This is a genomic window from Methanomassiliicoccales archaeon (assembly GCA_014361295.1).
GTDB lineage: Archaea > Thermoplasmatota > Thermoplasmata > Methanomassiliicoccales > JACIVX01 > JACIVX01.
In genome coordinates this window covers 1-46,174 of record JACIVX010000002.1, presented here as the reverse complement: position 1 = coordinate 46,174, position 46,174 = coordinate 1, and the positions used below count along the sequence as shown (strand labels likewise).

43 protein-coding genes and 4 pseudogenes are annotated in these 46,174 nt (G+C 45.1%); 23 read left to right on the top strand and 24 right to left on the bottom strand.

The genetic code is table 11. The annotated features are described in order from the left end of the window. Positions 1–249 precede the first annotated feature (249 nt). From H5T41_09130 to H5T41_09120, 3 genes and pseudogenes are all read left to right on the top strand, one after another. Positions 250–498, top strand: a pseudogene (locus tag H5T41_09130) (carbohydrate ABC transporter permease). A 10-nt stretch (positions 499–508) separates the two neighbouring features. Next, on the top strand, positions 509–1,624 hold the full coding sequence (locus H5T41_09125; GenBank protein MBC7108924.1) for an ABC transporter ATP-binding protein: 1,116 nt from the start codon (positions 509–511) through the stop codon (positions 1,622–1,624). A gap of 10 nt (positions 1,625–1,634) precedes the next feature. Then, on the top strand, positions 1,635–2,654 hold the full coding sequence (locus tag H5T41_09120) for a TrmB family transcriptional regulator (protein MBC7108923.1): 1,020 nt from the start codon (positions 1,635–1,637) through the stop codon (positions 2,652–2,654). Here the strand turns inward: H5T41_09120 and tpiA are convergent. The 4 genes from tpiA to H5T41_09100 all read right to left on the bottom strand — a co-directional run bounded on the left by tpiA (position 2,651) and on the right by H5T41_09100 (position 6,916). Further along, positions 2,651–3,325, bottom strand: a complete 675-nt coding sequence (gene tpiA / locus H5T41_09115) for a triose-phosphate isomerase (GenBank protein ID MBC7108922.1) — start codon at positions 3,323–3,325, stop codon at positions 2,651–2,653. The genes H5T41_09120 and tpiA overlap by 4 nt on opposite strands. 38 nt (positions 3,326–3,363) lie before the next feature. Then, positions 3,364–5,328, bottom strand: a complete 1,965-nt coding sequence (locus H5T41_09110) for an aldehyde ferredoxin oxidoreductase family protein (GenBank protein ID MBC7108921.1) — start codon at positions 5,326–5,328, stop codon at positions 3,364–3,366. A gap of 123 nt (positions 5,329–5,451) precedes the next feature. Further along, positions 5,452–6,576, bottom strand: coding sequence for a fructose 1,6-bisphosphatase (locus H5T41_09105; protein ID MBC7108920.1), 1,125 nt, complete (start codon positions 6,574–6,576; stop codon positions 5,452–5,454). Between the two features lie 100 nt (positions 6,577–6,676). After that, positions 6,677–6,916, bottom strand: coding sequence for a hypothetical protein (locus H5T41_09100; GenBank protein ID MBC7108919.1), 240 nt, complete (start codon positions 6,914–6,916; stop codon positions 6,677–6,679). Between the two features lie 114 nt (positions 6,917–7,030). Here H5T41_09100 and H5T41_09095 point away from each other — a divergent pair, with 114 nt between their 5' ends. Next, entirely contained in the window at positions 7,031–7,297 is a 267-nt protein-coding gene (locus tag H5T41_09095; protein ID MBC7108918.1) for a NifB/NifX family molybdenum-iron cluster-binding protein, read from the top strand. Positions 7,298–7,299: 2 nt separating this feature from the next. Continuing rightward, a complete protein-coding gene (locus tag H5T41_09090; GenBank protein ID MBC7108917.1) occupies positions 7,300–7,500 on the top strand; it encodes a ferredoxin family protein in 201 nt (66 codons plus the stop codon). 54 nt (positions 7,501–7,554) lie between these two features. Here the strand turns inward: H5T41_09090 and tnpB are convergent, their stop codons facing one another. The 4 genes from tnpB to H5T41_09070 are packed head-to-tail and all read right to left on the bottom strand — an operon-like array spanning position 7,555 to position 10,109. Further along, positions 7,555–8,733, bottom strand: coding sequence for an IS200/IS605 family element transposase accessory protein TnpB (gene tnpB / locus H5T41_09085; protein MBC7108916.1), 1,179 nt, complete (start codon positions 8,731–8,733; stop codon positions 7,555–7,557). Beyond that, positions 8,723–8,887, bottom strand: coding sequence for a hypothetical protein (locus H5T41_09080; protein ID MBC7108915.1), 165 nt, complete (start codon positions 8,885–8,887; stop codon positions 8,723–8,725). The genes tnpB and H5T41_09080 overlap by 11 nt, the downstream gene beginning before the upstream one ends. A 45-nt stretch (positions 8,888–8,932) precedes the next feature. Next, a complete protein-coding gene (locus H5T41_09075) occupies positions 8,933–9,220 on the bottom strand; it encodes a NifB/NifX family molybdenum-iron cluster-binding protein (protein MBC7108914.1) in 288 nt (95 codons plus the stop codon). After that, the gene (locus H5T41_09070) at positions 9,213–10,109 is read right to left on the bottom strand and encodes a cation transporter (GenBank protein MBC7108913.1); all 897 of its coding nucleotides are present in this window, start codon (positions 10,107–10,109) and stop codon (positions 9,213–9,215) included. Before H5T41_09070 ends, H5T41_09075 begins: the two co-directional genes overlap by 8 nt. A 116-nt stretch (positions 10,110–10,225) precedes the next feature. On the opposite strand from H5T41_09070, the gene H5T41_09065 reads away from it, so the two are divergent. Then, positions 10,226–10,642: an OsmC family protein gene (locus H5T41_09065; protein ID MBC7108912.1), complete on the top strand. Its 417-nt coding sequence runs from the start codon at positions 10,226–10,228 to the stop codon at positions 10,640–10,642. A 162-nt stretch (positions 10,643–10,804) separates the two neighbouring features. On the opposite strand, the gene H5T41_09060 is transcribed toward H5T41_09065, so the two are convergent. After that, positions 10,805–11,254 (bottom strand): arsenate reductase ArsC, encoded by a 450-nt coding sequence (locus H5T41_09060; protein ID MBC7108911.1) that lies wholly within the window; start codon positions 11,252–11,254, stop codon positions 10,805–10,807. A gap of 157 nt (positions 11,255–11,411) precedes the next feature. Here H5T41_09060 and arsB point away from each other — a divergent pair, with 157 nt between their 5' ends. Continuing rightward, complete coding sequence (gene arsB / locus H5T41_09055) at positions 11,412–12,509, top strand: ACR3 family arsenite efflux transporter (GenBank protein MBC7108910.1); 1,098 nt, start codon at positions 11,412–11,414, stop codon at positions 12,507–12,509. 79 nt (positions 12,510–12,588) lie between these two features. Continuing rightward, positions 12,589–13,179: a SagB/ThcOx family dehydrogenase gene (locus H5T41_09050; GenBank protein ID MBC7108909.1), complete on the top strand. Its 591-nt coding sequence runs from the start codon at positions 12,589–12,591 to the stop codon at positions 13,177–13,179. Here the strand turns inward: H5T41_09050 and H5T41_09045 are convergent. From H5T41_09045 to H5T41_09035, 3 genes are all read right to left on the bottom strand, one after another. Beyond that, positions 13,176–13,532, bottom strand: coding sequence for a hypothetical protein (locus H5T41_09045; protein ID MBC7108908.1), 357 nt, complete (start codon positions 13,530–13,532; stop codon positions 13,176–13,178). The two genes, H5T41_09050 and H5T41_09045, sit on opposite strands and share 4 nt — an antisense overlap. 70 nt (positions 13,533–13,602) lie before the next feature. After that, positions 13,603–13,908, bottom strand: coding sequence for a thioredoxin family protein (locus H5T41_09040; GenBank protein ID MBC7108907.1), 306 nt, complete (start codon positions 13,906–13,908; stop codon positions 13,603–13,605). Between the two features lie 43 nt (positions 13,909–13,951). Next, positions 13,952–16,351, bottom strand: a complete 2,400-nt coding sequence (locus tag H5T41_09035; protein MBC7108906.1) for a heavy metal translocating P-type ATPase — start codon at positions 16,349–16,351, stop codon at positions 13,952–13,954. Positions 16,352–16,469: 118 nt separating this feature from the next. Between H5T41_09035 and H5T41_09030 the strand changes: the two genes are divergently transcribed. Next, positions 16,470–17,051 carry a TRASH domain-containing protein gene (locus H5T41_09030; GenBank protein MBC7108905.1) on the top strand — a complete coding sequence of 194 codons (582 nt, stop codon included), beginning with the start codon at positions 16,470–16,472 and terminating at the stop codon, positions 17,049–17,051. Here H5T41_09030 and H5T41_09025 read toward each other — a convergent pair. Both H5T41_09025 and H5T41_09020 read right to left on the bottom strand, forming a co-directional pair. Then, a pseudogene (locus H5T41_09025) lies at positions 17,022–18,104 on the bottom strand (heavy metal translocating P-type ATPase). The gene H5T41_09030 and the pseudogene H5T41_09025 overlap by 30 nt on opposite strands. A 3-nt stretch (positions 18,105–18,107) precedes the next feature. After that, positions 18,108–18,455: a helix-turn-helix transcriptional regulator gene (locus tag H5T41_09020; protein MBC7108904.1), complete on the bottom strand. Its 348-nt coding sequence runs from the start codon at positions 18,453–18,455 to the stop codon at positions 18,108–18,110. Between the two features lie 234 nt (positions 18,456–18,689). Between H5T41_09020 and H5T41_09015 the strand changes: the two genes are divergently transcribed. The 3 genes from H5T41_09015 (at position 18,690) to H5T41_09005 (ending at position 21,645) form a co-directional block, all read left to right on the top strand. Beyond that, complete coding sequence (locus tag H5T41_09015) at positions 18,690–20,045, top strand: hypothetical protein (protein MBC7108903.1); 1,356 nt, start codon at positions 18,690–18,692, stop codon at positions 20,043–20,045. A gap of 21 nt (positions 20,046–20,066) precedes the next feature. After that, positions 20,067–20,978, top strand: a complete 912-nt coding sequence (locus tag H5T41_09010; protein MBC7108902.1) for a MarR family transcriptional regulator — start codon at positions 20,067–20,069, stop codon at positions 20,976–20,978. Between the two features lie 61 nt (positions 20,979–21,039). Continuing rightward, the gene (locus tag H5T41_09005; GenBank protein ID MBC7108901.1) at positions 21,040–21,645 is read left to right on the top strand and encodes a GNAT family N-acetyltransferase; all 606 of its coding nucleotides are present in this window, start codon (positions 21,040–21,042) and stop codon (positions 21,643–21,645) included. 32 nt (positions 21,646–21,677) lie between these two features. Here H5T41_09005 and H5T41_09000 read toward each other — a convergent pair whose 3' ends face one another. The 3 genes from H5T41_09000 to H5T41_08990 form a co-directional block, all read right to left on the bottom strand. Further along, entirely contained in the window at positions 21,678–22,592 is a 915-nt protein-coding gene (locus H5T41_09000; GenBank protein ID MBC7108900.1) for a DMT family transporter, read from the bottom strand. 173 nt (positions 22,593–22,765) lie between these two features. Next, positions 22,766–23,521, bottom strand: coding sequence for a cytochrome C biogenesis protein (locus H5T41_08995; protein MBC7108899.1), 756 nt, complete (start codon positions 23,519–23,521; stop codon positions 22,766–22,768). 17 nt (positions 23,522–23,538) lie between these two features. Then, positions 23,539–23,883, bottom strand: a complete 345-nt coding sequence (locus H5T41_08990) for a hypothetical protein (GenBank protein MBC7108898.1) — start codon at positions 23,881–23,883, stop codon at positions 23,539–23,541. Between the two features lie 151 nt (positions 23,884–24,034). Here H5T41_08990 and H5T41_08985 point away from each other — a divergent pair, with 151 nt between their 5' ends. The 10 genes and pseudogenes from H5T41_08985 to H5T41_08940 all read left to right on the top strand — a co-directional run bounded on the left by H5T41_08985 (position 24,035) and on the right by H5T41_08940 (position 36,832). Continuing rightward, positions 24,035–24,640, top strand: coding sequence for a methyltransferase domain-containing protein (locus H5T41_08985; GenBank protein ID MBC7108897.1), 606 nt, complete (start codon positions 24,035–24,037; stop codon positions 24,638–24,640). Positions 24,641–24,812: 172 nt separating this feature from the next. Continuing rightward, positions 24,813–24,968, top strand: a pseudogene (locus H5T41_08980) (cystathionine beta-synthase). An 839-nt stretch (positions 24,969–25,807) separates the two neighbouring features. After that, complete coding sequence (locus H5T41_08975) at positions 25,808–28,141, top strand: CGP-CTERM sorting domain-containing protein (GenBank protein MBC7108896.1); 2,334 nt, start codon at positions 25,808–25,810, stop codon at positions 28,139–28,141. Between the two features lie 68 nt (positions 28,142–28,209). Then, positions 28,210–29,673 carry a beta-agarase gene (locus H5T41_08970; protein MBC7108895.1) on the top strand — a complete coding sequence of 488 codons (1,464 nt, stop codon included), beginning with the start codon at positions 28,210–28,212 and terminating at the stop codon, positions 29,671–29,673. Positions 29,674–29,689: 16 nt separating this feature from the next. Continuing rightward, the gene (locus H5T41_08965; GenBank protein MBC7108894.1) at positions 29,690–31,225 is read left to right on the top strand and encodes a glycoside hydrolase family 1 protein; all 1,536 of its coding nucleotides are present in this window, start codon (positions 29,690–29,692) and stop codon (positions 31,223–31,225) included. Beyond that, positions 31,222–31,437: a hypothetical protein gene (locus tag H5T41_08960; GenBank protein MBC7108893.1), complete on the top strand. Its 216-nt coding sequence runs from the start codon at positions 31,222–31,224 to the stop codon at positions 31,435–31,437. The genes H5T41_08965 and H5T41_08960 overlap by 4 nt, the downstream gene beginning before the upstream one ends. Positions 31,438–31,441: 4 nt before the next feature. Continuing rightward, a complete protein-coding gene (locus H5T41_08955) occupies positions 31,442–31,951 on the top strand; it encodes a VapC toxin family PIN domain ribonuclease (GenBank protein ID MBC7108892.1) in 510 nt (169 codons plus the stop codon). After that, on the top strand, positions 31,944–32,906 hold the full coding sequence (locus tag H5T41_08950) for a glycoside hydrolase family 16 protein (protein ID MBC7108891.1): 963 nt from the start codon (positions 31,944–31,946) through the stop codon (positions 32,904–32,906). Before H5T41_08955 ends, H5T41_08950 begins: the two co-directional genes overlap by 8 nt. A gap of 21 nt (positions 32,907–32,927) precedes the next feature. Continuing rightward, positions 32,928–36,110 (top strand): cellobiose phosphorylase, encoded by a 3,183-nt coding sequence (locus H5T41_08945; GenBank protein MBC7108890.1) that lies wholly within the window; start codon positions 32,928–32,930, stop codon positions 36,108–36,110. Positions 36,111–36,160: 50 nt separating this feature from the next. After that, positions 36,161–36,832: an SDR family oxidoreductase gene (locus H5T41_08940; GenBank protein MBC7108889.1), complete on the top strand. Its 672-nt coding sequence runs from the start codon at positions 36,161–36,163 to the stop codon at positions 36,830–36,832. A 628-nt stretch (positions 36,833–37,460) separates the two neighbouring features. On the opposite strand, the gene H5T41_08935 is transcribed toward H5T41_08940, so the two are convergent. The 6 genes from H5T41_08935 to H5T41_08910 form a co-directional block, all read right to left on the bottom strand. Then, positions 37,461–39,917: a hypothetical protein gene (locus tag H5T41_08935; GenBank protein ID MBC7108888.1), complete on the bottom strand. Its 2,457-nt coding sequence runs from the start codon at positions 39,915–39,917 to the stop codon at positions 37,461–37,463. A 4-nt stretch (positions 39,918–39,921) separates the two neighbouring features. Next, the gene (locus H5T41_08930; GenBank protein ID MBC7108887.1) at positions 39,922–40,686 is read right to left on the bottom strand and encodes a hypothetical protein; all 765 of its coding nucleotides are present in this window, start codon (positions 40,684–40,686) and stop codon (positions 39,922–39,924) included. 142 nt (positions 40,687–40,828) lie between these two features. Further along, complete coding sequence (gene artF, locus H5T41_08925; GenBank protein ID MBC7108886.1) at positions 40,829–41,338, bottom strand: archaeosortase family protein ArtF; 510 nt, start codon at positions 41,336–41,338, stop codon at positions 40,829–40,831. Further along, positions 41,241–42,509, bottom strand: a complete 1,269-nt coding sequence (locus H5T41_08920; GenBank protein MBC7108885.1) for a helix-turn-helix domain-containing protein — start codon at positions 42,507–42,509, stop codon at positions 41,241–41,243. Before H5T41_08920 ends, artF begins: the two co-directional genes overlap by 98 nt. After that, positions 42,503–43,861 carry a glycosyltransferase gene (locus tag H5T41_08915; GenBank protein ID MBC7108884.1) on the bottom strand — a complete coding sequence of 453 codons (1,359 nt, stop codon included), beginning with the start codon at positions 43,859–43,861 and terminating at the stop codon, positions 42,503–42,505. The genes H5T41_08920 and H5T41_08915 overlap by 7 nt, the downstream gene beginning before the upstream one ends. Continuing rightward, positions 43,858–45,147 carry a beta-galactosidase trimerization domain-containing protein gene (locus H5T41_08910; protein ID MBC7108883.1) on the bottom strand — a complete coding sequence of 430 codons (1,290 nt, stop codon included), beginning with the start codon at positions 45,145–45,147 and terminating at the stop codon, positions 43,858–43,860. Before H5T41_08910 ends, H5T41_08915 begins: the two co-directional genes overlap by 4 nt. 219 nt (positions 45,148–45,366) lie before the next feature. On the opposite strand from H5T41_08910, the gene H5T41_08905 reads away from it, so the two are divergent. Further along, positions 45,367–46,068, top strand: a complete 702-nt coding sequence (locus tag H5T41_08905) for an IS6-like element ISPfu2 family transposase (GenBank protein MBC7108882.1) — start codon at positions 45,367–45,369, stop codon at positions 46,066–46,068. A gap of 6 nt (positions 46,069–46,074) precedes the next feature. Here the strand turns inward: H5T41_08905 and H5T41_08900 are convergent. Then, positions 46,075–46,174: pseudogene (locus tag H5T41_08900) on the bottom strand (IS6 family transposase).

Sequence of the window (46,174 nt, the reverse complement as noted above, 5' to 3'; positions counted from 1 at the left end):
CGACGGGGCTTGACTTTAACGCGGATTTGATTGGTGCTTTCAACATTTTAAAGAAGGCTGTGGAAAAGATAACCCCGAATCTGGGCGGCCTTTATGCTCAGAGGAGGGGTAACGGGGGGAAGACCCTCCCCGAGGGGTCGAAGACCCGCTTTAACTTGGGTCTAAATGAAACCCCTCAAACCTCCCTGCCAATGGCGAGGGGTTAACTCGTTGGAACCCTCGCCCTTCAGGGCGGGGAGGAGGTCAGCCGGCTTAGCTGCTGCGGCTATGTTTACCTTCGTCATGTCATGGAACGAAGTTTTTGTAGCGTCAATTTTAACCCTATCCCACAGAACTTTACCGGCTCAAATTTTGTCAATAATGGCCGGAGCGAGTGGAGGAGCAGCACCCGATTACTACAAGTTTGCAGCAGCATTCATCATGATACTTCCTGCTATAACGTTCATATTCTTTGCTAGGAAGTATTTGGTAACAATGTGGGGTATAACACTGAAATGAGGTGTTAAAAATGGTGGAAGTCAGGCTTGAAAACCTCAAGAAGTATTTTGATAAAGGAAGGGTAAAGGCCGTTGATGGGGTAAATCTCACTATAAAAGACGGAGAATTCCTTGTACTCCTCGGACCGAGCGGTTGTGGTAAGACCACAACGCTTAGAATGATAGCAGGCTTAGAAACGCCAACAGGCGGAAAGATATGGTTTGGGGAGAGAGATGTAACTTACCTTCCTCCCAAAGACAGAAACATATCAATGGTTTTCCAGAGCTATGCTGTATGGCCTCACATGACAGTTTATGATAACATAGCGTTTCCATTGAAAATTAAAAAGTACCCAAAGGACGAGATAGATAAAAGGGTTAAATGGGCCGCGGAGCTGCTTCAAATAGAGGAGCTCCTTGACAGATATCCCGCTCAACTCAGTGGTGGTCAGAGACAGAGAGTGGCCGTTGCAAGGGCAATAGTAGTCGAGCCGGATGTTCTGCTTATGGATGAACCGCTCTCCAACCTCGATGCTAAGCTCAGAGTTGCAATGAGGGCGGAAATCAAGAAGCTCCAAACGAAGTTAAAGGTCACCACAATATACGTTACCCATGATCAAGTTGAGGCCATGACAATGGGAGATAGGATAGCGGTAATGAACAAAGGGAAGCTCCTTCAAGTCGGGCCTCCAACGGAGGTTTATTTGAAGCCCAACTCGATATTCGTTGCAACGTTCATAGGCGCTCCGGAGATGAACTTACTTGAGGTGAGTGTTAAAGAGAAAGATGACTCCATTATCCTAGAGGGAGAAGGGTTTGAGATTCCACTTTCAAGGGACTTTAAAGAGCTCCTAGAGAGGTATATCGACAAAACAGTTGTCTTCGGTATAAGACCTGAACACATGACTATAGAAGGTATCTCATCTCTAGAGCACGTGAAGAGAAGCACAACAATAGAGGGAACAGTAGATTTTATTGAGGCTTTGGGAACAGACACGATCGTCCATGCCAATATAGGAAGCGGCCAAATCATAAAGGTAAAGCTCCCAGGCCACATACCCCTTGAGGTCGGGAGTAAGGTTAAAATAGTTATTGACCTAGATAACATCCACGTATTTGACAAGGACACTGAAAAAGCCATAATATGAGGGAGAGCAAATGGAGGAAGGCGAGCTCAAGGCGCTCTTGAAGGAGTTGGGATTGAACAAATATGAGGTAAATGCATACCTTACTTTAATCAAGCAAGGACCCCTCACAGCGGGCGATCTCGCCTCCCTCTCAAAAGTTCCCCAGCCAAGAATATACGACGTTGTGCGGAGTTTAATGAGCAAGGGCTTTGTTGCAATAACAAGTGAAAGGCCAAAGAAAATAGTTCCACTTGACCCGGAAAAAGTTCTCGACGAAATGGAGAAGGGCTACCTGAAAAAGGTAGAACTCGCAAAAAAAGAATTAAAAGCCATGTACACCCCCCACGAAAGCCGGAGAGAGGTAATAGTAGTAAAAAGCAAAACAACATTGGAGAACTACATAACAGAGGCAATAAAGAACGCCCAGTACCACCTTTCCCTTGCAATTCCTTCACAACTTTTGGAAAAGCTGGCACCATTTTTAAAGGCAAAAAACAAGGAAGTCACAATTGACCTCTTTTTGTATGGAAAGAAGGAAGTTCCAAAAATTGCAGACAAAATTAAGGTAAGAGAAGTAGAGGACCCAACAATAGTAATACAGGACAAAAATCTGGGCATTTACGCTCCCCCCGAAGCGTTCAAATCAAAAGAACAAACAATAAGGGGCTACGCCTTAATAATAATGGACAAAAATCTCCTTTTCATGCTCGATAGATACTTTTACCATGCACTGTGGCCCACTGGAGAACTAGTCTATAAGAAAAAAGAAAAAAGGATAAAGCTTCCAAAGAGCTACATACATATTAGAGCTCTCGTGGAGGACATAAGGGATCACAACCTAATTGGAAGTGAGATAGAAGTACACGGAAAGTTCGTGAAGACCCAAGAACCCGTCCATTTAATTGGAAGGATAGTTGACTTCTTTGAAAATGAAGGAAAGGTTATCTCAAACATAACAGTTGAAACAAAAGATGGAAAAAGGTATGTAGTGGGAGGATGGAACGCATCTCTAGAGGACATTGAAGCGGAGATAATGATCCTTAAAGGCTAAACTATCAGCGATACGAGGTCTCTTATTGCTTTTTCTGGGTCTTTGGCTTTTGTGACGCCGCTTGCTAAGAGAACTCCAACCGTCCCCAATTCTAGAGCCTTCTTCACATCTTCTCCAGTTGAGATACCAGCACCAGTAAGAACCTTAACCTCCGGGTTTACCCTCCTAACAAGCTCTACAGTATTAGTTATCACTTCAGGCTTTGCCTTGCTGACTGGAATTCCAGTGCCAATAAGTTCTGGCGGTTCAACAGCAACGTAATCCGGATTTAGAGTGGCAACTGCCGCGCTAACTGCAGGGTTGTTGCTGCAGACCATTGTCATTAAGCCGACTTCCTCAGCCCTTCTTATTGCAGCTTCCAAATCCGCAAGGATCATTCTGTTTTCGGAGTGGTTGAGTAAAGTCCCAACGGCTCCAGCCTCTTTTACTGCCTCCGGCAAAACGTGGCCTGTATGACTGCCGGGCTTTATTGGGTCTACATGCTGGGCAAAAACTGGAATCTCAACTTCCTGAGCGATTCTATAAAGATCAACCAACTGTGGAGCTACTACTATTGTTATCCCCGTCTCCTTGTAAACTTTTTCTGCCGCCTTGGCTATTTTTAAAGCCCTCTCTCCGGTGGCCTCAATATACGTCTTAAAATTTATGGCTATAATCGGCTCCTTCAACATCTTTACCACCTCTTTTTTAGACAAGACAAAGTGAAAAATTAAAGCGTCCAATCAACTCCCAAAATTCTGCTGTATTCTGCCAAAACCCTTCTAAGGTACTCCTTTGCTGTCACAACTTTGTCTTTCTTAAACTGCTCTGCCCATCTTTCGTTGCCAAACTCTTCTGCACCTTTTGCAACCAAGTCTATAACCCTCATTGAATCCCAGAATACCGGCTCATAACCTGCCTTTTTGAGGAAGTTGACAAGTTTCCTTATTGTTTTCTTGGCCTGTTCTTCCATATCCACATTTTCCCCATAAGCTTCCATAAAGAGTGCCTTCAACACGGGCTTTGCCCATCCACGGTGAAAGCGACACCAACCAACGTTATCATACCAGTATTCATAAAGGGCACTGGCGACTATCTTATTTGCAAGCTCTTCAGGCTCTAAGAATACCCCAAACTGATAGAAAGTCCAGTAGCGACCTTGGATTGGTAAAGGAATGTAGTTCCCAATAGCCCAGTACATAGTGGGTACCATCTCTCCGTTTATCCCTATGGGCGTGTAAACGCCATAGTCTTTGAAGCTTTCCCCGTAGCTCAATCTATCCTTGAATTTCTCATCAAGTATCTCACTAGCCCTCCTTATGCCTTCACCAATTATCCTGGCAATTTCCGTTTCAGCAAAAGCAACTCTGTGGGCTAATTCAGCGACAAGCTTGGCATTCTTTTCACTAGTCTCAACAGGCTTTAAGAGAAGAGAATCCTTATCAAATTCAGGCTTGTCGCTAATTCCAACCTCTTCTGGCTTGAGCAATCCTCTATAGACCAGTTCCAAAACCCATGCAGCGGTACCTCCAAAGCTGATGGCATCAAACCCCATGGCATCAACGGCGTGAACGCTTATATCGCTTGCCCTAAGGGTTATTACACCACTTAAAGGCCCGTTAGCTTCTCTCGGCTCGTACTCTATGTGGTGACCGTTGGCGTATTTCTTACACACCACTGGACAGGGTTCCCCACAGTTAGTCCAGTTTTTGGGTTCTATTGCCTCTTTATTAAAGGGCTCCCAGTAATATTTCATTATGTTCTCGTGGATTTTAATACGGTCTTCTTTTGGAATGTAGGGCATCTGCCAGTTGAGTATGGGCACGAAATCTCCCTCGGCTGGATAGTTCCCTCCAAAGGTTCCTCCCGTGTTGAGCTTAGGATTGTATTTGTATTTCACGGTCTTTTCTGATATGACCTCGTTCATGGGCTTCTTGTGAACGCCTTCAACTATCTGCTTTGCCACCGTTATGTTGCTTATATCACCCTTTGGGAACTTTCTCTTTGCTCTTCCACCAAATATTACGGCAACAACGTTATGAGCCCTCAACAAAACGCTCCCAGTTCCTCCCCTAGCAGCCCAATCCTCACTTCCGACAACTCTCTTGCCGTTTCTCAAAGTTTGAGAGAACACTGCTCCCATGTGCGTATTTAGAGAAGCAGGCCCAACACAAGCTATTCTATACTCCATTCCATCAAACTTGTCATGGAAGTTATCTATGAGGTATTGAGTGAGAGCATAAACCCCCTCTTCCCCTTTGTAGTCCTTCCATATTTCGATTACCTTTTCAAGCTCTATCTCGTGGAGCTCAACATTCAGGTTTTCTCCGTCATTGGAAAGCACTATTACTGTGGGCTTTTCCCTTTTGCCCTCAAGAACCACAAAATCTACTCCAACCCTCTGAAACTGATAAGCCGCACCGCCCATAGTTGATGGGAAAACCCCTCCGTACTGAGGCGATCTGTAAACAAAAGTCATTCTATGAGAACCAGGGAGAACAGAACCAGCAAAAGGCCCTTTTCCAAAAACCATAACGTTCCTCGGATCATAGGGATTTTTGAGCTCGTGGGTCTTATAAACTTCATCGTGCAAGTACAAGGCATAATCAATTATGCCATAAATACCCTCCCGCTCAAATTCTTCACTTTCAACTTTCTTTTCATCGAGGTTTATCTTAAGCACTGAAAACCTCATATCCCTCCCTCCCATATCACTCTGAGTGTTATGTAAAAGAGCAAATTATTTAAGATTTTTGGATAATGCAAGTGAATTTCATAGATTCTTTAGAACAAAATAAAGAAAATTAGCAAAGGAAGATCAAATCGGCTCAAATCTGTCCTTAAGCTTCTCTAAAACACCTGGCAAAGTTGTGTATTCCATCTCCTCAAGCGGTAAGCGATGTGGTTCAAAGGGTCCATGTCTTCTTATGTAATCTGCAATCTCCAATGCCTTTTCTCTTGCTTTATCAAATGCCACATCCTCAAAGAGGTCAACTGGACCTATCAGCTTTCCATCCTTGTTGATCTGCCATCCTAACGCTACAACCCTTGGAGGTCCATCGAATCTTGAGGGAGTTGCATACTTGAGGGGAACGGGCATTATTGGGCCGTTGTGACTTCCTCTCATCCATCCACTTACCAAGTGTGGGAATGCAAATGGCTCCAAGACTTCTCCAAGGGCAGGGAGACCGCTTTGAGCCCTTACTATTGCCACTGGGTCGTCTTTTCCTACGTATTCACCAGCAATTTCGTAAAGCTTTTCGGTGCTTATAACGGCAACCGGCTCATCTTCAGGGAGCTTGTGCCCTTTCTTTGGATACACGCGCTTTATTACGTATCTTGACTTTGCACCTATCAGTGCCAAAATGTCGTAAAGCTCTTCAGGTGAGTTCATAATAACCCTCTTGTGCTCCTTTATGTCCCATATCTCAAATCTAAAGCCCATGTGCATGTGGGGATCAATGACCAGTCCAGCAGTGTTGAAGGGATCGGCAAACATTCTAAAGATCGGCAGGTTGAATGCTCCTGGCTCTGTCTTATCCATGTGGAATGTAACGATAGGCTCGCTTTTTCTCAGGGTAATCTCCATCTCGGCCACTCCTGGGCCCATTCCTCTAACGTTCCCACTAAAGGCATCTTTAAGTAAATCCTGACCAGCTCCGTAGAGACCGAGTTCTTTTGCTATCTCAGTCGCTTCTTTAAACACGTTCCAAGCTAGACCGTGTATTTTCTCACTGTCTACTCCATTTTTATGTGTCATAATAAGCTGCAAATCATCACCGCAGTATGTGGCGTAGAAATCAATTATTGTCCCCTCTTCTTTTGCCTTACCCAAAAGCTCATTAGCCTTCTCGATAAGGGCTGGATGAACCTTGCAGTGTCCCGGCCATCCGCCAATATCAGCCTTTATCACGCTGATGGTTATCTTTTCTCCAACTGCCATGTGACATCACCAATAATACGTTTACTTTCGGTCTTATAAAATTTTACCACCATAAAATATATCACTCTCAATGATACCAAAGAAGAAAAGGGTAAAAGGTTCAGCAGATATCAGTCCAGCCGAATTCCTCTTTTGCGACCTTTATAAGTTCTTTAAGCTCTTCTTTCTTGATGTTAACGCTGCTTACAGCACCCACAAGGGCTATAATGCCATGAACCTCTTCCTGCACCTGAATGACGTCGTCACTTATCTTTGTAACTTTAAGCTCCCTTCTGGCAACTTCCTCCTCCGTAATCCTAAACTTATCCTCCCCAATTTTTACGTGCTTTATCTCGGTCATGGATATCCCTCAAATAATATACGCTCTCAAATCTGATAAGCTTTCCTATTATGATTTCTGTGCATATGCACAAACTTTATATGCATCAAACTTCATCCATTTTTGGTGATGTACATGAGAATTGCAATACCTGCCGAGGATAACAGGGGCTTAGAAAGCAACGTAAGTAGGCACTTTGGAAGGGCTGAGTATTTTGTTTTTGTTGATGTTGAAGAGGGAAAAACAAAGAACGTAGAGGTTGTTGAAGTGCCCTTTGATGAACATAGTCCAGGAGATTTGCCGAACTTTATCAAGGAACACAATGCCGAGGTAGTTCTAGCTTACGGAATGGGGAGGAGAGCAATTAATGAAGCCATGAGCGTTGATACTCAGGAGGGATGAAAATGGCAGACAACTGGTATCCCATAATCGACTATGACAAGTGCACCGGCTGCTTAACTTGTGCAAACTTCTGCCCCCATGGGGTTTACGATGCCTCCGAGGGCAAGCCCAAAGTGATAAAACCAGAGGAGTGCGTGGAGTTCTGCAGGGGTTGCCAAAGGATATGCCCAACGGGGGCTATAAGCTACTTTGGAGACTCTTGATTACTTCTTCTACCCGTTTTCCCGGTTTTACTTTGATTATTTTAACCGTTCTGCCTACCCGTAAAGTGTGTGTAAAGTGTTAATTTCATAACGGGTAGGCTTCCAGCCTCCCGTCTTCATTGGCTGGCTTTCGGGGGGAACGGAGACTCCCCACATCTTCAGGCCCCTCAAACGAATATTCCAAGAGCCGACCACGTCACGGTCAGCCTCAAAACCACACTCGCATTTCAAAACCCTGTGCCCATTCGGGCTTAACTTACCCCCACATATCGGACACAGGGATGAAGAGTAAGCAGGATCGACAAAAACGACACTCACACCCTTTAACTTGGCTTTATACTCGATAATGGATTGAAGTTTACGAAAACTCCAACGGTGAAGACGGCCATTCAATTGGGCGGAATACCTTATCGAGTCCCTGATTTCCGTCAAGTCTTCGAGAGCAATACCACCATACTTTTCCGCCAGTTCAACAATCTTATTGGCTAATTTGTGATATAAATCATTTATCCTGTTTCTCTCCCTCATCCCATATTTTTCCAAAATCCATTTTCTCTTTTTACCACTTCTTATCTTCTTTTGAATTCTCCTTCTCTTTAGGAAGTAGCCCGTTCTAATCTCCCTCTCGTGGGTGATGATCTGGATAAAATCCCCCTCTGGAAGGCTAAGGGTAACATTGTTTTCGTTCAAGTCCACACCAACAAAGGCTTTTGGCTCTCTAACTTCAACCTCCTCGGAAAAGACAATATTGATGAAACTCCCCTTTGAATTTTTAACAAGCCACGCTTGTCCTATTTTCCACCCTCTAAACTTCTCGTGGTATTTTGCAGGGTAAAACTCCAGTTCCAGCCTTCCGCCGGGAGTTGAGAGCTTGACAAATCCACCGTCAAGGTCGAGTTTGAAAAGATGATCATCAAGCATTATCACTTGCTTTTTGAAGACGGGCTTTCCATTAGCTTTTCCTTTTCTCTTCCTCTTCCTGTAACTCTTGTAGATTGAGGTAGCCATTTGGCAGGCCGTGTAAATGTAGTGGCTTGGGAGTTCTGGGTATTCCCTCCGGAGGCCCTTGTAAGTCTCCTTCTTCAGCCGGTAAAAGCTCGTGATGTTGTTTTCGAAAGCATAATCAAGGAGAAAATTAACAATATCAGAATAAAGGGAGAAGAGGTCTTCTAACCCTTCAGGTTCTGTTTTGAGTTTGAACTTTGCCGTGAGCTTAACAGTCTCACTCGGCATTTTCCAGCTCCTTTTTGGTTTTCTTGATCCAATCTTTAATGGCTTCTTCTATTGCCACACTCAGAACGCCTCTCTTGTTCCCATAACGCTGGATAGCCACTTTTTTAAATTCCTCTAAGGTTTCCTCACTAATAACAAAGGTTGCCTTGGGCACATTAAACCACCCATTAAGAAATACAAAGTCAAAAATATTTAAACTTTACGCTTTTAACCATTTAGAGAACAGCCCTCCTGCCTCAAGTATTGCCTTTCCCTTGGGACAGTCCATAGGTGTCAAGAGGACGTTTACTCCCAGGTTAACCAGAAATAGGGCAACCTTGGAGCCTGCACCATAAGGTTCATCCTTATAGGGATTTTCCAGAACTTTTACATCCTTGATTTCTCCATCCTCAAGTTCCACCAACGTGAAAGTCTCTGCCCTTACGAGGCTTTCATGCACCCTCTCATCAAGTCCACCTTTTGAAGTTGGGAGGGCAGCTTTAACCATTTTCCCCACCGCAGATCGTATTTTTATCCTCACACCTTCCTGCTTCGAGCTGAATCGTTACGTGGGTTATTCCAAAGCTTTTGAGTCTCTCCGCAATATTATCTATGAGCTTCTGGGCCTCGCTGAGGGGCATATCATTAACCTCAACGTGGCACTCAAAGTGGATTTCCTTCTCTCCCACCCTCCAAGCGTGGAAGTGGTGTGCATTCTTAACACCGGGGATGCTCTCAATTTCCCGTTTTATCTCCTCAAAATTTAGATTTGGTGAAGCCTCCATGAGCACTTCAACGCTCTCTTTTAAAATTTCGTAGCTTTCACGGAGGATGTAGAGCGAGATTAGGACTGTGATGAGGGGATCTATCCAGAGGATGTTCCACTTTATGATAGCTATTCCACCGGTCACAACTGCGACTGAAGACAGTGTGTCACTCAATAGATGGAGATAGGCAGAGCGGACGTTCATGCTCTCGTGTGCGTGCTCATGAAGCAGGAGAACCGAGATTAAGTTGGCGAAAAGACCAATTAAAGCAACGCCGAGCATAAGAGGCCCGTTTATAGGTTCGGGATTTTTAAACCGCTTGTAGGCCTCAACAAGGAGGAAAAGGGCAACACCGACGAGAACGGCCGAGTTAACGAATGCGACCAGAATCTCGGCCCTCTTATACCCAAAGGTGTACTTTTCGTTCCTCTCGCGCTCGCCAATCTTTATGGCCAAATAGCTCACGAGGATGCTCATTGAGTCGCTGAAATTGTGGAGGGAGTCGCTCAGAAGGGCCAGGCTTCCGGAGAGAATGCCGCCGATGACTTCAGCTAGTGTTGTCACTATGTTGAGGACGAAGGAAAACAGCATTCTGCCCTTGAGGTCTTTGTGGTGATGCTCCCTTATCATCTCCACTCTCACCACTCTCAACTCTTGAGTGATAGTATAAAAGACTTTCGAACGTTAAGATCTGCATGGAAACGGGCTTTTATTTGAGATGGCGTTCATTTTAAAACGGTGATACTATGGAGCGTCTTGAGTATTCTGCACACTTAAAGTGGGACGGCAATGTCGGGAGCGAGGCAAAGGTGAGAGAGTTTACATTTAATATAGATACGAACACAGATGGTCATAACAAGGGACCGAATCCTACGGAATATCTCTTAGCGGCGATAGGCGGTTGTATAACCGTCAACTGGGGGAGGTTAATCAAAAAGATGCGCCTCGACGTGAAGGCCTTTGAGGTTGAAGTTAGGGGCTGGCGCGGGCTCGATGAGCCTCAATTGAAGGAGATAACTTACAAGATCACCATCTTCACTAACGAAGACGAGAAGAAGATCATGCGCGTTAAAGAGCTTGCCGAGAAGTACGGAACTGTTTTCAACACGGTCGGGGCGGAGAAGATAAAGGGAGATGTGGAGATAGTAAAACCGGCGGACTAAAGAGCTTCTGCTTTGTTTTTCTCATTAAGCCTGAAGCAGGCCTCAAAGGGACACCTTATCCTCCCTGCCCTTGAGGACGCGGGAATAATCGAGATGGCCGGGTACAGGGAAGACGGCGAAGGTTAGAAAAACCTGGAATAGGTCTGGTTACGGGAGGAGTATTCAAAGAGTGAAGAGGCTTTTTCTCCCTATTATCTCGTCCCTGCTCTTGCCGGCCTTCAGGTCTTCAATGAGCTTTAACACGCGGCGCTTTATCTCGTCCCTGATCTCACGGTGCTTCTCTACCGGCTTTCCGTAGGGGTCTTCAAGCCCCCAGTCCCAGGTCTTCTCCGGAGGAGCGTAGGGGCACTTGTCGAGGCATCCCATCGTGATGACTATGTAAGCTTTATCGGCCATCTCCTCGGTGTAGAGCTTCGGGTACTGTCCTTCAAGGGAAATCCCGATTTCCTCCATGACCTTCCTCGCTAGAGAGTCTATCTCCTCAGCCGGCTCCGTTCCGGCGCTCATGGCCTTGAACCTTGGGTCATCGTTGAAGTGGTTGAAGAAAGCCTCCGCCATCTGACTTCTTGCGGAGTTCTTCACGCAGACGAAGAGGATGAGCTTTTCTTCCATTTTTCTCACCGAGAAGGCTTGGAATGCAGTTTTAAATATCTTTCCGCAATAATCTGTAGATATCAATATGGATGAGGTGTACTTCATTTGAACTTTCACCTTTGGTTTTAAAAAGGCTTTTATTTGAAAACTCCTTCAACTCAAATGGGTGCGGGAAATGGGCGAGAAAAAAGGGTTAAGCTTCTTCGAAAAATACCTCTCACTCTGGGTGGCTCTCTGTATAATGGCGGGCATAGCCATCGGAAAGCTCTTCCCAACAGTACCCCAGGCACTCTCAAAGCTCACGATAGCTAACGTTAACATGCCCATAGCGATTTTGATATGGGCGATGATTTATCCCATGATGGTTAAGGTAGACTTCTCCGCTATAAAGCGCGTCCACAAGGGTCAAATGCTCAAGGGCCTAATCGTCACTTGGGTGACCAACTGGCTCATAAAGCCCTTCAGCATGTTCCTCATAAGCTCCTTCTTCATCGGGGTGCTGTTTTCATCGAAGCTCGGCCTAATCGAGCCCTCACTTGCCAAAGAATACATAGCTGGGGCAATACTCCTCGGTGCTGCTCCCTGCACGGCAATGGTCTTCGTATGGAGCTATCTTGCAGATGGAGATCCGCTCTACACGCTCGTGCAGGTTGCAACAAATGACCTTATAATTCTCTTCGCCTTCGCTCCAATAGTCGGCTTCCTAATGGGCCTCAACAAGGTTCCCGTCCCTTACGACACGCTCCTCCTCTCGGTGGTGCTCTTCGTTGTCATCCCGCTGACAGCTGGGTACCTTTCAAGAAGGCACATCCTGAAGACTAGGGGGCAGAAGTGGTTTGAGGAAAAATTCCTTCCAAAACTCAGCACCGTATCAATAATAGGCCTTTTGCTGACGCTGATACTACTCTTCTCCTTCCAGGGAGAGATAATCCTCAAAAACCCACTCCACATTGCCCTCATAGCGATCCCGCTGACTATACAGACTTATTTCATCTTTGCTATAGCCTACGGGTGGGCGTGGCTCTGGAAGCTTCCACACAAGGTTGCAGCTCCAGCATCGTTCATAGGGGCAAGCAACTTCTTTGAGCTGGCCGTGGCGGTCGCTATAGCCCTATTTGGCCTCGAAAGTGGGGCGGCTTTAGCCACAGTTGTGGGTGTTCTTGAGGAAGTGCCGATAATGCTGAGTCTGGTATGGATAGCCAACAAAACCAGACACCTGTTCACGTCCGAATTCGAGGCCGGAAGTGCAGTCCCAACGCTTGCTGAGGAGTAGTGACTTCTTCTCAGATTTTTTATTTTTAACACCAAAACCCTAATCAATGAAGACACCGTCATTAATTCTGGGATGTGCCATGAAGGTTGAACTTCCTGCACCGAGACTTAAAGGTGAGATGAGTGTTGAGGAAGCGATAAACCTGAGGAAGAGCATAAGAAAATACAAAGATGAGCCATTAACCCTTGAAGAAGTCTCCCAGATACTCTGGGCCGCGTATGGAATAAATGCCTGGGGTAAAAGAACTTCTCCAAGCGCAGGTGCTTGCTATCCATTTGAAGTTTATGTAGTAGTCTCAAATGTCGAAGGGCTTAAACCGGGACTTTACCACTACGATGGCAAAGCCCATACTCTGGAATTAATCCGCGAAGGGGACTTGAGCAAACCCCTCGCTAGAGCATGTCTCAATCAAAGGCACGTAGAAACAGCTCCGATAAACATCATCATAGTGGCGCACTACGAAAGGACGACAAGAAGATACGGGGAGAGGGGGTATAGGTATGTGCACATAGATGCCGGACACATGGGGCAGAACATTTATCTGCAGGTTACCGCCCTAAAACTTGGGACTGTTGCAGTTGGGGCCTTTAGAGATAGAGAAGTCAAAAAAGTAATTGATGTACCTGGAGAGCCTTTATACATCTTTCCTGTTGGGGTTCCAGAAGGTTAGAGCTCGCTGGCTTTGTAAATGGCTATATCTTCCCCTTCTTCAATTAATTTTGCCTCGTACCGTTTTATTTTGCCGTTGGTGTTTATCTCCATGATCACCTTTTCTGGAGAAAGCTTTTTATCTGTTGTGAACTCCTTTGTCTCTATTGCCTGTGTAAAGAAGTCCCCACTCCGATCGAACTTAAAGACGAGTGTATTTCCTTCAAATTCATAGCCTTTGTAAACCGCTCCTCCCATTCTGAAAGTGGCTTCTAGAGTAATGTATTTTTCCTCATTAGCGTTGCTAATCACGTACCCTCCCACAAAAACTATCGCCAAAACCAAAATTCCGAAAAACGCTTTCAGACTTTTCATAGTTTTTCACCTAGAATACGCTCCGTTTAAAAATTTAAAAGAATTTTGACAGCTTCAAATATCTTTGAAGCTAAATTTTGTGAAGCTCCTCGAATTTCAGCAGGACTTCCTCCTTTGTCCTTATGAGGTTCTGCCTTCCGATCTCTTTTCCGTCTTTGAGATAAACGAGTGTGGGAACGTTCAGAATGTCGAATTTCTTCACGAGGTCTTCCCACTTCTCAGCGTGTACGTGGATAATCCGAATATCCTTGAATTCGTCACTTAACTCCTCCATGAAGGTCTCAACCAGCCTGCAGGGCGGGCAGCTTGGAATGGAAAACCAGAGCACGACCTTTCCACTGCTGAAATCAACCTTTCCATCGTATTCGAGTATCATACCAACACCACCATTATTTTGCCTTCAAAGGATAAAAGGATTGTCAGATATTAACGCGCTTAAGCATAAGCGAGTTCGTGACCACGCTGACACTGCTAAGGCTCATGGCCCCGGCGGCCCACTCGGGCCGGAACTGGACGCCGAAGAGCACGTAGGCCAGCCCGGCCGCGAAGGGTATCAGTATGGTGTTGTAGAACATCGCCCAGAATATGTTCTGCTTTATCTTTGAAAGCGTCTTCTGGCTGAGCTTTATGGCCCTCACGACGTCCCTCGGGTCGTTCCTCACGAGCACTATGTCGCCGCTCTCCATCGCTATGTCCGTGGCGTTTCCAACCGCTATCCCCACATCCGCCTGGGCCAGTGCTGGGGCGTCGTTAATCCCGTCCCCCACGAAGATGACGGTTTCTCCCTTTTCCTGGAGCTTCTTGACCTCGCTGGCCTTATCGCCGGGCAGAACCTCAGCGAGAACGTAGTCCACGCCGAGGGCCTTTCCAATCGCTTTGGCAGTCCTTCTGTTGTCGCCGGTTATCATGCCGACCTTCTTGCCCATCCTGTGCAGCTCCTCAATGGCCTCCTTGGCGCCCTCCTTTATCGTGTCAGCAACCCCAATCACGCCGGCGGTTCTGCCGTCCACAGCCACTATTATCGCGGTCTTCGCCTCGTTTTCCAGCCTGTGAAGGACTTCCTCGATGCCCTCTATTGAGCGGCCGCTTTCAGCGAAAAGCCTCCTGTTCCCTGCCAAAACCTCTCTTCCGCGGACTCTGGCCCTGACGCCTTTTCCGGTGATCGCCTCAAACTCCTCCGGCTCTTCCACCTCTATCCCCAGCTCCTCGGCCTTCCTCACTATGGCCTCTCCAAGGGGGTGCTCCGAGCGCTTCTCCGCCGAGGCCACCAGTTTCAGGAGCTCCCTTTCGTCCATGCCGAAGGCTATCACGTCCGTGACCTCGGGCTTCCCCTTCGTGAGCGTCCCGGTCTTGTCGAAGAGCACTACCGTTGCTTTCCTCGCTATCTCAAGGGCCTCGCCGTTCTTGATGAGTATCCCCATCTCGGCGCCCTTGCCTATGCCGACAGTCAGAGCCGTCGGGGTGGCTAATCCAAAGGCACAGGGGCACGCTATGACGATGACGCTCAGCAAAGTCGTGAAGGCGAACACCAGGGGCTTGCCTGCCATGAAGTACCAGTAGGCGAAGGAGAGAAGAGCTATTGTGAGCACCGCCGGGATGAAGTAGGTCACCACCGTATCAGCCAACCTCTGGACTGGAGGTTTGGTGTTCTGCGCCTCCTCCACAAGCCTTATTATCTGAGCTAAGAGCGTATCCCTTCCAACTTTTTCCGCTTTAACCTTAAGGACGGAGTTCTTGTTTATGGTTCCTCCGATGACCTTATCTCCAGCCTTTTTTAAGTTAGGAATGGGCTCGCCGGTTATCATTGACTCGTCAACGTAGCTCTCCCCTTCGATGACAACTCCATCGACTGGAATCCTTTCGCCAGGCTTTACGATTACCACGTCCCCGGCCTTGACCTCGGTTATCGGGACTTCGATCTCCTTCCCGCCCCTCAGGACGGTTGCCTTCTTCGCCTGGAGTCCCATGAGCTTCTTTATTGCCTCGCTCGTCCGTCCCTTTGCCCTCGCCTCAAGGTAGCGTCCGAGCAGTAGGAACCCCATAAGGAGGACGCTCGCCTCGAAGAAGTTGAACTCCCTTGGGATCACCCCAAACGCCGCCAGGACGCTCGTCAGGTAGGCCGAGCCGATACCTAAAGCGTACATAACCTCCATGTTGAGGGTTTTATGTTTGAGCGAGGAGTAGGCCTTCCTGAAGATTCCCCTGCCGGCGTAGGCTATGGCAACTGTGGCTAGGAGGAAGTGGATGTAGATCAGGTTTTCAACATAAATTCCAAACCTCTTCAGCTGCATGGAGAGAAAGAGGGGTATCCCAACGCTCCAGGCCACTATGAGGTTGCGCCTCATCTCCCTTATATGCTTTTCCCTCACTTCCCTTTCGATGTCATGAGTTTCCTCTCCTTCAACGCCTATGAATTGATAACCTACGCTCTCAACGGCCTTCTTGATGTCCTCAATACCAACAAGCGAGGGGTTGTAGGACACTTTGGCCGTCTCGGTCGCGAGGTTGACGTTCACCTCAAGGACTCCGGGGAGCTCTTTTATCGCGTTCTCAACGGTCTTAGCGCACATCGCGCAGGTCATGCCGCCGATTTTGACCACAGCATCCCTGCGCTCCCTTATCACCTCGTACCCGACTTCTTCTATCGTCCTGATGATCTGGCTCAGGCTGACCTTTGACTCATCAAAATCAACGAAAACCGTCTCACTGTTCAGGTTTGCCTTTGCAGTTCTCACACCATCTAATTCAGCCAAGGCCATTTCTATGGTTTTAACACACATGGCACAGGTCATGCCGTTAACTTTAAGAGTTATCCTCACACTCACCACCATTATTTACTTCGTGATGAAACTTATGGGCATTATTCATACCAAAATGTAAAGTCCAACCGAATGTTTTTTATATTTTGGTAACCCATCGGCAGGTGAGGTGTTAATGATGAACAGGCTGGACGACCTTGACCTAAAGCTCATATACCTCCTGCTGGACGACGCGAGGCTCAGCATATCCGAGCTGACCGAGAGGCTTGGAGTCAGCAGGCCGACTGTTAGGGCTAGGCTGGAAAAGCTTGAAAAGGATGGAATAATAGAAGGCTACACCATAAAACTAAATCCAGAACTTCAAAGAGCTCATAACGTGATCGCCCTTGTTGTTAGAACAGAAAAGCCAGAAAAGATGGATGAATTCGAGGAGATAATCGAGATAAATCGCTTCACAAGCACGAAGTACCTCATAAAAGTCGCTGTCAATGCTATGGAAGATCTCAAGCGGGTCATCGAGGGGACGGGCGTTGAAGTCCTCGAAATAATGCCAATCCTTGAGAGCAGAGAAAAAAGACTCAAACCGAAAATAAAGGTGCCCTTCAAGTGCGATTACTGTGGAAAAGAAATCGTGGAGGAGCCGATAGTCTACAAGTACCGCAACAGGGTCTACTTCTTCTGCTGTCCGACCTGCCTCCGGGAGTTTAAAAAAGCTAGAGAAAACCTGGAGAAGACAAAGGAGAAGGGCGCAGGGGCATGAAATAACTAGCAGAACCAAAGCCCTATAAACCCACTTTGAAAAGGGCTCTCCAAATGCTAGTGGTGGAATCACTGCTACTAATGTTGCTAGAGCTACCACACTTGGTGTATAACGGCGAGCGAATTTTGTAATAAACCTCTCTGTCTTAGCTTTTCTAGCACTCGCATTTTCCACGAGCTCAAGAATCCTTGTAATCGTTGATTCTCTGAGCTCTTTTGTCACCTTTACTTTTAGGAGACCACTCAGGTTAAGCATGCCTGAGAGGATCTCATCACCTTCTCTAACAGTTCTTGGAACGCTCTCTCCAGTCAGGGCGGATGTGTCAACGTTTGAAGTTCCCTGGATAATGATACCATCAACTGGAACTCTCTCACCCGGCTTGATTAGAATTATGTCCCCAACTTTGAGTTTTTCAGGCTTTATTTGAACAACTTTATCCCCTACAAGGAGGTTAGCGTACTCGGCCTTCAGGGCAAGGAGGGACTTAATCGAACGCCTCGATCTATTTACCGCCAGATCTTGGAAGAATTCTCCAACGACATAGAACAGCATGACACCAACAGCTTCAGGGTATTCCCTAATAGCAAAAGCTCCCAGCGTAGCTATCGCAATAAGGAAGTTCTCATCAAATACATTACCGCGTATTGAGTTGATCACAGCGTTCCTGAGTACTTTCCATCCGACAAGAAGATAACTCATTGTAAAGATCCCTAACACGAAGGCATTGTCCATGTCGTAGTAGTATCTCAAGACGATTCCAATAACAAACAACATGAGCGAGGGTGTTATGAAGTAGAGCGCCTTCTTAGGGTCTTCGTCTCCATCATGATGGTGCTCGTGGCCATGCTCGTGCTCTTCAGCGTCTATTACCTTCACGTCTGGTTCGACTTTCTTGATTATTCTCTTTGCCTTCTCTATATCCTCCTCTATTACGGCCTCTTTTGTAGCAAAGTTGACCAGAGCAAACTTAAAGCCTTCTTTTTTCAGTGCTTCCTCTATTTCGTAAGCACAGCTTGCGCAATCAAGGCCTTCCAACTTGAGCTTTTTAGGCATACCTCACTCTCTCACATGTTTCAATGCAATTTTCAAGACATCTTTGATGTGCTCATCATCCAACCTGTAGAAAACGTTCTTCCCATCTTTTCTGTAAGCGACGATTTTCCTGTCCTTTAAAATCCTCAGCTGATGTGAAATGGCAGACACTGAGAGACCGGTAATATTTGAGAGGTCACACGTGCACAATTCTTCTTCTAGAAGTGCAAAAAGTATCTTTAACCTAGTTGGGTTCCCCAAAGCATCAAAGAAGTCTGCAATGTCTAAAATCAATTCCTCCTCTGGTAACTTCTTTTCAACCTCTAGTATCTTATCCATATGTTCCTCATATACTTTGCATATTTCTGTCATTTCATCACCCCCATATTTGAACAATTGTGCAAATATTTATAAACTTTATCCCCTCATTTACTATCACTAAAATAATAAACTATAAAAAACAAATTTAGAAATTCTACTATAAGTTCACAGAAATGGCACAATTCTGTTCGCTCAAAGAAACTCCTAGAAACTCAATGAAACCTTTAAATTCCACCGTTTCCCTAAAATATAAAGACCTCCCACGTATAATTGAGGTGAGAAAACATGATCTCAAAAAAAGTGATTGGTACTTCAATCTTTGCTCTCTTATTGCTCGGAAGCATAGGGCTGGCAAGCAACGTGACGATGTCAAATGAGACAGCCTCTATTGACAATGAAACAACAGTAATGGGCAATGTAACTGTAGATATTACGCTCAATGTGAGCCTGGCAGAGCAAGCTTATGGTCTGTTGCTTATTATCGAGAAGCTCTCGAACTATGTTACTGTTATGATTAACGCTACCCTTAATGTAGACAACGAAATTCTTCGGGAGTTTAATGAAACGGAGGCTCTCAGAGAAGCCGCATGGGGAGCTTACAATAGCTCAAACTACCAACTTGCAATAGAGCTTGCAATGGAAGCCATGGAGGGGTATAGAGATATAATTAAAGAACTAATGCCAGAAGAAGAGACAACTAAAAACGAAACTGAAGAGTACGAAGAGCTTATAATCGAAGCTCAACAAGAACTTAGAAGGGCACAAGAGTACCTCTCCTATGTAGGGGAGATCCTAAATGAGGCATCGCAGTTGGGAATAGATGTCTCACTTTTCCTTGAATTATATAACCAAACAGCAGAAGCTTACGAAAAAGTTGAGATTGACATAACCAACGGAAATCTTACCGCACTCAATGAAGACCTCAAGCTTGCTGAAGACCTCAGAGAAAAGCTGAGTGAAGCAATTGAAGAAGATTTAATCCCACAAATGCTCTCAATGAAAGCCGATGAAATCTCAATAGTATTTGTCTCCAAGCTGAACGTGCAACTAAACAAAACGATTGAACTCATGAACATGATTGAAAACCTGACTCAAATTTCCAATGTTACCTATCCTCCAGGGTATGAAGAAGAAATTAGGGATATCCTGAAAGATTACCAAGAAGAACTCAAGGGCATTGTGGAAGAGGTCAACAACCTCATAAAAGAAGGAGAATATGACGAAGCCCTAGAGCTAATAAAAGAAATCAATGAAGAGCTCAGGGACATTGTAAAAGAAATCAAAGAGGTTCGGGAAGAATTTTACGAGGAGTACTTGAAGGAATACTGCGAGGAATATAGAGAACAGGGCGAGAAAGAGCATTATGAGAAGTACTGTGAGCGAGGAGAATGGGAGAGTGAAAAAGAAGATCATAAAGAGTATGAGGAAAATGACGAGTACAAAAAGGAGTATGAATGGGAAGAAGAGAAAGATAAAAACCATGGAGGAAACTACACGGAAAAATGGGAAGAAGATCATGAAGAAGAGAAAGAAGAACATGAAGAGAACTATACAGAAAATTGGAGAGAAAATTGGGAGGAATATAACTTCCCAAAAAATGATGAATCCAACGAGCCTGAAAAAGAGGAAGAGGACAATTAATAACATATGGAGGGATTTCAAGTGAACAGGAAGCTTGTAGTCAGCATACTCTTGCTTTTTGTTTTTTCACCCCTTACTTTAGCCCAATATACAGTAGAGAACATAGAACTTGCCGTGTATGAAGATGGGTATGTAAAAGTTACCCAAATAATAACTCCCGATGAATATACTGTGGTGGTAGACGTTCCCCTAATAGGAGGAAACGTTAAGGGCCTAATGGTTAGAGACGAAAATAATGAACCCCTCTTGTATAAGTTGAATAACTCTATCTTGTTCATTTATTTTGAGAATGTTACTAATATCCTAGTTACTTACTACACTCCTGATTTGACATCTAAAGATGGTCCGCTTTGGAGTATTAATTTAACTTCCGAAGTCCCAGTAACGATTGTTTTCCCTGAAAATGCCGTGATAGTCGGGTTAAATTCAGTTCCCCTTAAAATCGACAAGAACAAACTTGTAATGCCCCCCGGAAACATCAGCGTTTCATACGTAATCGAAAGAAATCCTTCCTCTGCTACTTTAGGAACAGAAGTCGAAAGCAATCCCCCAAGTCCACCCCAACAAGGAGTACAGCAAGAAACAAACACAAAATGGCTCTTTTATGCAATACCGATCTTAGCAATACTGATCGCTGGAGGGTATTTATTAATCAAGAAGCAGCCGTCAGAAAGTTCTACAAGCAGCTTCTCCCTACCATTAAACAGAGAAGAGTTCCAGAAGAAAATCGAAGAGATGGATCTCTCAAGAGACGAAATGAGAGTTTTGCTGTATCTCTACGACAGGGGAGGCAAAGCGCCTCAGGCAGAGATGAAGAAGATGCTCAACATACCAAAGACGACCGCGTGGAGAATGTTCAAGCGCCTTGAGGAGAGGGGTCTGATCAGGATCTACAAGAAGAGGCGGGAGAACTGGGTGGAGCTCCTTTTTTAATCTCCCTTTTGATTATCTCCTTTTCAGAAGGCTTAAATAATTGCCCCGCGAATATCGTTCCATGTCAGAGATTGTTATCAAACCTGCCGAAGGAACGCCGGAAGAAGCCGAACACTTCGCAGAGCTCATGCGCATCTCAGCTCCGGAGTTTTTTCCAGACCTCCTGGGAAAAAAGTTCAAGAAGTTCTTTGTGAGGGCTTTCCTCGAAAAGGGGAATCTTTTCAGCCATAAACACGTCGTTTTTGCGAAGTTCGGAGGGAGAATAGCCGGAATGCTCCTAAGCTACGACTGGAAGGCGAAGAATGAAGAAAAAGGCAATACTGGCTGGCTCATGATGAAGATCCTCGGCTTCGACTTCCTCAGGCAACTTCCAGCCTTCATAAGCTCCATCTCTGGGAGTGGAAGGCTTGAGAAGGGCGGTTACTACATCAGCAACATAGCGGTCTATCCAGACTTCCGGGGGAGGAAAATAGGAAAGGCTCTGATGCTGAAGGCGGAAGAGCTTGCCAGGGAAAGCAAGGCTAAGAAGCTCGCCCTGGACGTTGAGGTCGACAATGAGGTGGCGATAACGGTTTACAAAAAGCTCGGCTACACCATCGAGAGGGAGCACGAGATTGAGCTTGAAGGCAAAAAATACAGGTTCTACAGAATGGTGAAGCCGTTCTAACCCCGGATAGTTCTTCTGCCTTCAAAAAGCAGTTATTTGTGGATTTCTTCTCTGGAGAGCACGTACACTCCAAGAAGCATGATCATGCCAAAGAAGACCTTCAGTGCCGTGAGACTCTCGCCAAGAGCCAGGAAGGCGAAGAGAGCACCTATGAGTGAAGAAGTTGAGAAAATTGCCCCCGTCCTCATCGCACCGATTTCTCTGAGGGCAAAGAGAAATAACACGAGAGAAAAGCCTATGCTGAACGCACCGACGGTTAAAACGTACGGAAGGCTCTGGAGCGGGATGTAAAAGGGGACTCCAATTAGAGAGGCCAGGGCTAACAGTGCACTTCCTCCAAACAGCCCCTTCAGTGAAGTTACTAGGAGCAAGTCCCTCTTAACACTTAACAGCTTGCTCAGGTTATTATCTATCGCCCATGAAAGACCTGCAAGGATTATTAAAATGTTCCCAAGAATGCCTTTGCTCAACTCCACTTCTCCGAAGTTTTCTGTCGAGATAACAACGGCTCCGATTAAAATTAGAAGAATTCCCAGAATACCTCTTCTTGAAGTCCTCTCTTTAAAGATTAGCAGGGCGATCAACACCGTAAACAGCGTTTCAGTGTTGAGCAGGAGGGATGCATTGACTGCAGTCGTTCTATAAAGCCCAAACATAAAGAACAGCGGCGCCAGAAAGGAGCCGAAAAGCACTATAAAAGCCAGCAACAGCAAATCCCGCCTTGAGAAGCCTTCCTGGGCTTTAACACTGGATTCAAGCCGTTCAAGGATTCTATCTTTAAGGGGCGTGAGACGGAGGAGCATCAGAACTATTCCAGCTGTTACGTAGATGCTACCCGCCACGATCATCGGGTGGACGTCCCTGAGGGATATTTTGTTCAGGGTCGAGCTCATCCCGAATAAGAGAGCTGCGAGGAGGGCACTTGCGTAGCCGTAGTGGTGGGTCATGTAGTAAAGCTGGAATAAAGCCTTTATAAGCTTTGTTCACACGAAAAGGGTGAGGGTAGCATAAAATCGCACTGTTTCATCTAAAGTGCCACCGGCTGGGATTGCTCCCTAAGTTATGGGTGCAGAGAGAAGGAATGCCGCGAATTTAAAAAGCCCGAACCCGAAAAATCCGGTTAAGCAAGAAAAATGATGTAGAAGAGACTCACAGCCACGAGCACCACACCCACGGCTAAGTCCATGTTTCCAATTATCTTTGAAAGCCTGTTAACAGCTTCTCCGGCTTTTTCGTATTTTCCGGCATAGTGGAACCCGAGAGTGACCAGCAAAAGCGGAAGGACTGAAATACCCACAAAGGTTAGCAGAAAGACCATCTTGGTCATAATCGAGAACCCAGCTCCGGAGACTATGGAAGACATAACCAGATATATGGGAAGGGCACAGCCACAGGAAAGCGATATCAATGCCATTATAGAGCCAGAAAGGAAGGCAACCGGGGGAGATGTTGCTTTTTCTATTACAGTATTTGTCTTTTCCCGGAGGGGGTTCATCAACTGAAAGCTCACAACACCTTTTGCGGAGAGTATCTTGTAGGCTCCAACAGATATTCCAAGAAAGGCCGCCAAATAGCGCAAAACTGAGAACTTGGTAACGAGCCCCATAAAGAAATACCCCAAAAGGGCGAATCCCACAAAAGCTCCTGCAGTGAAGGATAGCCCAACCTTGAGGACTTTCCTCTCATCTACGAGAACTATAGCGGATAGAAGAAAAATTATCATCAGAAAAACAGAGGGCCGGAGGGCATTAAGAATCCCCAAAGCCACAACCGATAGGGTTGTTCCGGCATATTGGGAGAAAGACTCAGCTAACACGTAGGTAGGTAATAAACTTAACAAAAATAAGAAAACCAACGAATAAAATTTACGCCTCATTTCTCTCGCCTTTAGCTTTAGTGCTCCTCTTCCTCTTCAAAGCCCATAAACCTTTCGCAGGTCTCGTGCATTTCCTTCATCTCTTCCCAGCCAGTGCCCATGTGCTCTTCCATTTCCTTCTCCATTTCCTCATGGAGCTCAGCGAAGTTTCCATCGGCCATGTAATCCTCCATTTCTTCGTGTTCATCCATCATATCATGCATGCCATATCCCATCATGCCCATTCCGTGACCACCCATCATTCCCCAGCCATTCCAAAAGCTTCCTCTCTCTTCATCAATCCAGCCGGAATGGGCGAGGCTGTATGGAACTGCTATAAGTGCCCCGATTATGAATCCTATCAGCAGTGACTTCCACTCCATAGTACCACCTCCCTTTTTCTAAGCACTACTAAGTGAACAAATGCTAATAGGCTTATCATTCCCAACATGATAAGCAAAAGATTGTTTCTTTGCCAGTATGGAAGAATAAACTTAATTGGAAGTTCGCAAAGATAATCAACAGGCGAGAGACGTGAATCCCGCGAAAAAATATGATAGATTTGCAAGGTTCTACGATCTGTTTGAAAGCCCTATGGAAATGAAAGCCTTTTCAAAGTACAGGAAGAGGGCATTAAGCCTGGTTAAAGGTAGAGTACTTGAGATAGGGGTAGGTACAGGCAAAAACCTGGCCTATTACCCAAAGAACGTGGAAGCCATTGGTATAGATTTCAGCAAAAACATGCTAAAGAAGGCTGATGAACGAAGAAGGAAGCTCGGGCTTGAAAACGTCAAGCTGTTATACATGGATGTCCAGGACCTGGAGTTTGAGGATAATACTTTTGATACCATAGTTAGTACATTCGTGTTTTGCACTGTTCCGGATCCCATTAAAGGGCTAAAAGAAGCTTATAGAGTTCTAAAACCAGGAGGAAGAGCAATATTCTTGGAACACATGAAGAGTGAGTCAAAGATTTTAAATATTCCACTCTATTTAATGGAGCCATTTATTAAAACTCTCCTCGGTACCTCAATGCTACGGGAAACTCAAAAGAACATTGAAAAAGCTGGGTTTAAAATAGAAAAGGCTGAAAATTTGTTTTTTGATATTGTTAGGCTTATAATAGCGACAAAATTATAAAAGCGAATAAACACAAAAAAGCCTATAAACTTCCCACTTCAGTCCATAACCTTTTATTTCAAACCTTTTGTTAAATAACCCCTAGTTATTCCCTTTTTTCCAAAAAGCGGCTTTGCCGCAATCGAAAGATATATATGCACTTTTATTCATCAATGAGTAGGTGAGGGTTAAAATGGTAGAAAATTACACAAAATTGAGTATTTATGAAGACATTGTACAAACCATTGGAGAGACCCCCTTAGTCAGGCTTAAAAAGATAGAGAAACACTTCAACGTCAAGAACGAGTTATATGCTAAAGTGGAGTTCTTTAACCCCGGAGGAAGTATAAAATTGCTACTCCAAACGTCATCATAGTCGGAAGAACTCCAGCCATTTGGTGGGGAGACAAGCCGGTAGTGGGAGGCTACGGGTGGTTTAGCCTTCCATTGAACGGTGCAAACATAGATTCCATCTCTAACGTGTGGACGAGGGTGAACTTTGAAATTGCTAAAGGTCAGGGCACCCTTGCAAGAACCGGAATTATAATGTGGTTTGAGCAACCAAATGGTAATCCTCTCGGTGAAGTTTACATTGCATTCTCCGATGACTACGGTGGAATAGTGAACACCCAGTATCCACCGACAAACATTGGAACACTTACAGAAAAAGTCTACGTTAATGGCCAAGTAATGGAGATAACTTTTACGATCCAGAGAACTTGGAACTGGGATCACTTTGTCCTTGAGTTTATCCCTGATCAGCCAATACCCGAAGGTGATGTAATTATAGACGTTAAGCCATTTGCAAAAGCCGCGGTGCAGGGAATTGTGGATGATCCATGGTCTGACTGGACCGCGGACCAGATAACCTGGACATCAATTGGTTTTGGAACTTACGTCGGGAGCAATGGAAATGCCTTTGAGATTGGTTGGATACTCCACGATGCAGAACTTCTTGAATCTATTTTCACACTAGAAAAAGCAAAACAGATTGCTTCTACAGCAAACCCAGGAGACACCGTTCTCCAATGGGCTCCCGGATGGTATTGGGCACCCCCCTATGACGACAATGGAGTCATAAGGCAGATTTGTACTTGGCCGGGTGTTTTGATTACCAGAAGTGATAATACTACTATCTGGATGGAACCAAACTTCTGGAACATTGTCAGTGGTGATGGAGAGAACTACATGAGGTTCATAAAAGCAACTGATGAAGTAGCTTTCTACGTAAATATGACAAACGTGCAAACACAATGGGGTGGCATAGCATGGGCAACTCCGGCTGTAGTTATTGCGGGTAGAGTTCCTCCAAGCCTTACCGGCACTGAACTCCCTGCTGCGGGAGGTTATAAGAACTTTTCATTGCCAATGCCAGCAGTTAATGTTTCAAACTATGAAAGCATCTGGGCCAAGGTTGACTTTGAACTCGTTAAAAGAGAAGACACCCTAATAAGAGCAGGCTTGGTTATGTGGTTTGAAGATACTAACGGAAAACAGCTGGCGGAGGTATACGTGCCTTTCTTTGATGATTACAATGGAATAGTAGGTGCCCAGTTCCCACCAATTGAAGTCGGAAGTGTAAGCACAACAGTTTATGTAAACGGGGTAGCCAGAAATGTTACTTTTACCGTTCAAAAGGCATGGAACTGGAATAACTTTGCATTTGAGTTCATACCTGAGGAACCGATAGCAAAGAGTTCCGGTGAAATTAGCATTGATCTTGGAGCAATTGTGGACAAGGTGATCCAAGAAATAGTTAACGATCCGAATTCTAACTACAATGAGGAAGATATTGTATGGAGCTCTCTTGCATTTGGTACTTACAGTGGAAGCCAAGGAAATAGTTTTGAATATGGTTGGATACTTCATGACGCAAGAGTTCTACCTCAAGAAGCTGTGAAAGAAGAAGAGATATCTCCAGAAGAGACCCCCTCTCATAAATTGTACGATGTAACATACATCTCCACTCTCAGCTATTTCTATTACTATCGCTATCATAAATTAATGAAAGCATATGAAGAAATCCTTGAAGAAAATATCACTGTAGCGGAAAATATCATAAATACAACAGAAATTCTTAGAAAACAGGCGGAGGAGAATTACCAAAAGGCCATTGAACTCTCATATGGTGGAATAAGAACATTCATATATTTAAGAAAAGCCTATGTCTACATTAAAAATGCAAAAGAGACCCTGGAGGGGGCATTACAATATCCTAAGCTGGTGCAAGAGTATGAAAAAGCTTTAGAACAAGCAAAGATGCAAAAAGTAAGTGAAAAAATACTTAATGATGTGGAAACTGCTAAAAGCATATCAGAAGATTATTACAATAAAGCTCTTTCCCTTCCAGCTGGAGATCCAAACATAGTCTTCTACATAAGTGAAGCATATAGACTCCTCAACTATGCAGTAAAAACTCTAAAAGATAATATACTCCCAACACCGCTCTTAGAAATACGTGATGTTGCAGCTAGTGTTGAGGAGGGGGATGTTCAGTTTACTTGGTGGGATCAGTGGTTGGAGGAGCCGATACAGTTGAGTGACGGAAGAACAGTGTGGATGCAGACGAACTTCTGGAATATCGTTGGTGGAGAAGGAGAAGTCTTCATGAGATTCATAAAGCAGACAGAAGACTTCGCCTTCTACGTTGACTTAAACAACGTACAAACACAATGGGGCGGCATAGCATGGGCAACACCCGAAGTTATCATAGAAGGAAGAGCACCGGCCCAGTGGTGGGGAGACAAGGCTCCAGTGGGAGGACACGAATACTTGACTTTACCTATGCCCGCTGCTGAGATTTCTAACTATGACAGCATCTGGGTCAAGGTGAAATATGACGTGGCTAAAAGAGAAGACACCCTCGTGAGGTTTGGGATAAACCTCTGGTTTGAAGACCCTAGCACAGGGGCTCCTATCGGTGAACTTTACGTACCGTTCTTCGACGACTTTGGAGGAATAGTCGGAGACAGAACCGAAGTGGGAGAAGTAACCTCAACAGTAATTATAAATGGAGAAATGAAAAACATGAAGTTCACCATACAGAGGGCTATCTCTGGTGGCGGTTGGGGTGTTCTGTTGTTTATGCCGGAGGAACAGCTCCCACAGTCAGGGGAGGTTATAATTGACATAAAGCCCATGATGGACAAAGTGGTTGAGCAAATGAGAGACTTCTTTGGAATGCCTCTTGAGAACCAGCAGTGGACTTCAATATCCGTGGGCTCATACAGCGGTAGCGAGGGAACGGCCTTCAACTATGGCTGGATAATTTATGAAGCAAAGATACTCTCCCCAAGTGAAGCTCCTCAGGTTATTAAAACCGTGGTAACTGAAACTGTAACCATAACGAAAACTAAAACTGAGACCAAGACAGAGACTAAGACGGAAACTATAACCGAAACCAAGACTGAGACCAAGACAGAGACTGTAACCCAAACAGTAACCGAGACTCAAGGAATCTGTGGACCTGTTGCCTTCCTAGGATTAGCACTAATTCCATTAGTTTTAAGAAGAAAGAAGTGATTTGCTCCCTTTTACTATTTTACTTTTTGTTATTTGTTTTTTACATAATTTCAAAGAGGTGAAGCAATATGGAAAAAGTAATCCATGGTAAAATCATTGGTATTACGATGATTTTAGCTTTATTCCTTGGGTGTATTGGAGGTCCACAGCCAAATATAGAGAAAACTTCTCCCACTTCTACACTTGAGAATTCTCAAGTTCAGCCCACTTCAACTACCTCTCAAATAAGAGAAGAAATAATAAAACCTAAAGCCAAGTTCCCTGAAGGGTACTCTGATTTTGGAGGGTGGAAGGAGATAAGACTTGAGCCTTCTGGATACTTTAGAGTTGAAGTTGTAGATGGAAAATATTGGCTCGTTGATCCGGAGGGATATGTTTTTCTGTCAAAGGGCGTAAACGCGGTAAACTATCTGGGGGATCATTCGCCCAAACTGGGGTATGCTCCGTATTATGTTAACGTACTTCGGAAGTACGGGGATATAAACCTGTGGATCAACACCACCGTTAGTAGGATGGTCGAGTGGGGATTCAATACTGTGGGAGCTTGGTCTTCTCCTGAGCTGTATGAGTATTTCCCCCACACCGTTCTTCTAGATATTGCAGCAAAATATGGATTTAACTGGGAAAAAGGTACTATGCCAGACATTTTTAAGGACGATTTCGAGGAATACGTGAGGAAGGTTGTTTATTTCAATGTCGAACCACTGAAGAATAACCCCATGGTAATCGGATTCTTTACAGACAATGAGCTTCGCTGGGGTCCGGACTGGAGGTCGAGCAATCACCTTCTAGATGATTTCATGACTCTTCCCTCCGATGCTCCAGGAAAGAAAGTGGCTGTAGAAGTGCTCAAAGATGTTTTTGGCGGTAATATCTCTAAGCTAAACATGGAGCTTAAGACAAACTTTACGTCTTTTGATGAACTCCTTAACTATACCGGAAAGCTTCCCTCAACTGCTCTGTTCAATGAAGCTAGAAAGGAGTTCGTGAGGAGATATGCTGAGAGATATTTTAGTGTGGTAACGAAGGCAATAAGAGAAGTTGACCAGAATCACCTCATACTCGGGGTTAGGTTTGCGGTTTCTCCTTTCATAAGACCGCCCGATGAAGTTTTTGAGGTTGCAGGAAAATACGTTGATGTAATTTGCATAAACCTTTACAACTTTCCGGTAGCTCCAAAAGAATATCTCGATCATATACATGAGATCACAGGAAGGCCTATAATGATAACGGAGTTCTCCTTTAGAGCTATGGATTCAGGCCTTCCCAACACCAAAGGGGCAGGAATTACGGTAGAAACTCAAAAGGAAAGGGCGGAATACACCAGGCGTTTCATAGAGAGTTTCATAAAGCTTCCTTATGCAGTCGGCTACCACTGGTTTAAGTGGTCAGATCAGCCGAAGGAAGGCAGGTGGGACGGTGAGAACAGTAACTATGGTCTTGTGAACATTGAAGACGAGCCGTATGAGGAAATGGTTCAAATGTTTACTTCCCTCAACAGAGATCTTGAAAAGATTCACAAAGAAGGTTAATAAGGTGAGTGCCACGATGGACAGAGAGATTTTATGGGGAGTTTCACAGTCGGGCTTCCAATTTGAAATGGGTGATCGCTTCAACAGGAACTTAGACACAAGGAGCGATTGGTGGAAGTGGGTTAGAGATCCGGTTAATCTGAAAAAGGGGCTCGTGAGTGGTGACCTACCGGAGGAAGGTCCCAATAACTACGAGCTCTATCCTATAGATCGTTCACTGGCAAAGGAGCTCGGGCTCAACGCCTACTCACTCAACGTGGAATGGAGTAGAATATTTCCATGCCCAACGTATGAAGTCGAGGTAGATTACGAGCTTGATGGCAACGGGCTTGTTAAGAAAGTAAAAATAACTAAGGATACCCTTAGAGAGCTAGATGACATTGCAAACAGTGCGGAGGTCTACCATTATATGAGGGTACTCACAAATCTGAAGAAGCTGGGCTTTGAAATAGTTCTTACTCTTGTCCACTACACTCACCCGATATGGCTCCACGATCCCATTGAGTCAAGGGATACAAACCTAAAGAATGAGAGGAATGGATGGGTAAACCAGAGATCAATAATCGAGTTCACCAAGTTTGCGGCATACCTTGCCTACAAGTTTGGGCATCTTGTAGACATGTGGGCCACATTCAACGAACCAATGGTGATGATCGAGCTAGGATATCTCGCTCCTTACTCTGGATTCCCACCAGGAGTCATCAATCCACAACTCGCAAAGAAGGCCATCATTAACATAATAAACGCTCATGCGAGGGCATACGATGCAATAAAGGAGTTCGATAAAGAGAAATCTGGAGGTAAATCTAGAGAACCAGCCCAAATTGGCATAATAGCTAATAACGTAGGTACTTCGTATCCAAAAGATCCAAATGACCCAAGGGACATTAAGGCCGCCGAAATGACAGACTTCTTCCACAGTGGACTTTTGTTACAGGCACTAACCAAAGGGAACCTGAACATCGAGTTCGACATGGAGACGATGCTAAAGGTAAACCACCTAAAAAGACTCGACTGGATAGGGATTACTTATTACTCGAGAGAAGTTGTTACTCATTCCGAGCCCAAGTTCCAGGAAATTCCGATAACAGCTTTCAAAGGTGTCCCTAGATATGGGTACTCATGTCCACCAAACGAACTTTCAGCAGATGGGCATCCGGTCAGTGATCTTGGATGGGAAGTGTATCCAGAGGGGATTTACAACAGCATAAAGGTTGCCTCCTCTTATGGAAAGCCTGTTTACATACTTGAAAACGGAATCGCTGATTCCAAAGATGTTCTCCGGCCGTACTTTATTGCTTCCCACATAGCATACATAGAAAGGGCCGTTGAGGCCGGTTTCAATGTTGACGGTTACTTCCACTGGGCACTGACAGATAATTACGAATGGGCAATGGGCTTTAGAATGAGATTTGGCCTGTACGCTGTTGACATGATTACCAAAGAGAGGATTCCAAGGGAAGAAAGTGTTAGGGTGTACCGAGAGATCGTGAAGAACAACGGTATAACGAATAAAATTAAAACGAAGTACCTAAGGGAGGAGAGCATATGAAAACAATAGCGGTTGATGAAGAGACTTGGAACGCAATAAAGAAGCTCAAAACAAAGCTCGATGCTAGATCCTATGATGAAGTTCTCCGGATTCTAATAGAGACATGGCATTCCACTAACTTAAACCGAAAACTCGATGAAATAAGCCTGGACGATGAAGAAGGTGAGACAGCCCTGAAAATATTAAAACAGCTAAAAGAAAAGGAGGACTAACAATATGAAAATGCCCAAAAGGATAATGTTTGATAGCTCTTCCCTCCTGATAATGCACATGAAAAGAAACAAATCACTGCTCGAGTTGACTCTTTTGAACTTCGAAGTCCTTGTGCCACAGATCAGTATATATGAATATCTTGTTACAAAGGCTTTTCTTGGAAAAAATCTAGATCATGAGATGGCATTATTGAAGGAAATTTATCAAATAATTCCTCTGGAAGATGAAGTACTTACTAAAAGTGCCGTAATTATGAAAAATCTCATGAAAAATAGAGAAAAAATTTCCACTATTGATGTTTTAGTTGGGGTTGCGGCCATAGTAAAGAATGCTCTGCTGATAACAGATGATCCCAGTCGCTACAAGCCACTCACGAAATACGGATTGGATGTAATAAGCATTGAGAAGTTTGCTGAAGAGTTGAACCTCCTTGCCATTAGACTCTCGAAGAAAGATTCTGTAGCTAAGGTGATAGAAAACCAAAAATCTGTGAGGGGGGATTCTAATGGATAAAAAAGTTATAGGTATTCTGGTGCTGGTGCTAATCCTTGGAGGCTTCATAAGTGGGTGTCTGGGAAAGGACACTCAAACTCCCTCGCCTTCTCCGAGCACAACTTCGCTCTCTCAGACTACATCTTCTGAGACTTCAACAACCCAAACGTCCACTTCGACCATGCAAGTACCCACAAGAATTGAAACGAACGGGAGAGTCTGGGAGCTAATATGGCACGATGAGTTTGATGGTGATAGGGTAAATGAAGAGTACTGGACATTTGAGATAGGGAACGGTCATGCGTATGGAATCCCTGGGTGGGGAAACAATGAACTTGAATATTACTCTCCAAACAACACGATAGTGGAAAATGGGATGCTCATAATAGAGGCCAGAAAAGAGTGGGCAACTGACGAGTATGGAACTTATATGTATACTTCCTCCAGACTCAAAACTGAAGGTAAAGTTGAGTTCAAGCCTCCTGTGAGAGTTGAGGCCAGGATGAAGCTACCGAAAGGCAAAGGACTTTGGCCAGCTTTCTGGATGCTGGGGTCTAACATAAGAGAAGTCGGCTGGCCCCAATGCGGTGAGATAGACATAATGGAGTTCCTGGGTCATGAGCCAAGAACTGTTCACGGCACGGTTCATGGTCCTGGATACTCAGGAGGACGAGGAATAACTGCAAGTTATACACTCCCTGAAGGAGTCCCCGACTTCACCGAAGATTTCCACGTCTTTGCCATTGAGTGGTTTCCAGATAGAATGGAGTGGTATGTGGACGGAGAACTCTATCATGTGGTTACAAGGGAGCAGGTTGAGAGCATGGGTTATGAGTGGGTCTTTGACAAGCCCTTTTACATAATCATAAATCTTGCAGTCGGTGGAAATTGGCCTGGAAGACCTGATGCAACTACAAAGTTTCCGGCTAGGATGTATGTGGACTACGTTAGGGTATACAAGCTGGTTGAGAGTTAAAATCCTTAGGGGGTGATGGAGATGAGAGAGAATTTCGATTCAAAGGGTCGCTTCATCATAGAGAACTACAACCGCTGGAAACCATTTGCGAGCTTTTTACCTGGAATAGCTGGAAAGAAAGGAATACCAATGTGGGTGTTCTATGTAAACCGGGGGCAATGCATAAGCTCCTTTGGAATACAAGACAAAGATCACCCAATAATGGAGTTCAACTCAGCGGTTAGAGCATATCAAAACATCAGAATCCTCGGTTTCAGAACCTTCATCAAGCTCTCTGAGGAGGGAGTGTTTTATGAGCCCTTTACTCTTCAAGATAGCGAGGAGATAAGACAAAGAATGTATGTCGGGAGAAACGAACTGGAGATAGAAGAGATACACGAAAGGTTAGGACTAAGTATAAATGTTCTCTACTACACCCTGCCTCAAGAGAAAATACCAGCCCTCATCAGGATTGTCACCATAAGAAACATCTCTTCTACCCCAAGAAAGCTGGAGATACTTGATGGAATGCCCATTATCATTCCCTACGGAGTCAACGATTACGTCATAAAGCACATGGCTACCCTCATCAAAGCATGGATTGAGGTCTTTAACCTTGAGAAGAAGATGCCCTTCTTTAAGTTGAAGTCTTCAACAGAGGATGTTCCCAAGGTCACAGAACTTACGGAGGGAACATTTTACATCTCATTTGTCAAGAGAAACGGCAAAAGTGAGCTCGTAAAGCCCATAGTTGATCCCGACGTGGTTTTCGGAGACGATACATCCATGATAACTCCTGAAAACTTCATTAAGACTCCTCTAAGAGAACTTCTCAACAGAAAGCAAGTCACATTCAACAAAATACCCTCCGCATTCTCTCCAGTTGAAGTGGAGCTAAAGGCTAACGAAGAAGTAAAAATCCACACTGTAATAGGTTATGTGCCTCACATATCCATTCTCGACCACTATGGGCCAAAATTCGCAGACGAGAAATACCTTTGGACAAAGTACGAGGAAGGTAACAACATAATCGAAGAAATCGTAAGTGACATCTGGACTAAAACCTCCTCCCAGCTCTTCGATGAGTATGTGAAGCAGTGCTACCTCGACAACGTCCTGAGAGGTGGTTATCCCATAGTTCTGAACGAGGAAAAGCCCTTCGTTTATTACCTGTACCTGAGGAAGCACGGCGACCAGGAGAGGGACTATAATTACTTTGTCCTAACCCCTGAGTATTATTCTACTGGAAACGGCAACTACAGGGACGTTAACCAGAACAGGCGAGAAAACGTCTTTTTCCATCCCGAAATTGGGAACTACGACATAAGATTCTTTATGAGTCTCATCCAGGCGGACGGGTACAATCCACTCGTCATAAACGGAGTAAAGTATCACCTTGTCTCAGAGGACACGTCCTTCCTTGAGGATCTCGTAGATAAGCCAGAGGTTCTATCTGAGGCCTTAAAGGAGCCATTCACTCCTGGGAGGCTTTTAATGTTCATGGAGGAGAACAACATAAAGCTCAAGGTTTCTGAAGAGGAGTTCTTAAGAACCCTACTGAAGCACTGCGAAGAGGAGATAGACGCTGTCCATGGCGAAGGCTACTGGTGCGATCATTGGACATATAATCTGGATCTAATAGAGAGCTATCTCGGCATATATCCTGATAAGAAGCGAGAACTGCTCTTTGAAGACCGTAGCTATACCTACTATGACAACACAATGATCGTGCTTCCGAGGTCTAAGAGATACGTGCTTGAAAACGGAAAGATCAGACAATACAATTCTCTCATAGAAGATAAAGAGAAGAAAGCCCTTATAGAGTCGAGGAAGAAATATAAACACGTCATGAGAGCAGAAAAGGGAAGAGGTGAGATATACAGGACGACTCTTGCAACAAAGCTTCTCAACTTAGCACTCGTCAAGTTCGCAACGCTCGATCCGGCTGGGGTTGGGATAGAGATGGAAGCCGGTAAACCTGGATGGTACGATGCTCTCAATGGGCTTCCGGGACTCTTTGGCTCCTCGGTGGGAGAAACCGCAGAGCTTTTGAGGCTCTTCAACTTCCTGATTGAAGCCTTTGAGGAGTTCCCTGAGGCCGAGCTTGATATCCCTGTAGAGGTTTGGAGGCTCTTCACAGAAGAAGTTAAGCTCGTTGAAGAATACAATAGTAGGGAAGATGAAAACAAAGATCACTGGCTTTGGGAGGCTCTTTCGGATCTTCGCGAGTGGTATAGGGAGGAAACGAAGCTTGGCTTTGATGGAAGAGAGGTTAAGGTCAAGGCCAGAGAACTTGTTGATAGTCTGAAGATTCTCCGCGAAAAGCTGAGAGTGAGTCTTGAAAAGGCGATAGAAGAAAACAACGGAATAATGCCAATGTACTTCTATTATGAACCTGTGGAATATGAGCTCAGCGAAAACGGAGAGATAAGAATACTAAAGTTTGAGCAAAGGAAGATGCCACTCTTCCTTGAGGGTGTTGTCAAGCAAATGAAAATAACCAAAGAAAAAGGTCTCCTAAAGGAACTCTACCAGAAAGTTAAGAAGAGCGAGCTTTATGACAAGAAGCTGAAGATGTACAAGCTTAACGCACCTCTAAAAGACTGTTCAATAGAGATAGGCAGGGCCAGAGCTTTCACCCCTGGGTGGTTGGAAAATGAATCTATATGGCTCCACATGGAGTACAAGTACATGCTTGAACTTATAAGAAATGGCCTCTACGAAGAGTTCTACGACGACTTTAGGAATGTAATAGTTGCTTTCCTTGATCCGACCATTTACGGAAGGAGTCCCCTTGAAAACTCATCCTTCATAGTCAGCAGTGCCTACCCCGACGAGTCCCTTCACGGAAGGGGCTTCGTGGCAAGGCTTACAGGGGCAAACGCTGAATTCCTGAGCATCTGGAAGAACATGTTTATAGGAGACAAGCCGTTTACCTTTGAAAACGGCGAGCTCAGGCTAACATTTGCACCGGCACTTCCGGGGTGGCTGTTTGACGAAGAGGGGAAGGTGAGCTTTAACTTCCTTGGAAAGTGCAGGGTCACCTACCACAATCCAGCTAAAAAAGACACTTGGAAACTCGACCTAAACAAGGCAAAAATAATCTTGCATCTTGAAGATGGAAGCAGAGTAGAGGTAAATGGAAATACGCTCAGGGGAGAGCATGCACTGATGGTTAGGGAGGGCAGGGTGAGAGAGATCAACATTTACCTGCCGGAGGAGTGAAAATGGTGTTGTTATCTTTTCCTTTTTAATATTCCCAAGAGGTGGTAAAGATGAAGGTTGCCGTTGTTACTGGTGCATCAAAGGGAATAGGGAGGGCCATTGCAAAGGCTCTAGCAAAAGAGGGCTATAAACTTGCACTTGGTGCGAGAAGCGTTGAAATGCTCGAAGAGCTTTCCAGAGAAATAGGAGGTGCTTTCTACTCCTACCTAGACGTTTCAAAGCCAGAAAGCGTTGCGGAGTTTGCGGAGAAGGTTCTTAAGGAGTTTGGTGGTGTTGACTTGCTTGTTGCAAATGCAGGAATACCAATGGGTGGAAGGTTGGATGAAGTTAGTGAAGAAGATATGAAGAGAGTTTTTGATGTCAATACCTTCGGCGTCTGGAGAACTATAAAAGCCTTCCTGCCGAGTTTGAAGGAGAGAAAAGGTACTGTAGTGGTTGTGACTTCATATATCTCAACAATGATTCTCCCAAATGCCGGACCCTATGTCGCCAGTAAGTGGGCAGCAAGGGCAATCACAAAGACCTTCCAATTGGAGAATCCGGAAGTGAAGTTCATAGAGCTTCGTCCTGGAAAAGTTGATACCTACTTCTACGGAAAACCCGGAAGAAAAATAGAAGAGGGATTTATGAAACCAGAAGACGTCGCAGAGCTCTTAATTTCCCTTCTAAAGCTCCCAGAGCATGTGCTCGTTGAAGACGTGCTTTTCAGATCAATTTACTAATTTGGCTCCTACCTTTTTGTTTTTCAGACTGCTCAGTCCTTTGAGGCTCACTTTTAGGCGGCACCATGAGCTTCATTCCAAGGAAGACCTCTATGTAAACCATGTTGAGGTAATCAGATGAACGGAGGCTAAGCCCTACAAGAATGGCGGAGAATCCTGTTGTGATACACTTCGCTCAGATGCTCAGGTCGGCAATAGGCTCCCAAGAGGATGATTCAAGATGATTTAAACCTCGTACTCTACTCCAGATATGAGGACTTTCTCAGAATAATACTTGCTCAGGGAGCATAGAAAAGGTCTTTTACCTCACGGGGAGACCTTTGGCCTGGCCAAAAAGCACTAGGGGCTCGTGATAGTAATGACCAACAAGTACTTCGTGGGCACGTGCAGCCAGATAATGAACATCAGACCGTGAGGTTCTTCAGGTCCTTTCCAGAGTTCTCTGATTTTTATCCAAACAAGGAATTCTCTCTAAAAGGGCTTAAATCAAAGCTAATCAAAAAGAGAAACTAGTTACTGAAGGGTTTACCCCTTTATACTTTGCCATCAGCTCGATGCTAACTTCCTATCATATCGAATGGATGAAGCAATGGTCTGAGTTATGTTAAGGGAGATGGATCAAAATTCTTCAGGTTCTATTTGATACTCTTCTTAGACTTGATGCTAGGACAAAGATTGCCAGAATAAAAGAGATAAGGCTCAGGTACCTGATGGGAGCGAAGGGATCTTTGAATTTCAGCTCAAGAACGTGACTTCCACCGGGAAGCGCGACTTCAATCAGGCCGAACTCCTTATTCCTCTTTATTTCGACCTCTTTTCCATCAACATAGGCTTTCCAGTGCGGGTAATAGTTCTCGCTTACAATGACTGTTGAGGCGTGGGAGAGATTGAACTTTAATTTGATATATCCATCTTTTATGTCAATAATATTGTAAGAAACTTTTGGTGGTTTAATGAAATCCGCTAGTAATTCTATTAGTATATCTCTTTCATACTTGTTGTCGTTGTATACTGCGTGGTAGGGAAGGTTCAGGCCGATGAAGTATATTCTACCGGAGCCGTAGTCTTTGTATCCAAGCACGGTGTAGTTTCCAAGCTTCATCAGGGGAATTAAATCGCCCTCGTAGGCTGTGGCGGTCCATGGCTGGCCTTCATAGGTAAAGTTCGAGAACGCCGAGACGTTGTAGATGGAAGAGCTCAGGTTTGCCCTTCCGAAGACCCTAACTATCACGGACTTAACTCCAAAGCGCGTGGCCTCCGCATCTGGACTGGGGAACGTGTTGAGCACGAGAATTCCGCCCTTTTTGACGTAATCCTCTAACTTCTTCCATACCAGTGGATCCCGGTACTTATAGGCATTGAGGATAACGAGGGAGTATTCGTTCAGGTTATCTGCATAATCATCTATGTATTCAGCCCTTTCGTAGGAAACGCCGAGACCAAATGGCCAGCTCCCCACGACGAGAACACTTGATTTTGGCTGGAGGAACGTGAAGTTCTTCCAGCGGTAAAGGTGGAATGAACCGGAAGAGTAAACCTCTTCAAAGCCGAGGTGCTTGAGGTTTCTGACTATGTCCTTGTAACCCTGGTAGTTCTCGTCCACTATAACGTACTTTACGGAGTAAGCCTTAAGGGCCTTCTCAGCGAATCCGGGGTCTTTTTCAATCGCGTAGTTTAGGTATGAGTGCTGTGGATACGCTGGATCCCCCTGCCTGTACCATCCTTCGAGGGCCGGTTTCCTCGCAAGGGCAGGCGCCCAGGACACCCTTGAACCCTGGGTTATCCAGAGGCCCGGCTGATAAAACCTCCAGCCGGTTGAGCCATCGTTTCCAATGTAGTTGAGAACCGCAAGATAATTCCCGGGGAAGGTCTCGGCCTTTAATGAACCCCTTTGAAACCTGACGTCAGAAAGGGAGAACACAATTAAAAAAGCAAGGAGAAGCCCAACCACGGCCTTCCTCCTTTCCGAACTGCTTCCAATTTTTTGGGGGATAATCTCAAAGAGGGTTTCAAAGAGAGCACCGATGCCAAGTGCTCCAACAAGAGAAAGACCATCGAGCCACCTGTATGGTGGAATCATGTCAAGGAGGGGAAGCCTGTTGAGGAACGGAACCGGACCGTAATAGCCAAGGGAGAGCAGGATGGCCATTAGGGACGCCCCAAGGAGACCCGCTCCGAGAGCTTTCTCCTCTTCCCTTCTCTTTAAGAGGACTGCAACTCCAATGAGCCCCAGGTAGAAGGCTATCCCCTGATAAAATGACCAAGGGGATGTAGGGAACAGTAAATCCCCCAGCTTAACGCTCTGGAACTTAAAGAGGTATTCAATGCTGTTCTCCTTTAGAAAGTGGGCGTTGCTCCTCTCCAACAAAAACGGGAGAACCCAAAAGGATGAAATCGAAAGGGCAGTAATGCCGGCTATGAGTGTGTTAAGGGCTATATCCCTAACACCCATTTTCCTCGTTATCCAAACATAGGGGACAAGAAACAGCACTATCAGCCCGAAACTCACGAAGAGGGTGTGGTGTGCGAGGCCCACAGTGGCCAAGAAGAGCCCTGAAAGCACGGAATAACGCCAGTCCCTCCTTGTTATATGGAGCAGGGCAAGGATTAGAAGGGGGGCGAGGTTCAGGGCAATGAACCTCGGAAAGTTTCCCTCTGGGGATAGAACTCTAAGATGATAGATCGAGAACGCGTAGACTACTCCAGATAGATACGAAGACGCATCGGAGAAGCCAAGCTCTTTTAGGAGGAGCCTCATGGAAACCGCTCCAGCCAGAATAGCGAACAAAACCGCGAGCTTGTAGCCTAAAATTGCCGATGAGGTGAGCTTCCCAAAGAAGGCACCGATGAAGTATGCCAGAGGAGGATAGAACCTCAGGAGGGGGTATCCGCCGTACCAGTCCTCAATCCATGGGGAATAACCTTCCATAAGCTTCCATATCTTGAAGAGGTGGCCGTAAGCGTCTCCTCCCCAAGAAGGGGAATAACCGCTTCCGAGGAAGTTCCTGAGTATTAGCAGGGACAGCAGAAAAACCGAAAGGAGAAAGAGAGCCTCACGGAGTTTAGCCCTCTCGATTCTAACCATTTCTTCACCCCGTGCCAATTATTGAAGAGAGGTAATTGAATAATGGCTTAAGGAATGGAAACTCTGGAACTTGACTACTGTAGGTAACCTCTGCTCCACTTTTACCATCGTTGGCACCTTTAAGCTCCCATGTAAAGAAATCATCTTGACCATCTTCAAAGTCCTCACTTACAGTTTTCCCATTGTTGAGATTACCCTTCCCGTAAGTATAAACAACGTTGTCTATAAACAAGTCAAACGTTTTCCCTCCGTCAAATATTCCTCCAGCTGCAATGTAGCTTATATCCCACGGAGTGTTCCAAGACTCTTCGTACACTAACTGGCCATCTATGTAATAATTTATCTTGCTTATCCATCCGAACGAATCATAAACAACTTCAATCTTGTATGTGTGCGGGGAGGATCCTGCAATCTTAGTGTCATATACCGGAATATCACTGGATGGATCATTTGTATCAGAGAAAATAACCACTGTCCCGTTCTTCCAGAAGAATCCCCAGGCATTTCCCCAGCTATCTACTATGGCCATGATGGCTACATATTGCGTCCCACTGGTGTAATTGAGCGCATAGGCATCCCACTGGATGCTAATAGGATACTCCTTGGATTTGACCCCTCTGTATACATAATAGGAGCTCTGCAGACTATGATCCCACACGTGGAGCATCTTCCCGCTCATCTGGGCACCGCTAACGTTGCCTAACCCGATGAGGATGAGAATGACAGCGATCCCTACAATCCCCACTCTCGCTAACTTCATTCCAATCATCTCTCTCACCTCAAAGACAATTCCCCGTTTATATTTATAACATATTTAGTCAGAACTTCGAACGAATTAGATTAGCCTAACTCCTAAAAAAATTATACACTAGAAATTTTAAACCTTTCTCCCCAAAAATTGGGAAAAATCCTCAAAATTTGTGGGACTCCCCCGAGGATTTCAGACCCAGCAAGAATGCATGGGCTACGAGAAGAACCACAAGGAGGAACAGAAGTATGGGGCCTATGGTATAGTGAAATAAATTGAAAACTCCTTCTCCAACTCTGTGATACAAGTATATGGAAAAGAACACGCGGAGGATGTTCACAATGTATATTGTGGAAACGCCAAACATCCATTCTATGGGTTTCCTCTTAAGCCCCGGAAGGAGAAGGTAGATAAGCGTGTAGAGGGTCATACTAAACACTCCACTACACTGCCAAGTTATCTCAAAGGACATCCTGTCAGCGGGAATGTAAATCTGGTTGCCAATGAGATAGTTCTCTATCCCAAAGGCTTTCAGCAGGAAATTTATGTTTGAAGCCTCAATCTTCGTGAGGGGCTTACCGATCACGGAGCCAATCAGCAAAGTTACTATCGGAAACACCGTGAGATACACCACCAGTATCAGAACGTTTTTCTTCTCCCTGGACAGCTTCATAACTTCCATCCTCCCGTTTCCTTATGAGGCCGTATTCCTCCATTATGGAAAGGTTGTGATGAACTGTGGACTTGCTTAAGCCAAGCAGACTGGCAAGTTCACTTACTCCCCTCGGTCTTTCTTTGAGGAGAGTATAAATCCTTCCCCGCGTCTCGTTCTCAAGGATAAAAAGTTTAATCGCCTCCTCCTTCTTCCCAATTGGATAAAAGACAAGGGTGTTGCCCACAGAGACTTCTTCAAGGAGCTTTGCCCTCGTGAGGACACGCAGGTGCCATTTTGCATTGGTTCTTGATATACCGAACGTGGAAACCACATCGGTAAGAGTTGAATAACCTTTTGCCTTTATATATTCGTATATCCCTCTTCTCGTAGGATTCTTCAAAACGTCCTCAGGGGGTGTGAGGAAGCGGCCAACAACGATCACAGGGATGGACTTAATCCACTCCCGGAACTTTTGTACCTGGGGATTGTTCGAAATCGCCACATATCCAGCCAACGCCACCGCCCCAATTGCACTGCCAACCAGAACTGCCTTAGACGGACCCGCGTGTGAGTAGTACCTTATAAGTGCGACAACAAATTCCGGCACGGCGGGATTGCGGGTGTCTAGGAAGTAGGCCGCTGGATTAATGCCCACTATCACCAGCTTTCCCCTTCCCAGGGGAACCTCCGTCACTATTGCAATTCCTTCTGATTCAAGGGGAACCTTTGAGTTCTTTGCCTTTACAAGGACGAGCCCGTACCTGTCGGAGTCGTACCCGAACTCCTTAAACTTCAGGATGTCGTTGGGTTTTATTGTAATTATCCCCATACTAGTGTAGTTTAATCTCACTCCAGTGAGCTCTAAAATGGCGGGGTTTATTTTTTCAACTGCCCTTACTGTATTCAGTCCGATTATAACCGTCTTCCCCCGTTTTGCCTCTCCTATAAGTTCAACTGGAAGGTTCCTATTGCTATCGTTCAGGAAAGCGTAGTTTATATCAAGAGCAACTACCAGGTCTCCAGATGGCTTATCACTCAGCACAATCCCGGTACGATTTGAAACGGCGTGGTAGAGCGGGATATCACCCTGATCGGAAGAAATGTAAACCACTGAGAATGCCGCAACCAGCGGTAAAAGGGTGAAGAGGACGACTGCAATAAGCACGAATACCTGTGAAACTCTCACCATCCCTGAACCACCCCCCGGAGAAACCTTAAAGTGGCATCAAGTTTTGCCAGAGAGAGGAGGGAGTTGTAAAAAACGTAGTACAGGAAAATCGCGGGAAGGTTTCTCAAAGCATCCTTAGGATCTCTCTCAATGGCCCTGGCAGTGCCGCTTATAAAGACGCCGGGTATGTACTGCACGAAGAAAACGAAGAGAAACAGGAACACCATAACGTCCGGCGGCAGGTTTATGTCGGTTATGGATATGCCCAGGAAGTACCTAAAAAGGACGATAATCGGCAGGAGAATTATTCCTATGATCTGGATAACTGCAAGAACGTATTCCAGCACAATAAGATGCAGGAACATGAAAATGCCCTTCTCCCCGTATTTTGGGTTTAGTATGAGGTCATGATGTTTTCGCATGACCTGGAGGCCGCCATAGTACCACCTTATTCTTTGTCTGTACAGCCTCCTCCAGCTTTCCTCCGGCTCCGTGTACACCACTGCACTGGGTTCAAAATTTGAGTCAAGACCAGCCCTGAAGGATATAACTGTCAGGTCGAAGTCCTCAGCTAAGGTGTCCTTAGGAAGCGCAGGTAGGGATTTTATGAAGTAAGCCTTAAACGCTGAGAACGCACCGGGAACTACCAGCAACCAGCCCAAGTATCCCTGAATTCTCCTCCCTATCTCAAATGAGTGTAGAAACTCAATCTCCTGGAATTTCTCGATGAGGCTTCCAAATCGCCGCTCAATTCGAATAACTCCTGTCGAGATTCCTATCATGGGACGTTCATAGAGATTCTCTACTATCCTGCGCAGAGAATACCCGTTTCCAAAATATGAATCCGCGTCCATCGTTATTACAACTTCTCCCTTCGCAGATTTTATTCCATCCTCCAGGGATTGGGCTTTTCCGAGGTTCTTTTCGTGCCTGATTATCCTCACTCCATACCTCGATGCTATCTCGCCAGTCCCATCCTCACTTCCGTCGTCAACGATTATAACCTCCACAAGGTCGTGAGGATAGTCCTGATACTCTATGCTCTCAATTAGTCTCTCTATGTTGAGGGCCTCATTATGAGCGGGCACAACAATTGATACTCTTGGATAGAACCGGGGAAGTTTGATACGTCCTTCATTCGAGCGATAATAGAGATAGAATATGAAATAGGCTGTATAAACAAGTATGATGAAAGCGCCCGTAAGATAGAACAGATAACGGACGAATGAATAAACGGAGTATCTATCAACCACCCCTCCAAAAATGATCAGGACAGCCCTCCAACTGGCCCACTGCAGGAAGGAATACTCCAGATAGACAACATACGCGGAGATTATAAATGCGGAGATGTACGAGAGAACCTTCCTCCTCATTCCTTAAGCCACCTCGACAGAGCCCTAGTAGGATAGACCTCGTAGTCAAAGGGCATTTTTCTTATCTCAACGACTCCATACCTTGACATCTCCCTGAGAAGTTGTAGGACTTCGTAGGGGGGCATGTTTGAAGAATGAGCTAGATCGAGGATTGTAACTCCCGGGTGATTGATAATCTTCTCCATTAAGCTAGGATATTTCTCAACTGCCCAAGCCCCGACGCCCTCCGCTTCGAGGCCATGAAGTGTTATTAGATAATCCTTCTCACCCAGACGAGATATGTCCAAGATACTAACCTTTCTTTTCAACTTTAGGATTGCTATGCAAAACTTTAGGCGCCGGACTTTCTCTCCCATCTCCTCTGAAAGTTCGGATATAGTAACTCCTCTCATGATTGAAACAGTCTCAAGGGTACTAATACACCTTTTTCTATGCTTGATAAGGCCCCAGAGCCGTACTAAGGGAGCCGCGAAGAAAATCGTAAGTCCTAAGGGCATTAAGCCAAAGTAAGCAAGGATTTCAAGGAGGATGAAAACGAGCAATCCTAATGTAAGAGGGTGCAAAGTAACCCTCTTCAGAATGATCAGGGCTTTTTCTGTATTGCTGATTGTGGGTGGGTTTTTTCTCTCTTTCAGAGCTTCGCTGGAAACCTCCAAATAGAGATCCAAAAAAGAGCGATCCCCCTCAACGTAGGCCTTTACCGGATTAAATGTTATTAAAACTGCAACTCCTGAGCCGTAATGGTTCAGAGTTATAGCAGGTTTCTCATTCTTGTAGGTTGAGATAACCTTTGCTCCCTCTGGTCTGACGATTACTTCTTGATAGGTGTCGTTGTAAGGGTAAACCCTGCCGTTGAACACTACATCCCACTCTTCAGTGTCATTTTTCGGCTTTTCCAGTCTGAGTAGCCTTACCCCAAAGACCTCGTCTAACTTTTTGCTCCAGCTCTGGACATAGGTGTTAAGGCCAATGATCAAGACTCCACCACTCTGAACGTACTCTGCTAATGTCTCTATCTCGCCTTCACTTAATCTTCCGCCCTCTGTCCACTGGACGTTTAGATCAGGGATCCAGATTTCATCGTATCTTGAGAGATACAGAATATCAGAGAGGGTGGAACGGTCGTCCGGAAGATCTTTGCCAAGATAAATGATATCAACGTTATCACCAAAGGAATTTGCCAGAATAACATCTCCAAGATCACTACAGATAAACAGGATTCTGTGGTTTTGATTCTGCAGGGGGTCTGAGCTAACCAGGCCTGAAGAACTCAGCAGGATTATCATTATTAGCACTATTGAGGTTTTTAGATACAATTTCCTTCCCCTCAGAGATTTTATTTTGGAAGTTTAAGTTGTTACTTAGAAAGTGCAGGTTGAAGCTATTAGTACTTATTGGTTTCAGCCTTTAAAAATCTATCTTATAGTAACAAGATACTGTTAGGATAAGCGGTAGGGCGTTAGGTTTAAGTTTCTGATAATTTTTCAGAAAAAGAAGGGAGAGAAATGAAGGCTGAGAGCATTCTATACTCACTGATTTCAGTCTTAAAACCTTTTCGCCGCAACAAAATCCCACCAGAAAAGAAAATCAGAGCAGTAGAACTATACCTGCGAGGCCTCAGCTACAGACAAGTCGGAAAAATCCTCAAAATCAGCCACACAACAGTCTGGGAGGCAGTTCAAAAACTAGCAGAAGCAGTTTACCAGCCAACACTCCTCGCAGTAAGAAAACAGAGGAATTTTATCGCAGTTGATGAGACTGTCGTAAAAATCAACGGGGAGAAGAGATTTCTCTGGGCTGCACTTGACGTTGAGAGCAGGGAAGTTCTCGCAGTCTGGATTACAACAACCAGAAACTGGTGGATTGCTAGAGACTTCATTCTGGTTGTTTTGAAATCCTGCAAAGGACAGCCTGTTTTTCTGGTTGATGGTGGGAAGTGGTACAAGTCTGCTTTTAAATCCCTTGGACTGGATTTTGTTCACGTAACCTTCGGGCCGAGGAACTGTATTGAACGCTGGTTCAGGACTTTAAAAGAAAGAACAAAGCGTTTCTGGAATAATTTCAGGGCTAGAGACTGGAGGAGGGTTCACAGGTTTGTTTTTCTGTTTGCGTTCTGGTATAATTTTGTTAGGTTTCATTCTCGGTTTGGTTGTCCGCCTGGTGATGTGACTGAGTGGCTTCAAGAGGTGATGCCCCAGTTATCCTGACAGTATCACTGCGATGAAGTTTCGCTGTTTTTTGACTGCGAGGATTTTTGGCTTGTAAACTGCTTCTGCGAGTTTTTGGACGGCCTCCCAGACTGTTACGTGACTG

Bases quoted from the DNA above. Each gene is read 5' to 3' on its own strand.
- H5T41_09125 (MBC7108924.1), top strand. From the start codon at position 509: ATGGTGGAAGTCAGGCTTGAAAACCTCAAGAAGTATTTTGATAAAGGA.
- H5T41_09120 (MBC7108923.1), top strand. From the start codon at position 1,635: ATGGAGGAAGGCGAGCTCAAGGCGCTCTTGAAGGAGTTGGGATTGAAC.
- tpiA (MBC7108922.1), bottom strand. From the start codon at position 3,325: ATGTTGAAGGAGCCGATTATAGCCATAAATTTTAAGACGTATATTGAG.
- H5T41_09110 (MBC7108921.1), bottom strand. From the start codon at position 5,328: ATGAGGTTTTCAGTGCTTAAGATAAACCTCGATGAAAAGAAAGTTGAA.
- H5T41_09105 (MBC7108920.1), bottom strand. From the start codon at position 6,576: ATGGCAGTTGGAGAAAAGATAACCATCAGCGTGATAAAGGCTGATATT.
- H5T41_09100 (MBC7108919.1), bottom strand. From the start codon at position 6,916: ATGACCGAGATAAAGCACGTAAAAATTGGGGAGGATAAGTTTAGGATT.
- H5T41_09095 (MBC7108918.1), top strand. From the start codon at position 7,031: ATGAGAATTGCAATACCTGCCGAGGATAACAGGGGCTTAGAAAGCAAC.
- H5T41_09090 (MBC7108917.1), top strand. From the start codon at position 7,300: ATGGCAGACAACTGGTATCCCATAATCGACTATGACAAGTGCACCGGC.
- tnpB (MBC7108916.1), bottom strand. From the start codon at position 8,733: ATGCCGAGTGAGACTGTTAAGCTCACGGCAAAGTTCAAACTCAAAACA.
- H5T41_09075 (MBC7108914.1), bottom strand. From the start codon at position 9,220: ATGGTTAAAGCTGCCCTCCCAACTTCAAAAGGTGGACTTGATGAGAGG.
- H5T41_09070 (MBC7108913.1), bottom strand. From the start codon at position 10,109: ATGATAAGGGAGCATCACCACAAAGACCTCAAGGGCAGAATGCTGTTT.
- H5T41_09065 (MBC7108912.1), top strand. From the start codon at position 10,226: ATGGAGCGTCTTGAGTATTCTGCACACTTAAAGTGGGACGGCAATGTC.
- H5T41_09060 (MBC7108911.1), bottom strand. From the start codon at position 11,254: ATGGAAGAAAAGCTCATCCTCTTCGTCTGCGTGAAGAACTCCGCAAGA.
- arsB (MBC7108910.1), top strand. From the start codon at position 11,412: ATGGGCGAGAAAAAAGGGTTAAGCTTCTTCGAAAAATACCTCTCACTC.
- H5T41_09050 (MBC7108909.1), top strand. From the start codon at position 12,589: ATGAAGGTTGAACTTCCTGCACCGAGACTTAAAGGTGAGATGAGTGTT.
- H5T41_09045 (MBC7108908.1), bottom strand. From the start codon at position 13,532: ATGAAAAGTCTGAAAGCGTTTTTCGGAATTTTGGTTTTGGCGATAGTT.
- H5T41_09040 (MBC7108907.1), bottom strand. From the start codon at position 13,908: ATGATACTCGAATACGATGGAAAGGTTGATTTCAGCAGTGGAAAGGTC.
- H5T41_09030 (MBC7108905.1), top strand. From the start codon at position 16,470: ATGAACAGGCTGGACGACCTTGACCTAAAGCTCATATACCTCCTGCTG.
- H5T41_09020 (MBC7108904.1), bottom strand. From the start codon at position 18,455: ATGACAGAAATATGCAAAGTATATGAGGAACATATGGATAAGATACTA.
- H5T41_09015 (MBC7108903.1), top strand. From the start codon at position 18,690: ATGATCTCAAAAAAAGTGATTGGTACTTCAATCTTTGCTCTCTTATTG.
- H5T41_09005 (MBC7108901.1), top strand. From the start codon at position 21,040: ATGTCAGAGATTGTTATCAAACCTGCCGAAGGAACGCCGGAAGAAGCC.
- H5T41_09000 (MBC7108900.1), bottom strand. From the start codon at position 22,592: ATGACCCACCACTACGGCTACGCAAGTGCCCTCCTCGCAGCTCTCTTA.
- H5T41_08995 (MBC7108899.1), bottom strand. From the start codon at position 23,521: ATGAGGCGTAAATTTTATTCGTTGGTTTTCTTATTTTTGTTAAGTTTA.
- H5T41_08990 (MBC7108898.1), bottom strand. From the start codon at position 23,883: ATGGAGTGGAAGTCACTGCTGATAGGATTCATAATCGGGGCACTTATA.
- H5T41_08975 (MBC7108896.1), top strand. From the start codon at position 25,808: ATGAGGTTCATAAAAGCAACTGATGAAGTAGCTTTCTACGTAAATATG.
- H5T41_08970 (MBC7108895.1), top strand. From the start codon at position 28,210: ATGGAAAAAGTAATCCATGGTAAAATCATTGGTATTACGATGATTTTA.
- H5T41_08965 (MBC7108894.1), top strand. From the start codon at position 29,690: ATGGACAGAGAGATTTTATGGGGAGTTTCACAGTCGGGCTTCCAATTT.
- H5T41_08960 (MBC7108893.1), top strand. From the start codon at position 31,222: ATGAAAACAATAGCGGTTGATGAAGAGACTTGGAACGCAATAAAGAAG.
- H5T41_08955 (MBC7108892.1), top strand. From the start codon at position 31,442: ATGAAAATGCCCAAAAGGATAATGTTTGATAGCTCTTCCCTCCTGATA.
- H5T41_08950 (MBC7108891.1), top strand. From the start codon at position 31,944: ATGGATAAAAAAGTTATAGGTATTCTGGTGCTGGTGCTAATCCTTGGA.
- H5T41_08945 (MBC7108890.1), top strand. From the start codon at position 32,928: ATGAGAGAGAATTTCGATTCAAAGGGTCGCTTCATCATAGAGAACTAC.
- H5T41_08940 (MBC7108889.1), top strand. From the start codon at position 36,161: ATGAAGGTTGCCGTTGTTACTGGTGCATCAAAGGGAATAGGGAGGGCC.
- H5T41_08935 (MBC7108888.1), bottom strand. From the start codon at position 39,917: ATGGTTAGAATCGAGAGGGCTAAACTCCGTGAGGCTCTCTTTCTCCTT.
- H5T41_08930 (MBC7108887.1), bottom strand. From the start codon at position 40,686: ATGATTGGAATGAAGTTAGCGAGAGTGGGGATTGTAGGGATCGCTGTC.
- artF (MBC7108886.1), bottom strand. From the start codon at position 41,338: ATGAAGCTGTCCAGGGAGAAGAAAAACGTTCTGATACTGGTGGTGTAT.
- H5T41_08920 (MBC7108885.1), bottom strand. From the start codon at position 42,509: ATGGTGAGAGTTTCACAGGTATTCGTGCTTATTGCAGTCGTCCTCTTC.
- H5T41_08915 (MBC7108884.1), bottom strand. From the start codon at position 43,861: ATGAGGAGGAAGGTTCTCTCGTACATCTCCGCATTTATAATCTCCGCG.
- H5T41_08910 (MBC7108883.1), bottom strand. From the start codon at position 45,147: ATGATAATCCTGCTGAGTTCTTCAGGCCTGGTTAGCTCAGACCCCCTG.
- H5T41_08905 (MBC7108882.1), top strand. From the start codon at position 45,367: ATGAAGGCTGAGAGCATTCTATACTCACTGATTTCAGTCTTAAAACCT.